At 35.4% G+C, this 49,628-nt stretch carries 46 protein-coding genes; 42 read left to right on the forward strand and 4 right to left on the reverse strand.

Annotation, left to right across the window (positions count from 1 at the left end):
- The 26 genes from B2R82_RS15065 to prfB form a co-directional block, all read left to right on the forward strand.
- A partial coding sequence (locus B2R82_RS15065; RefSeq protein ID WP_286925705.1) for an alkaline phosphatase family protein occupies positions 1-952 on the forward strand: 952 nt, incomplete at its 5' end.
- Between the two features lie 13 nt (positions 953-965).
- Positions 966-1,679, forward strand: coding sequence for an IspD/TarI family cytidylyltransferase (locus tag B2R82_RS15070; RefSeq protein WP_286925706.1), 714 nt, complete (start codon positions 966-968; stop codon positions 1,677-1,679).
- A gap of 1 nt (position 1,680) precedes the next feature.
- Positions 1,681-2,733, forward strand: a complete 1,053-nt coding sequence (locus B2R82_RS15075; RefSeq protein ID WP_286925707.1) for an alcohol dehydrogenase catalytic domain-containing protein — start codon at positions 1,681-1,683, stop codon at positions 2,731-2,733.
- Positions 2,721-3,815, forward strand: a complete 1,095-nt coding sequence (locus tag B2R82_RS15080; protein WP_286925708.1) for a glycosyltransferase — start codon at positions 2,721-2,723, stop codon at positions 3,813-3,815. Before B2R82_RS15075 ends, B2R82_RS15080 begins: the two co-directional genes overlap by 13 nt.
- Before the next feature lie 128 nt (positions 3,816-3,943).
- Positions 3,944-5,398, forward strand: a complete 1,455-nt coding sequence (locus tag B2R82_RS15085) for a glycoside hydrolase family 99-like domain-containing protein (protein ID WP_286925709.1) — start codon at positions 3,944-3,946, stop codon at positions 5,396-5,398.
- 136 nt (positions 5,399-5,534) lie between these two features.
- Positions 5,535-6,632, forward strand: a complete 1,098-nt coding sequence (locus B2R82_RS15090) for a hypothetical protein (protein WP_286925710.1) — start codon at positions 5,535-5,537, stop codon at positions 6,630-6,632.
- A 51-nt stretch (positions 6,633-6,683) separates the two neighbouring features.
- Positions 6,684-7,340 carry a cytidylyltransferase domain-containing protein gene (locus B2R82_RS15095; protein ID WP_286925711.1) on the forward strand — a complete coding sequence of 219 codons (657 nt, stop codon included), beginning with the start codon at positions 6,684-6,686 and terminating at the stop codon, positions 7,338-7,340.
- Positions 7,337-7,984, forward strand: coding sequence for an RraA family protein (locus B2R82_RS15100; protein WP_286925712.1), 648 nt, complete (start codon positions 7,337-7,339; stop codon positions 7,982-7,984). Before B2R82_RS15095 ends, B2R82_RS15100 begins: the two co-directional genes overlap by 4 nt.
- Before the next feature lie 13 nt (positions 7,985-7,997).
- Positions 7,998-8,663, forward strand: coding sequence for a TylF/MycF/NovP-related O-methyltransferase (locus B2R82_RS15105; protein ID WP_286925713.1), 666 nt, complete (start codon positions 7,998-8,000; stop codon positions 8,661-8,663).
- Between the two features lie 361 nt (positions 8,664-9,024).
- Complete coding sequence (gene kdsA / locus B2R82_RS15110; RefSeq protein WP_286925714.1) at positions 9,025-9,849, forward strand: 3-deoxy-8-phosphooctulonate synthase; 825 nt, start codon at positions 9,025-9,027, stop codon at positions 9,847-9,849.
- Positions 9,846-10,832, forward strand: coding sequence for a KpsF/GutQ family sugar-phosphate isomerase (locus B2R82_RS15115; protein WP_286925715.1), 987 nt, complete (start codon positions 9,846-9,848; stop codon positions 10,830-10,832). The genes kdsA and B2R82_RS15115 overlap by 4 nt, the downstream gene beginning before the upstream one ends.
- Positions 10,833-10,843: 11 nt before the next feature.
- Positions 10,844-11,380, forward strand: a complete 537-nt coding sequence (locus B2R82_RS15120; protein WP_286925716.1) for a KdsC family phosphatase — start codon at positions 10,844-10,846, stop codon at positions 11,378-11,380.
- A gap of 355 nt (positions 11,381-11,735) precedes the next feature.
- Positions 11,736-13,211: an HAD-IIIC family phosphatase gene (locus B2R82_RS15125; protein WP_286925717.1), complete on the forward strand. Its 1,476-nt coding sequence runs from the start codon at positions 11,736-11,738 to the stop codon at positions 13,209-13,211.
- Positions 13,195-13,422, forward strand: a complete 228-nt coding sequence (locus B2R82_RS15130; protein WP_286925718.1) for an acyl carrier protein — start codon at positions 13,195-13,197, stop codon at positions 13,420-13,422. The genes B2R82_RS15125 and B2R82_RS15130 overlap by 17 nt, the downstream gene beginning before the upstream one ends.
- Complete coding sequence (locus tag B2R82_RS15135) at positions 13,415-13,819, forward strand: VOC family protein (RefSeq protein WP_286925719.1); 405 nt, start codon at positions 13,415-13,417, stop codon at positions 13,817-13,819. The genes B2R82_RS15130 and B2R82_RS15135 overlap by 8 nt, the downstream gene beginning before the upstream one ends.
- A 15-nt stretch (positions 13,820-13,834) precedes the next feature.
- Positions 13,835-14,935 (forward strand): GNAT family N-acetyltransferase, encoded by a 1,101-nt coding sequence (locus tag B2R82_RS15140; protein WP_286925720.1) that lies wholly within the window; start codon positions 13,835-13,837, stop codon positions 14,933-14,935.
- Positions 14,936-14,953: 18 nt separating this feature from the next.
- A complete protein-coding gene (locus B2R82_RS15145) occupies positions 14,954-15,841 on the forward strand; it encodes a polysaccharide deacetylase family protein (RefSeq protein ID WP_286925721.1) in 888 nt (295 codons plus the stop codon).
- Between the two features lie 306 nt (positions 15,842-16,147).
- Complete coding sequence (locus tag B2R82_RS15150) at positions 16,148-16,534, forward strand: flagellar protein FlaG (protein ID WP_283870842.1); 387 nt, start codon at positions 16,148-16,150, stop codon at positions 16,532-16,534.
- Positions 16,535-16,556: 22 nt separating this feature from the next.
- A complete protein-coding gene (fliD, locus tag B2R82_RS15155; protein WP_286925722.1) occupies positions 16,557-18,914 on the forward strand; it encodes a flagellar filament capping protein FliD in 2,358 nt (785 codons plus the stop codon).
- Positions 18,915-18,932: 18 nt separating this feature from the next.
- A complete protein-coding gene (locus tag B2R82_RS15160; RefSeq protein ID WP_286925723.1) occupies positions 18,933-19,292 on the forward strand; it encodes a flagellar protein FliT in 360 nt (119 codons plus the stop codon).
- A gap of 76 nt (positions 19,293-19,368) precedes the next feature.
- Positions 19,369-19,779, forward strand: a complete 411-nt coding sequence (gene fliS / locus B2R82_RS15165) for a flagellar export chaperone FliS (protein WP_283870845.1) — start codon at positions 19,369-19,371, stop codon at positions 19,777-19,779.
- 203 nt (positions 19,780-19,982) lie between these two features.
- A complete protein-coding gene (locus tag B2R82_RS15170) occupies positions 19,983-20,363 on the forward strand; it encodes a PilZ domain-containing protein (protein WP_283870847.1) in 381 nt (126 codons plus the stop codon).
- Between the two features lie 90 nt (positions 20,364-20,453).
- Positions 20,454-21,005: a ribosome hibernation-promoting factor, HPF/YfiA family gene (gene hpf / locus B2R82_RS15175; protein WP_286925724.1), complete on the forward strand. Its 552-nt coding sequence runs from the start codon at positions 20,454-20,456 to the stop codon at positions 21,003-21,005.
- Between the two features lie 164 nt (positions 21,006-21,169).
- The gene (secA, locus tag B2R82_RS15180; RefSeq protein ID WP_286925725.1) at positions 21,170-23,680 is read left to right on the forward strand and encodes a preprotein translocase subunit SecA; all 2,511 of its coding nucleotides are present in this window, start codon (positions 21,170-21,172) and stop codon (positions 23,678-23,680) included.
- Positions 23,681-24,136: 456 nt separating this feature from the next.
- Positions 24,137-24,685 (forward strand): competence protein ComK, encoded by a 549-nt coding sequence (locus B2R82_RS15185; protein ID WP_286925726.1) that lies wholly within the window; start codon positions 24,137-24,139, stop codon positions 24,683-24,685.
- A 135-nt stretch (positions 24,686-24,820) separates the two neighbouring features.
- Positions 24,821-25,925, forward strand: a protein-coding gene (gene prfB / locus B2R82_RS15190) for a peptide chain release factor 2 (RefSeq protein WP_376781181.1) whose coding sequence is annotated in 2 segments (ribosomal slippage) — positions 24,821-24,895 and positions 24,897-25,925 — 1,104 coding nt in all. Because the reading frame shifts where the segments join, the coding sequence is not laid out codon by codon here.
- A 181-nt stretch (positions 25,926-26,106) separates the two neighbouring features.
- Here the strand turns inward: prfB and B2R82_RS15195 are convergent.
- Positions 26,107-26,616, reverse strand: coding sequence for a competence protein ComK (locus B2R82_RS15195; RefSeq protein WP_283870851.1), 510 nt, complete (start codon positions 26,614-26,616; stop codon positions 26,107-26,109).
- A 225-nt stretch (positions 26,617-26,841) separates the two neighbouring features.
- Here B2R82_RS15195 and B2R82_RS15200 point away from each other — a divergent pair, with 225 nt between their 5' ends.
- The 12 genes from B2R82_RS15200 to B2R82_RS15255 all read left to right on the forward strand — a co-directional run bounded on the left by B2R82_RS15200 (position 26,842) and on the right by B2R82_RS15255 (position 41,628).
- Positions 26,842-27,084: an IDEAL domain-containing protein gene (locus B2R82_RS15200; protein ID WP_054770144.1), complete on the forward strand. Its 243-nt coding sequence runs from the start codon at positions 26,842-26,844 to the stop codon at positions 27,082-27,084.
- A gap of 303 nt (positions 27,085-27,387) precedes the next feature.
- Positions 27,388-29,367: an excinuclease ABC subunit UvrB gene (uvrB, locus tag B2R82_RS15205; protein ID WP_286925727.1), complete on the forward strand. Its 1,980-nt coding sequence runs from the start codon at positions 27,388-27,390 to the stop codon at positions 29,365-29,367.
- Positions 29,368-29,374: 7 nt separating this feature from the next.
- On the forward strand, positions 29,375-32,239 hold the full coding sequence (uvrA, locus tag B2R82_RS15210) for an excinuclease ABC subunit UvrA (protein WP_286925728.1): 2,865 nt from the start codon (positions 29,375-29,377) through the stop codon (positions 32,237-32,239).
- Positions 32,240-32,416: 177 nt separating this feature from the next.
- Positions 32,417-33,604 carry a DUF4097 family beta strand repeat-containing protein gene (locus tag B2R82_RS15215; protein ID WP_286925729.1) on the forward strand — a complete coding sequence of 396 codons (1,188 nt, stop codon included), beginning with the start codon at positions 32,417-32,419 and terminating at the stop codon, positions 33,602-33,604.
- A gap of 259 nt (positions 33,605-33,863) precedes the next feature.
- Complete coding sequence (gene ftsE, locus B2R82_RS15220) at positions 33,864-34,550, forward strand: cell division ATP-binding protein FtsE (protein ID WP_054770143.1); 687 nt, start codon at positions 33,864-33,866, stop codon at positions 34,548-34,550.
- Positions 34,540-35,424 (forward strand): permease-like cell division protein FtsX, encoded by an 885-nt coding sequence (gene ftsX / locus B2R82_RS15225; RefSeq protein ID WP_283870856.1) that lies wholly within the window; start codon positions 34,540-34,542, stop codon positions 35,422-35,424. The genes ftsE and ftsX overlap by 11 nt, the downstream gene beginning before the upstream one ends.
- A 69-nt stretch (positions 35,425-35,493) precedes the next feature.
- Positions 35,494-36,795, forward strand: coding sequence for a murein hydrolase activator EnvC family protein (locus tag B2R82_RS15230; RefSeq protein ID WP_286925730.1), 1,302 nt, complete (start codon positions 35,494-35,496; stop codon positions 36,793-36,795).
- A gap of 252 nt (positions 36,796-37,047) precedes the next feature.
- Entirely contained in the window at positions 37,048-37,686 is a 639-nt protein-coding gene (locus tag B2R82_RS15235) for a hypothetical protein (RefSeq protein WP_286925731.1), read from the forward strand.
- Positions 37,687-37,713: 27 nt separating this feature from the next.
- Entirely contained in the window at positions 37,714-38,304 is a 591-nt protein-coding gene (locus B2R82_RS15240; protein ID WP_286925732.1) for a redoxin domain-containing protein, read from the forward strand.
- A 309-nt stretch (positions 38,305-38,613) separates the two neighbouring features.
- Positions 38,614-40,065, forward strand: coding sequence for a S41 family peptidase (locus tag B2R82_RS15245; protein WP_286925733.1), 1,452 nt, complete (start codon positions 38,614-38,616; stop codon positions 40,063-40,065).
- Positions 40,066-40,207: 142 nt separating this feature from the next.
- Positions 40,208-41,389 (forward strand): PDZ domain-containing protein, encoded by a 1,182-nt coding sequence (locus B2R82_RS15250; protein ID WP_286925734.1) that lies wholly within the window; start codon positions 40,208-40,210, stop codon positions 41,387-41,389.
- A complete protein-coding gene (locus B2R82_RS15255; protein ID WP_286925735.1) occupies positions 41,389-41,628 on the forward strand; it encodes a DUF2198 family protein in 240 nt (79 codons plus the stop codon). Before B2R82_RS15250 ends, B2R82_RS15255 begins: the two co-directional genes overlap by 1 nt.
- Before the next feature lie 48 nt (positions 41,629-41,676).
- Here the strand turns inward: B2R82_RS15255 and B2R82_RS15260 are convergent, their stop codons facing one another.
- Positions 41,677-42,003 carry an AzlD domain-containing protein gene (locus B2R82_RS15260; protein WP_283870862.1) on the reverse strand — a complete coding sequence of 109 codons (327 nt, stop codon included), beginning with the start codon at positions 42,001-42,003 and terminating at the stop codon, positions 41,677-41,679.
- Entirely contained in the window at positions 42,000-42,731 is a 732-nt protein-coding gene (locus tag B2R82_RS15265; RefSeq protein WP_286925736.1) for an AzlC family ABC transporter permease, read from the reverse strand. The genes B2R82_RS15260 and B2R82_RS15265 overlap by 4 nt, the downstream gene beginning before the upstream one ends.
- A gap of 124 nt (positions 42,732-42,855) precedes the next feature.
- Between B2R82_RS15265 and B2R82_RS15270 the strand changes: the two genes are divergently transcribed.
- Entirely contained in the window at positions 42,856-43,407 is a 552-nt protein-coding gene (locus tag B2R82_RS15270) for an XRE family transcriptional regulator (protein ID WP_313372988.1), read from the forward strand.
- Positions 43,408-43,418: 11 nt separating this feature from the next.
- Positions 43,419-44,042, forward strand: coding sequence for a TVP38/TMEM64 family protein (locus tag B2R82_RS15275; protein WP_286925737.1), 624 nt, complete (start codon positions 43,419-43,421; stop codon positions 44,040-44,042).
- A gap of 253 nt (positions 44,043-44,295) precedes the next feature.
- Here the strand turns inward: B2R82_RS15275 and B2R82_RS15280 are convergent, their stop codons facing one another.
- Positions 44,296-44,796 (reverse strand): hypothetical protein, encoded by a 501-nt coding sequence (locus B2R82_RS15280; protein WP_286925738.1) that lies wholly within the window; start codon positions 44,794-44,796, stop codon positions 44,296-44,298.
- 54 nt (positions 44,797-44,850) lie between these two features.
- Here B2R82_RS15280 and addB point away from each other — a divergent pair, with 54 nt between their 5' ends.
- Together addB and B2R82_RS15290 are read left to right on the forward strand one after the other, a co-directional pair.
- Positions 44,851-48,360 carry a helicase-exonuclease AddAB subunit AddB gene (gene addB, locus B2R82_RS15285; protein WP_286925739.1) on the forward strand — a complete coding sequence of 1,170 codons (3,510 nt, stop codon included), beginning with the start codon at positions 44,851-44,853 and terminating at the stop codon, positions 48,358-48,360.
- A gap of 1 nt (position 48,361) precedes the next feature.
- Positions 48,362-49,628 (forward strand): UvrD-helicase domain-containing protein (locus B2R82_RS15290; RefSeq protein WP_286925740.1); only part of this gene is annotated, 1,267 nt, incomplete at its 3' end.

Below are 49,628 nucleotides of genomic sequence, written 5' to 3' on the forward strand. Positions count from 1 at the left end.
GAAAGATCCAAAATCCCCCACTGAATTTGGCTATACATGGGATGAACTGTTTGAAAATCCAAATCTTGTAGAGGGTTTTTTGGATGAAAAGTATTTTGAGGAAGGCTATCAATATCTAAAAGATATGCTAGATTATTCGCTAGAAAATATCCGTCGTGTGAATGAAAAGCAAAAAGTAGATATGTTTTGGTTCTATTTTGGACTGCTTGATTATTTAGGGCATTTTACAATGCATGACAATAATAAAACATTAGTGAAAAAAGCTATTAAGGATATAGACTACTTTATTCAGGAAATGATTAATATTTTCCAACCTGAAAACATTCTTGTTATTTCAGATCATGGACAATTACCTTACAAAGATTATTTTCCTAATACTAGTGAAAAAATTATTCGAGAAGCGTTTGGTTTATCAGATGATTGCATTTTTCCTAAAAACAAAATTATTTTAAAAGCTCGAAATAAAGGGTTTATGACTTCTTTCCATTCGTTAAAAGGGACGATTCTCTACAATGGAAAGGAGATTAAAAAATCTACTATTCAAGGTACACGCGTTATAGATATTTATCCAACGATTTTAGAGTTATTTAATATCAAGGTCCCTGAAGGAAGAAAAGGTTATATTCCGGATATCTTTAATAAACATGAACTAGTAAATAAAGATAGAAAACTAGGCGATTATTTACCTACATTTAATGAAAAAGTATTAATTGTTCAAACATGTGAAGTAAATGTTATGAATTCATATTTCAGTAAGTATTTTTATCAAAATCGTTTTAAAGATATTTATGTACTTGGACAAGAAAAGTACCGAGATATTTTTTTAGCTGGAGATCATATTAAAGGCTTTATATCCGTAAATGAAAAATATGATAAATCTAAGTTTGTGGATATTGTTGTTCCATATAAAAATAACCGTTCAGATGAATTTGAATTTATTAGCATAAAATAAAGGAGAGCATGTTATGAAATTTGCACTAATTTTAGCTGGCGGAACAGGGCAACGTATGGGTAATGTAGAAATGCCAAAACAATTTTTGCTTTTGAATAATAAGGCGATAATTTTACATACACTCGAGAAGTTTTATCTTTTTAAAGATGAATTAACAAAAATAATTGTTGTAACACATCCTAATTGGCTCGCTTATACACAAGATTTGATTAGGAAAAATTTCGAAAAAGATAGTTCCATATTTGAAGTCATTAAAGGTGGGGAAACTCGTAATGATACGGTTTTATGTGGGATAAACTATATTAGTCAAAATTTCGAAATAACAAAAGATTGTATCGTCTTGACACATGATGCAGTCCGTCCATTTATTAGTTACCAAATTATTCGAGAAAATATAGATAAAGCAATTCAGTATGGTGCAGTTGATACGGTAATTGATAGTATCGATACAATTGTTTATTCAGAGGATGGAAACGAAATTACTTCAATCCCAGAAAGAGCAAAATATTATCAAGGACAAACACCTCAGTCTTTTAAAGTTAAGGAATTAATAGTAGCTTTTAGCCAACTGGCGAAAGTACAAATGGACACTGCAACGGATGTAGCAAAGTTGTATGGTTTGTTGGATAAGTCTGTTTATTTAGTCAAGGGTGAGCAACTAAATTTTAAAATAACGACTCCATTTGATTTAACAGTAGCAAAGGCATTATTAGAAAGGAAAGGATAAGATGATTAATCAAGTAATTCAACTGACTAAACCAAAAACATTTGAAATTGTAACACAGCATGTTGAATTGCTAGAAACAAATGTTATTGTACGTCCCACATATCTTTCTATTTGTCATGCAGATCAAAGGTATTATAAGGGTATGCGATCCGAAAAAGTATTAAATAAAAAGCTTCCAATGGCTTTAATTCATGAGGCTATTGGAGAAGTTCAATATGACCCCCTTAATCAGTTAAAATATGGGGAAAGGGTTGTTCTCATTCCAAATATTTCTGGAAGCTTTTTTGGCTTCCCCCCGTCCCTAAGTGAAAAAAATGAGAAAATTGGCGAAAATTATTGTTTGAATGGGAAATTCAGGTCAAGTGGTTTCGATGGCTTCATGCAAGAAATTGTATCCCAACCAAGAGAGTTAATAATTAGAACACCAGAGTTTATACCGGCGGAAATTCTAGCCATTACAGAATTAGTTTCGGTGTGTGTTCATTCTTTAAAGCGTTTTTCATATTATTCTCATGGAGTGAACGACACTTTTGGTGTTTGGGGTGACGGAAATATTTCCTATATTTTGTCGTTGTTAATTAAGAGAGAATATCCGAAATCAAAAGTAATTGTTTTTGGGAAACATGTAGACAAGCTAGAAATGTTCTCATTTGTTGATGAGACATACCTATTAAATGATAAAACAGATGGTTTAATAATCCATCATTTTTTCGAATGTGTTGGTGGAGAAGCCCAGACTGATGTGTTAAATAGAATGATTGATCTAGTCTATCCAGGTGGAACTATTTCAACTTTAGGTGTTTCTGAAACAGCAGTACCTCTAAATGTTCGATTACTGATGGAGAAAGGAATTGTATTAGTCAATAATAGCCGTAGTGGTGTGAAGGATTTTCAAAAGGCTATTGATTTTATGCAAGAGGTGAATATAGTTTCCTATCTAAGTAGCTTGATTAATAATGTAATTAAGGTGGAAAGTATTAAAAACATTCATCAAGCCTTTGAGATGGATAGTTTAAAGCATTATGGAAAGACGGTGATGGAGTGGAGAGTGTAGAAAAAAAAAATAATGTAAGTGTTATTATTTTGACAAAAGATAAAGTTGAATATTTAAAACAGTGTATTAATACCCTAGAAAAATACCACAACATGGATAATGATGAGATTATCATTATAAGTAATAACAGTGTGGAAGAACACACATTTGTATATTTTAATGAATTAAAAAAGAAACCCAACTATCGAATTATTGAATATAATCTCCCCTTTAATTATGCTCTTTTAAATAATTTTGGAGTTAAGCATGCTACGGGGAAATACTTGTTATTTTTAAATAATGATATGGAGTTTATTTTACCCAACACAATAAATAATCTAATTGATATTTTAAATCAAGAGAATGTTGGTGTTGTGGGAGCAACCCTTTTGTATCCAAACAATACAATCCAACATGCGGGTGTCAATTTACATAGTAAAGGTGCATGGCAACCTTATCGTTATGCTTTATTAGAGGAATTACCACATTTGAGAATAAATCATCAAGTTTCTGCAGTTATTGGTGCATGTCTATTAATTCGACGAAATGATTTTGAGAGATTACAGGGGTTCAATGAGAATCTAAAAGTTGTATTAAATGATATAGATTTATGTTTAAGGATGAATAAAAAAGGATTTAAAACCATTTGTGCAAAAGATACAATTATCCACCATGAAGGCATTTCTAGAGGAAAGGAATCTCCTCCAAGTGATGTAAGTACATTCATTTCCATTTGGGAAGGTTTACTTTATAAAGGAGATCCATATGATATTTCATTAGAGATAAGTCAGAAGCATTTAAAGAGAAATTTTGAGGAGTTTCTTATTGAAAAAGAACGACCAATTTATGTTTTTGGAACAGGTGAAAAAGGAAAAACTGCTCTAAGTTTATTAGAAAAATGGAACATTCAAGGTTATATAGATAATGATAGAAACAAATGGAAGACAAAATTGGATGATTATCACGTATATTCTCCTAGAATTTTAGAAGAGTTATCAGTAAAGCCCTATGTGGTAATTGCATCTTATTATTACAATGAAATCCGTGAGCAAATAGAAGCATTAGGTTATAAAAATCAAAAAGATTTTTATAGATTATTTTAAAATGGTGTAAAGTGAAGTGTCTCATTTTAACAGTGAAAGCGCTAGATTATAAGAGAGCCAAATATATGTTTAAAAATTTTTAAAAAAATTTCCTTAAACAGAAAACTTTTTATGTGAGGTTTAAAATTATGAAATTAATAGCATTTTATTTACCGCAGTTTCATCCTATAAAAGAAAATGACGAATGGTGGGGAAAAGGTTTTACGGAATGGTCAAACGTAACGAAATCAAAACCATTATTCAATGGACATTACCAACCTCATTTACCGTCTGAACTTGGTTTCTACGATTTAAGGTTACCTATAATCATGGAAGAGCAATCTAAATTAGCTAAAACTTATGGAATAGATGCTTTTTGTTACTATCATTATTGGTTTAATGAGAGGCTTCTTTTAGAAAAACCCATAGAGATGATGTTAAAAAATCCAAATGTAGATATGCCATTCTGTTTATGTTGGGCAAATGAGAATTGGACAAGAAGATGGGATGGGAAAGAAAAAGAAATACTTATTGCACAAAATTATAATACATATTCTGCTGAGAAGCATATGGAATGGCTAATGCCTTATTTTAAAGATTCTAGATATATGAAAATAGAGGGAAAACCTATATTTTTAGTTTATCGTGCAATGGATATTAAAAATATGAAATCTATTATAAGAAAATGGAATAATTACTGTATTGAAGAAGGATTGAATGGAATTTATACAGTTGCAGCTAACACTGTTTTTAATGAACTTTCATACGATGAATTAATTGATTTGGGCTTCGATGCTATCTATAATTTTGAACCAAATAGTTTTAAGGGAAGTGAACAAGAAAATGTTGGATTAACAAAAACAGCAGTTTATAACTATAAATCATTTGTGGATATGTCAATAAAAAAAGAGTTTCCTGATGATATTACGATTTTCCCTACAGTTTTTCCGAATTGGGATAATTCTGCTAGAAGAGGTGAAAATGCTAGTATAATTCAAATTGATGATCCAAATGATTATAGTTATTGGCTATACAAATCGATGGAGAAAGTAAAAAATTATACTATAGATAAACAAATTATATTTATAAATGCTTGGAATGAGTGGGCAGAAGGAGCACACTTAGAGCCAGATGTAAGAAATGGAAGGTTATTTTTAGATATAACTTTAGAAACTATTAATAATTTTAAAAGTGGAGAATTTAAAGTTAAGGACTATCAAATTATAAAAAACAAACAAAAGAGTAACAATTATATACTTTTAGATGAATCAACACCAATATTTATTTGGGGTATTGGAAAACGAGGGAAAACTACTTTTGAAAAATTACCGATAAAAACTAACTTTATTGGATTTATTGATTCTAATATAGAGAAACGTAATAGTGAAATAGAAGGTTATAGTGTATTAAATTGGGAAGTCGACAATAATAAAATTATGGGTTATAATCCGATAATTTTGGTTGCTTCTTCATTTGATGATGAAATAATGGAAACTTTACAACATGCAAACTTAGAGAAAGATAGGGATTATACTAATAAGCTTAACGTAAGGTGGTTAACGTTTGAAGGTATAAAGTATTTAAATATTTATGATTTGGAATGAATTTAACTATATTAGTTAAATAGACTGCAAGTTAAAAAGAGTAATTGAGTACATGTGTATCTAAGGGAATAAATCCACATTTAAAAGTTTTATTTCCGCTAATATTTTAAATAATGGCTAGATGGGGTGATTTGTAGTGACGCAGGAGTATATAATTTTTGGAACAGGAAGTGTGGGACGAAAACTTTTAGAATACTTTAATAGATATTTTCCTCATATTAAAATTGCTTATTTTTTAGATAATAATATTAATAAGAATGTTAATGGTTATACTGTAAAGCACCCAAGTAATTTGGTGCTAAATAGAAACCAAAAAATTCTAATTGCTAGTTCATATGCTGAAGAAATTATTGTACAGCTAGAAAAAATGAATTACCAGCAAAATCTACACTTTTATGATGCGAGAAGTTTACCTGGATTATTAGCGAGATATGAAAAATTTTTACTTAATAAAAATAAACTTGATGAAAATAAAATTAAATATAATTTTATTGACATTAATAGACTAAAAACGAAAAAAACAAGTGATCGATTATTTATTCTTGGTACAGGGGGAACTATAAATGACATTACCGATGAACAATGGGGACATATAAAAAAATATGACTCTTGGGGAATGAACTATTGGAGTTTACATAGTTTTGTACCTACTTATTATACCTTTGAATTTTTCTATAAAACAGAAAATCTAGATAATTTAATTAAACTAAATAGATTACTAAATATTGAATATGACTTTATTAAAGAATTAGGGAATATGGAAGATAATAGTATCAGTATTTTAAAATCAGAGAATAAAATAATTCCATTTTTACAGAATCATTACTTAGATTTTTATTCAAAAAAAGATTTCGAACAAAGGTTTGATTTATTGAAAGAACTGAATTTAATAGAGGACGATAATTGTTTTTATTCATTTGTTAGTACAGCTGTCACTATATTCTCTATTGCTATTAGGTTAGGGTATAAAGAGATTATTTTTTGTGGTGTTGAATTAAAAAATAATGGTTATTTTTATGATGATTACGATGATGTTAATGAATATTTTATTCCAAGATCTGATAAAAAACAATTGACTCATGAGACTTTTTGTGATCAATCAGAGAATTTAGGAGCAGATCAAATGATTTTTTTATTATATGAGAAATTTAATGAATCAAAAGAATTGAAACTATATACTGCAACAACTAAATCAGCCTTATATCCAAAATTACCTCTCTATAATTGGGAGTAGAATGAAGCAAAATGAAAAAACAACAAATTAGGTAAGCAAAGGAGGAGCTTTATGAAAGTGCATGCTTTTGTACCTGCAAAAAGTGTAAGTAATAGAGTTCAAAATAAAAATCAATTAAAAATTTTTGGAGAAGCTTTATATGTTAACGCTTTAAAAACTTTATCTAGAAGCACTGAAATTACAAACTTTTATATAGATACAGAATCAGAAAATTTTATCAACCATGCGGTTTCAAAAGTGTCTAAATGTTCCGCAATGAAGAGAGATTTACAATACGCTACGAATGAAACAGATGGAAATCAGTTGTTATTAAATGAAGCTAATTTTTCAAAAGCTGACATTTATGTTCAACTGTTATGTACCAGTCCGTTTATAAGTATTGAAACAATTGATAAAGGAATTAGAATTCTTAAAGAAAATCAGGAATACGACTCTGTAGTTGCTGTTAGACGTGAAAAGCTATATTTATGGGATGAGAGTGGTCCACAATACGATATTAATAATATTCCAAATAGTAATACACTTTCAGATACAATTATTGAAACAATGGGATTATATATAATACGACATGAAACTTTAATAAGTACTAAAAAAAGAATAGGGAATAAACCATATTTATTAGAAGTATCACAATTAGAAGGAATTGATATTAATTACCCAGAGGATTATGAGTTTGCTCAAATTATTGAAAGGGGTTTAAGAGGATGAAACACAATTTTAATCTTTTAAAGCGAATTTTATCTACTGCAATTATTTCAGATGTATTCGATGAATTAGGTATTACTGGGATGCTTTCAGACAAATTTAAATCAAATTTTGAACATGCAAAGTTATGCGGTAGAGCAAAAACTATTCATGTTGTGAAAAGAGAAGATAATGAACCTATAAACAGTATATATAATGGGTTAAAGATCTATTCTACTGTTAAGGAAGATGATGTGATTGTAATAAAAAATGAACTTGGACATTTAGCATATTGGGGAGAACTAAATACAATGTTAGCTTTAAGAGAAAAAGCATCAGGCACAATTGTAGACGGAGTAACTAGAGATAATGCCCAAACAAGAGCTTTAGATTATCCTGTTTTTGCAAAGGGGAGGTATTCAAAAGATATAAAAAATCATGGTGCCATCCATGATTTGAATTGCCCTGTGACCATAGATGATATCTCCATTATTCCAGGTAACTTAATCTTTGGAGATATTGATGGAATAGCTGTTATTCCTAGTGATAGAGAAGATGAAGTGATTAAACGTGCATTAGAAATTGCATTTAATGAAAAATCTCTAATTGGAGATATAGTTAAAGGATTAGAGCCGCATAGTTTAGTTGAAAAGTATGGTTTTTTTTAGGAGGAAGTAAAGGATGATAATGCCAGATTTGTCTAAAAAATATGAACATGAAAATAATTTTTATTTATCTTGTGATAATGCAAGAATAGGGAAGTTAATTGCACATTATGAACTATATAAAATGGTATTAGATATTCCAGGACAAATTGTTGAAGCAGGTGTTTTTAAAGGAGCTTCATTTGCAAGATTTGCCGCTTTTCGCACCTTATTAGAAACAAATTTTTCTAAGAAAATAATTGGATTTGATATGTTTGGAGAATTTCCAGAAACCGATTATGAGTTAGATAAAAATTATAGAGAAAATTTCATTAATACTGCTGGTAGTAAAAGTATTAGTGAGGACCAGTTATTAGAGATATTAGATTATAAGAAATGTAATGATAATATAGAACTTATAGCTGGAAACATTTTAACGACAGTTCCTAAGTATATTGAAGAAAATCCTAATTTAAAAATATCATTATTACATATAGATGTAGATATATATGAGCCAACTGTGGTTTTATTAGAAAATTTATATCCTTTATTATCCAAAGGAGGGGTTTTGATATTGGACGATTATGGATTTTTCCCAGGAGAAACGAAAGCCGTAGATGAATATTTTAAGGGGAAAGATGTTGAAATTAGAAAATTTCCATTTAGCCATACCCCAGCATATATTATAAAAAACAATTTTTAAATTTTAAGTATCATTAAAATTATAAAAACTTAGTCTTGTATTTTTTCAGATAATTGAATTAATGGTTTTCGATATGGGGAAATTTATTTATGTACTGAATGTTATATTTTATTTTTGTTATTAGAGAGTATCGAGATAATTTAAATTTTTTATACAAAAAGTATCTTATAAAACTTATTTTACTTTTTATTGAATTAACAATTTAACATCAAAGTAGCTATGTAAGGTATTAAATGGATATATATGAATTGTCTAAGTATTGTTCAATTTTTTAATACTTATAAGTGTTTAATTTTTGATTGTAGTATTTAAATTGATGAAATTTCAATTGTGTAAAGGTTTATAGATGGAGGTTTTTAGAATGTTATTTAATTTTGAGGGAGAAACGAATAACAAGGAGCCATTTGTGTTATTAGCGGGTCCATGTGTTATTGAAAGTGAAGAACAAGTTTTATATATTGCAAAATTCATGAAAGAACTATCCGAAGAACTAAAAATAAATTATGTATTTAAAGCATCTTTTGATAAGGCAAACCGTTCATCGATAAATTCATTTAGAGGACCAGGTATTCAAAAAGGGCTAGAAATTTTAAAGAAAGTTAAGGAAAATTTTAATATACCGATTGTAACTGATATACATGATGTATATCAAATAGAAGAAGTAGCTAAAGTAGCTGATATAATACAAATTCCAGCTTTTTTATGTAGACAAACAGACTTGTTAGTTGCAGCAGGAAAAACGAATAAAATTATAAATGTAAAAAAGGGACAATTCTTGGCTCCATGGGATTGTAACAACATAGTTGATAAAATTAAAACTACTGGAAATCATAAAATAGTGTTAACAGAAAGAGGCACTTCTTTTGGGTATAATAATTTAGTAGTGGATATGCGTTCGTTACAGATTATGCGATCACAAGGTATTCCGGTGATATTTGATGCTACACATAGTGTCCAAATCCCAGGTGGAAATGGAACTTCGTCATCAGGAAACAGAGAATATGTAGCGAATTTAGCTCGAGCTGCAATAGCATCTGGAGTAGATGGTATATTTATGGAAGTACATCCAGATCCAGAAAATGCTTTGTGTGATGGTCCGAATATGCTTTCTTTAACTGATGTAAAAGAATTACTAATTATATTAAAAAAAATTGACAAAATTGTTAAAGGAAGTAATTTGAAATGAGTCAAGTTTATTCTTCTATTAAAATATCAGAAATTGTTGAAAAGGTATTTGTGAATGAAATTGAGGCCTTGGAAAAAGTAAAAGAACAATTATGTTCTGATAGTTCATTTTCTCAAGTAATTGATTTAATTCAAATGTGTACTGGTAGGATTATTTTTACGGGTATAGGGAAATCTGGGCTAGTCGCACGTAAAATTGTAGCAACTTTTCGTAGTTTAGGTTCTCCGGCAATTTTTCTACACCCGACAGAAGCGTATCATGGTGATTTAGGAATAGTGTGTGAAGATGATTTGATTTTTATTGTATCTTATGGTGGTGAAAGCGATGAACTTAAAAATTTATTGCCATATTTAAATAATAAAAATCGAAATATGGTTAGTATTTCAGGTAATCCTAATTCAACTATAGCTCAATATTGTAAATTTAATTTAAATATAAATGTAGATAAAGAAGCGGACCCTTTAAACTTGGCTCCAACTTCAAGTACAACTGCAACAATGGTTTTAGGAGATGCTCTTGCAATAACTGTAGCTCAATTAAAAGGAGTAAGGAAAGAAGAGTTTGCTGCAAATCACCCTGCAGGTATTTTGGGGAAACGTCTCTTATTAAAAGTTAATGATGTGATGGAATCAGATTTAAACTTGATTAATGTTACTCCAAATACCAAATTAAAAGATGCTTTATTTATAATAACAGCTTCTTATATGGGGGCTATTAATGTAGTAGATGAAAGTGGAAAATTATTAGGGATATTAACAGACGGAGATATTAGAAGGTATCTAATAAAGAAATCATTTTCTTTGGATATTTTCGTGAATGAAATTATGAAAGAAAATTGTAGCACTTTACTTACAAACACATTAGCATATGATGCTCTTAAACTTTTAAAAGACAATAGAGTGAGTGTAATGCCAATTGTCACTTTAGAAAATGAAGTAATAGGGATGATTAGCCTTCAAGCATTACTAAATGCAGGAATATAGGGGTGAATATAATGAATGAAGTTGTTAAAATTTCAGATCAACTGCTATCAATTAAAGCAATTGTCCTTGATGTAGACGGTACACTTACAGATGGGTCTATTACTATTGGTTCAAATGGTGAAGAATATAAAAGCTTTAATGTTAAAGATGGTTTAGCTATTACTTTACTCCATAAGATGAATATTACTCCTATTATCATAACTGGAAGATCTTCTAATATAGTTTCAAAGAGATGTGAGGAATTAAATATTAAACATGTTTATCAAGGGATTAAAGATAAAAGAGAATGTTTAGATAATCTATTACATAATATTGGCTTGGATTATTCCAATATTGCTTATATAGGAGATGATATTAATGATATTCAGGCTGCCTCTACCTGTAGTTTAGTATTTGCTGTGGCTGATGCATGTAAGGAATATAAAGAGATAGCTCACTATATCTCAAGTTATAAAGGGGGAAAAGGGGCTGTAAGAGAATGTGTAGATTGGTTACTAAATATGCGCAAGATAAACTGTATTGATTTGTATTTTTCAAATGCTCACTAAAAATGCAACAAAATTAAAAATGAAGTGTAAAAAATAGTTATATTATATATCATAATTTGAATTTTTTTATAGCTTAGGAGTTCAAAGACTTTTTAGAATTACATTATAATTTCTTTTATAAATATGCAAGCAAATTGAGAGAGGTGATTAAATGTTTTTAGACGGAAAATTTTTAAATCAAGATATTAAGATTAAAGATTTAAAAGGCGATTTTAGTTTTCCTCTGAATGATATATTAAAAATTAGTATAGTTCGTACCTTGCCCTTTGAATATATAGAAAAATTTATGGCCCCTTTCTTTTCTTTATTGGAGAAGGATGGGATTTTCATATATACCGATTATGATACCTCTCTTATGAAAATTCCAGTTCAGGAAAAAACTGATTTTTTCATATTCTGGATAGATTGGCGATTATACATGGATAAGATGGATCCAAAGTCCCTTTTAGAATGGCTAAAAACAAGACTAATTGATATGAATAAACCAATCCTTATTAATAACTGGCCAACATTTTGGGAAATGGATGAGCAGCAGTATGCTGCACATGTTTCAAAACGTTGCTGGATTTATGAATTTAATTATTTGCTTGAAACATTAAAAAGTGAGTTTAATAGTCTTGAAATTATAGATGTAAACTTATTTGCTAGCAAAATAGGAATGAACTCGTATGATAGACGAAATGAAGAAGTTAGCAATTATCCACTTTCAAATCAATTAACTTTACAATTATCACGACATATTGCACTGAATCTTATTCCTGCCATGCTTGAACCAAAATTAAAAGCAATCGTTTTAGATCTTGATAATACACTTTATAGAGGTGTTTTAGGGGAAGATGGGATTGAAAACATCATACTCACTGAAGAGCATAAACAGCTTCAGCAAGTATTAAAAAAAATGAAAGAAAATGGTATATTACTAGCAATAAGCTCTAAAAATAATGAACAGGATGTTATTCATATGTTTGAAACACGAAAAGACTTTCTGTTACAAAAAGATGATTTTACATTTATAGAAGCAAATTGGCATAATAAGGCTGAAAATATACAGATGATGGTAAATAAATTTAATTTTGATTCATCTGCTATGTTGTTCATAGACGATAATCCTGCAGAAATTGCGCATGTTAAAGAACAAGTGCCGTCTATCCACACCCTAATGGCAGATGTTACTGGTAAAGAGACCGTACATCGATTATTAAATTATCCTTATCTTTATTCTCGAAAAAAAGATGATTTTGCAACTCTACGTCAAAAGGATATTTTAGCGAATCAAACACGCGTAGAGCTTGCCAATAAAGCTAAGGATAGCAATAGTTACCTTGCGTCCCTGCACATGAAGGTTTTAGTATTTGAAAATAACAAAGAACATACACAGCGCGTCTATGAAATGGGCCAAAAAACGAATCAATTTAATTTAGCTTTGCAACGTTTTACAGAAGGAGATACTTATCAAAAGGAAAGTGCTAAGAACTACTATATTTTTACAGTTACATTGTCCGATATGCTAAATGACAGTGGGGTCATAGGGAGTTATATAGCTCAATTGAACGATAAAAAGGCAGTTTTTGAAGAGGTCCTGTTTAGTTGTCGAGCATTGGGGAGAAAAGTAGAAGATGCTTCTTTACTGTTAATATTAGAAAGCCTTCAACAGCAGGGCATTACAGAAATTGAATTTGCAACGGTAGAAGGACCACGAAATAAACCAGCGCTTGATTGGTACAATAGTATTTACAGATCATCGAATATTACCGATATAATAAAAGGACTAAAAGAAAAATTATCGGATTATCCTGCGGAGGTTAGTTGGAATAATGAAAGAAACAATTAATGAAATTATCATAGAAATTTTAGAACTTGATGCTGTCAATGAAGAACAGATGGATCGTGAAAAAAATGCAGGATGGGACTCTATTAAGCATTTAGAAATTATTATGGCTATTGAAGAAGAATTTGATATTCGGTTTACGGCATCAGAGGTAACACAAGTAAAAAATGTTACAGATTTATATACAATGATTGAGGCGAAAGTAAATGCTTGATAATAAAATGTTTGCTTTTCATCATGTAGGGTTAGCTTGCAAAAATTTAGAAAAAGAGATGTTAGCACATGAAATGTTGAACTATGTGAAAGAAAGTGGAATATTTGAAGATACTAATCAGCAAATTCGTGGTGTTTTTATGATAAATGGAGCATTTCGAGTAGAATTACTTGAAGCACTTTCTGAAGATTCTCCTATTAACAATTATCTAAAAAAAGGAATTCGCATGTATCATCAATGTTTTACAACACCAAATTTACAAAATGCGATTGATTATTTAGTTCAACAAGGTGCAATGCTCATTGTACAGCCTATTGAAGCTGTAGCATTTGAACATAGGAAAATTGCTTTTTTATATTTAAGATCACAGATGCTAATAGAGCTTATTGAACAATAGAACGGAGTGAATCATTTGGAAATCCGTTTTTTTAAAAAAACAGAAAAAAGTCTTTTAATGCAATCAATACATAGCATTTGGGCTAATAACCATATTTTATCTAGAGATGAAAACCTCTTAAATCATATGTTTTACGAAACACCTGGTCATAAATTAATTACGGATAGAGAACACTTTAGCTTTTTGGGTGCATGGGATGACAATAAAGTAATAGGTTTGCTTGGGGTAATGCCTTTTCCATTTAATTTTAATGGAAGAAAGAGTTTAGGCTGTTGCTTGACTAACTGGATTGTCTCACCGGAAGCACGTGCGACAGGTGCTGGTCTAGCACTAATCGATAAGGTACATTCTTTTAAACCAGATATGATACTTTCGTTAGGAGTTAGTAATGAAGGTTCAAAAGTTTATAAACTCATGAGATGGGATGTACAGCCAGATGTGCCACGATGGATAGGATTAATAAATAAAAACCGTACTGTAAGTGCATTATTAGGTGGCGAATCTCAACCTCTTCGTTACTATGATGTTATTAAACCTCTAAAGTACGAAGGTACATATACTGTCGAACATAATGATAAGCTAAATGAAACTGATTGGGATGCTTTTTATAGTTCTAATTACTCCAAGAAAAGTGTGGGAATTAATCGGAATGCAGAATTTTTTAAATGGCGTTATGAAAATCACCCGTCATTTGATTATAAATTTGTAATTTGTAAATGCGAGAGTAATATTAAAGGGTTAATGGTATATAGAATTGAGAAACTTAAATCAGGAGATAAAATAGGACGTATTGTTGAATGTATAACAAGTGACCAAGATAGCGCGATATCTTTGGCTAATGCATTGACTGATAATCAAGATTTATTGTTTTATGATTTTTATTGTTTTTCAAATTCTACCACATGGGGATTAGAAGCAATCGGATTTAAGAAAGTATATAAATCTGAACAAGATCTATATACTATCCCATCTCGTTTCCAGCCAGTGGATTTAGAAAATACGGATATGTTAGCTGCTGTATTTTTTAGTGACAAGATAAAAAATAAGTGGAATTCTGTAGTTTTAGATAGTCTATATATTACGAAAGCAGACTCAGATCAAGATCGCCCAAATTAGTGAGAGGGATATAAGTTTATGCAAGATATTGTAATTATGTATCATTATGTGCGTGAGAAAGAGAGCTGGACAGGTAGTGTACCAATCAGTCCAGAAGATTTCCGAAAACAAATTGAGTGGGCTAAGGAAAATTATGAAATTATCTCACCTGATGATATGAATAAAATAACGAAAAAACCGAAGTGTATTATTTCTTTTGACGATGCAACAAAAGATCAATATACAGTAGCTTATAAGATTTTAAAAGAATTAGATGTACCAGGTTATTTTACAGTTATGTCTGCACCCTTAGAATGTGGTGTTATACCAATTTTTCATTTAGTGCATACGGTTCTATCACATTTTAATGACGAAGAAGTATGGAATGAACTAAATGCAAAATTTGAAATTCCTGATTTAACAGAGAAAAGTGCTTATTATAGTTATGAGCCAAATATATATCGTCGCTATAATAAATATGTTTTTAATTTTTTACTTGATGAACAGTCTTGTCGGCGTTATCTAGAAGAAAAAGTGGAAAAATTATATGGTTCAATTCAATCTTTTATTACAGCATTTTATATTTCTATAGAAGAATTAGTCGAAATGAAAGAAAACGGCATGACACTGGGTGTACATTGTGTTAAGCATTTGCCCTATAAAGGAGATGCGCAGGAATTTTATAATACAGAGATTGCTCCATGTAAAGTATTTATGCAACAAGAATTAGGAATTACCCCAAAATGGTTTACCCCAGCATTTGGTGGTGGTGAAAATGCAATACAAATGCGTGCTGACTTAGAACCAATTTTAAGAGCAAATGGATTTAATGGTGCCTTTACAACTATTGAGGATTATACAATATTAAGTAATAATAATTTTTGGTTTAATAGATTTGACTGTAATCGTTTAAAGTCTATTCAATAATTGTCAATTCTACTTTTTAAGTTGAAGTAGGTTACATGAAGTTCAATAAATTTTCAATAACAAAATTATGCTGTAAAAGCATATATGAAAAATAATAAATATTTGAAAAAAATCCCTCGATTTAGATATTAGTATCTGAACTCGAGGTTTTTATCTTTTATTATCATTATTATTACTTGGTCTAAAGCAGGACTAATCTTAAAGATAAGAAGATATCAAGTATTTGTTTACCAAAAAACCTGAAACAATAGAAATTCCTTCCGATAATAATGTTAAGCAAATGAAAAGTTTAGGAGGTTGAGCTACATGCGTATTGCATCGCAGGGGCAGGCAATGGAAACGATTACTGCACCAACAAATACGAAGGCAATGAATGTGCAGGAGAATATGACGCCTAATGTTTCAACAATCACGAACTCTCAACCGATAGTAGAAAAAGCTACTGCTGTTGGAGAAGATCAAGAAGTTACAAAGGAGAAACTACAAAAGGCTGTTGATGTTGTAAATGAATTTTTGGAAATAAATCACAGCTCCTCGAAGTTTGTTTATCATGATGGCTTGGAACGCTATTATGTAACAATAGTCAATCGTGATACAGACGAGGTTGTTAAGGAAATTCCACCAAAAAGATTATTGGATGCATTCTATGAAATGCAAAAAATGGTGGGAATGATAGTAGACGAGAAAATATAAACATAATTAGGAGGATTTTAATATGGTTTCAAGAATTGGCGGCTTAGCCTCAGGCATGGATATCGATAGTATTGTAGAAAAGCTAATGAAGGCAGAAAGAATGCCCTTGAATAAAGCTTTTCAAAGAAAGCAAACATTCGAATGGCAACGTGATGCATATCGCAATGTAAACACAACATTGAGAAAACTTGAGGATTTTTTAAAAACAAATATGTTTTTACAAAGCCAAATGATGAAAAAAACAGCTACTTCTTCAAATGAGAAGCTGGTATCTGTGAACGCAACTAATAGTGCCACTGGTTCCCTAAATATTGAAAGTGTCACACAGTTAGCAACTGCAACTCAGTTAATAGGGAAGCAAACACAATATACTGGTAATACAAAATTATCCGAACTTGGTATCTCAGGTACGTCTTTAGATTTAAGTTCTATAGATAAAAATGGAGATTTAGCAGCAAAACCTACTACGATTAGCTTTGATCCAAATAAAGATACGGTGAATGATTTAGTAAAAAAGATTAACGAAAGTAAAGCAGGCGTGACAGCCTTGTTTGAAAATGGGAAACTTTCTTTAACTGCCAACAATACAGGCAGTGTAAAAAGTGGAACAGGTGAAATCGTTTTTGGAAATGGCAAGGGCGTTTTTGATGCTCTAGGCTTTGCGAATGATGCAGAGGTTACTAAAAGAGATGGAAAGAATGCTATTTTACAAGTGAATGGTATTTCTATGGAACGTTCATCTAATAAAGTAACTATATCTGGTTATGAAATTACATTAAAAGAAACGTTTAACGCTTATTCAGGTGCACTAGAGCGCCAAATTGTAGCAAAGGAAGAAAGAGATAATGCAGAATCAGCATTGAATGGAGCAGGTGGATTAAAGGATAGAAGAAATGTTGCTGACTCAACATATAATAATTACTATAATGATACTTTCAAAGATGCCTATGAAGCTCTTTTTGGTACTAATGGATTGACTGTAGATCAACAAACGAAATTTAAAGGACTATCAAATGTAGGTCAAGTGGCGCGTTTAGATGCTTCAGATTTACAAGCGCTTAGAAGTTTAGGTATAACGGATTTCTCAAATGAAGCTAATGTAAAAGCAATTATTAGTAATGACACAAACGGTCTAACAGATGATCAAAGAGCGAAACTACTTGCTAATAGCAAAGATTTAGAGGCATTAAACAGTTCAGATGGGGATGCATTACTAGAAAGAGCAAAACAAGTTGATTTTGAGAATCTCTATAAATCACTTGATAAAAAGTTTTTATCTGAATTATCCACAGATGATATTAATTTTTTAGCTTCTATCAAAGGTAAAAATAATGCAGAAATCGATGCAGCTTTCGCAGGTACGACAGAAGATATTAGAAAGAAATTTGGAGGTATAGATCGAGTTGATTTAGGTCAATTAGCAGATTTAGCTGATGATGGTAACTTAGAAAAATTCAAATCGTTTTATACAATCGACAAACAAAACCAAGATAATCTATCCGCACTTACAGCTGCTAAAAATGCTGTTACAGCTGGTGAAAAACGTTTAGCTGAAGCAGAAAAATCTTTAAAAAATGCGAATGATGCTGTTACGAATACTCCAAACGATACATCGTCATCCGTAGTTGCTGTGAGTTTAAATTCAACTGTGGAAACAAGTGCTATTAAAGATCGCATTAAAGAATTTGTCACAAACTATAATGAGATGCTTGATACACTAAATGGGTTATTGAAAGAGAAAAAGTATCGAGATTTCCCACCGCTAACAAAAGAGCAACGCGAAGATATGTCAGAGAATGAACAAAAGCTCTGGGATGAAAAGGCGAAAAGCGGGCTTTTACGCAGTGATTCACTTATTCGAGAAGGCTTATCCAAAATGCGTACACAATTTATGAGTTCAGTAAATGGTCTTGGTGATAAAACAATCGATGCATTAGCAGAAATCGGGATTACTACCTCAAATAAACTATCAGAAAGCGGCAAGCTTGTTATTGTTGATGAAAAATTAGACGCAGCTTTAGAGAAGGATCCACAGCAAGTTGTTGAATTATTTACAAAATCCGGAACAGTTACAACAACCTATGATGCAGATAAAAAGCGTAATGTGACGGAGGATTCACGAGGGATTACCAAGCGTTTGCGTGATGAAATTGCAAATCTGACTAAGAGTATTGAGAAAAAAGCAGGAAGAGATGGCGATACAGAGCAATCCTATAATATTGGTAAAAACATTGTTGATATGGACAATCGCATTACAAAATTACAAGCAAAATTAAAAGATATTGAAGCTCGATACTGGAAACAATTCACAGCCATGGAGCAGGCCATTAATAAGGCAAACCAGCAATCTGGCATGTTCATGCAAGGTGGAGGCTTCTAATTAAGGTAGGAGAATTTTATGCAGCATACAAACCAACTTTTACAAGTATCAGCAAATTTATTCAAGCATTTAGGTGACATTCCAAAAGGTGAAGAGCGAGACGAATACATTGAGACAATTAACAACCTATTGGACAAACGTGGCACGATTATTCAAGATTTAATTCAGGAAGGCTTTCATTTTGATGAACAAAACCGCGTTCATCGGACGTTGCTTGAATTAGATAATGGGATTATAGAGCGTTTGGCTGCTGTGATGGACGCTGTGAAACAAGATATGGCAAACCTACAAAAAACGAAAAAAAGTGAACAGCAATACTTCAATCCATATTCGAGTGTTCGTGTGATGGATGGGATGTATTATGACAAAAAGAATTAACATTTACCTATTAGCTTTTCTTCGAAAAATGGTTTAAACTAGTAATTAAGTAACCTTTAAAAGGAGTTGTCCTTTATTGGCAGCAAATTTAACAGCGCAAAATGCATACAAACAAAATAGTGTGACCACTGCTTCCCCTGGTGAGCTGACATTAATGCTTTACAATGGATGCTTGAAATTTTTAGGTAAGGCTAAGCTTGCAATTGAAGAAAAGAATATTCAAGAAAAAAATAACAATCTTCAAAGAGCACAGGCCATTATTGCGGAGCTAATGTCTACATTAAATATGGACATTGACATTTCTAAGCAAATGCTTCCTCTTTATGAGTATATGAATCATCGCTTAGTCGAAGCAAATATTCAAAACGATGTGGCGATTATTGAAGAGGTTGAAGGTTTGGTGACGGAATTCCGTGATACGTGGAAGGAAGTTATCCGCATTAATCGACAGCAGCAATTTGGTCAGGGAAACAACGGACAAATTTAGACAAACTTAGAGGCCATCGTATGATGATGGTCTCTTTTCTTTGTGAGGAGACGGGACACGAGGGTTTTAGGTAAAACCGTATCAATAGTCATAAATTAGGGCTTTTAGCGGTAAAATATGTTACTAATTCCCTCTAGATGTAAAACATGCATCGTGTCATAATCAAGCTAACTATATGTTTTGAATAATATTGGGGTGGGAATATGATATTTAAGCGTCAAGAAGGTTTTCGCTTTAAATTCGAAGAACCGGTTACAATGACTTTCGCTATATACGAGGATGGTAGGGTCAATCAAGAGCAAACAGCTATGGCTGAGTTGCTTGATATTAGTCCGCGCGGTTTAAAGATGTTTACTGAGGTGGATTTGGGCGTTAATCCTCCTCCTTTAGATCTCCGCTTTGTGCTTGATACAAGAGAGGTGCGGGCATATGGAGAAATCATTTGGAGTCGACCTTTTGGGACAGGTAAGCAATATGGTGTGTTTTTCAATAATCAGGGGGCAGTTGAGGATTTGATTGTCGAAGAATTAAAATTGCGTCGAAAAAAAGAAGCGGCTGAGGCAAAAATTAAAAATAATTCGTAAATTTTTTGTGAAAAAAAGAATTAATTTAGAGGTATTCCACACACTTGTGTAGAATTAATATAGTATAGCAGTTATAAAGGAGGAGTTTACATGTTAAACTTTAACATTCGTGGTGAAAATATTGAGGTAACTCCAGCTATTCGAGAGTATGTAGAGAACAAAATCGACAAAGTTGAACGTTATTTTAACGAAGATGTTAACGCCAACGCTAACGTAAATTTAAAGGTTTATAATGACAAACAAACTAAAGTGGAAGTTACTATTCCAATGAAAAATTTAACTCTTCGTGCAGAAGAGCGTCATAATGATATGTATGCTGCGGTTGATTTAATCGTTGATAAATTAGAACGACAAATTCGTAAGCATAAAACAAAGGTAAACCGTAAATTCCGTGAGCGCGAGGGTGCAGGCCTTTATTTTGCTACTACACAAGCAGCTGTAGATGCAGTACCAGAGGAAGAAGAATACTCAATTGTTCGTACAAAGCAATTTGATTTAAAACCAATGGATCAAGAAGAAGCTGTACTACAAATGAATATGCTAGGTCATGATTTCTACGTCTTTACAGATGCAGAATCAAATGGCACGAATATTGTCTATAAACGCAAGGACGGTAAATACGGCTTAATCGAAACAACTTAACCTCACAAGATAGAAGCTCTCGCTATAGCGGGAGCTTTTTATTTTAGTCTACAATCCCTATTCGAATATGGATAACAACTTTACTAACTAGGGAGACTGTTTGCATGAAACTGTTACACAATGGTAAAATGAAATTTGAGACTATATAGGAAGTGAAAAAATTCATGGCAAACCTATTAAATAAATTATTTGATTTCAATAAACGTGATTTAAAAAAATTAGAAAAAATCGCTGACCAGGTAGAGAGCTTTGCTTCTCAAATGGAACAGCTTTCAGATGATCAATTACAGGCAAAAACGGAAGAATTTAAAAAACGCTTTGCCGATGGAGAGAAGTTAGAGTCGATTCGTGCGGAGGCTTTTGCGGTTTGTCGCGAAGCGTCGAAGCGTGTATTAGAGATGTACCCATTCCGCGTTCAAATTATGGGTGCTGCTGCACTTGATGAAGGGAATATTGCGGAAATGAAAACTGGTGAAGGGAAAACATTAACAGCTACAATGGCTGTTTATTTGAATGCCCTTACCAGTAAAGGTGTACACGTTGTCACTGTCAATGAATATTTAGCAAGTCGTGATGCTGCCGAAATGGGGGAGCTCTATAACTTCTTAGGCTTAACGGTTGGTTTAAACTTAAACAGCCTATCAAAAGAAGAGAAACGTGCGGCCTATGAAGCGGATATAACATATAGCACTAACAATGAGCTGGGCTTTGATTATTTACGTGATAATATGGTGCTTTATAAAGAGGAACGTGTACAACGTCCCCTTCATTATGCGGTTATCGATGAGGTAGACTCGATTTTAATCGATGAAGCGCGTACACCATTGATTATTTCGGGGCAGGCTGGGAAATCAGCACAGCTTTATAAACAATCTAATGCATTTGTTCGTATGTTAAATGGAGAAACGGATTACACATATGAGGAATCGACAAAAGGTGTAACGTTAACAGATGCTGGTGTTGAAAAAGCAGAGAAGGCATTTGGCATTGACAATTTATTTGATTTAACACATGTTCGTTTAAACCATGCCATTAATCAATCGTTAAAGGCACATGTAAGTATGCATAATGATGTGGATTATGTTGTCCAGGATGGCGAAATTATCATTGTTGATGGCTTTACAGGCCGTTTAATGAAAGGACGTCGCTATTCTGATGGACTACACCAGGCGATTGAGGCGAAGGAAGGCGTAGAGATTCAAAATGAGTCTATGACAATGGCGACAATCACCTTCCAAAACTACTTCCGTATGTACCAAAAGCTTTCAGGGATGACAGGTACAGCGAAAACAGAGGAAGAGGAATTCCGTAATATTTACAATATGAATGTTATAGCTATTCCAACGAATAAACCGATTGCTCGTGATGACCGTCCAGACTTAATTTTTGCTTCCATGGAAGGGAAATATAAAGCGGTGGCGGCAGATATTGCAGAACGCCATCAAGCTGGACAACCTGTTTTAGTTGGTACAGTTGCGATTGAAACATCTGAAATTATTTCGAAATTATTGGATAAACATAAAATTCCTCATAATGTTTTAAATGCGAAAAACCATGAACGTGAAGCAGAAATCATTGCGAATGCTGGTACGAAGGGTGCAGTGACAATTGCCACGAATATGGCTGGTCGTGGTACGGATATTAAACCAGGAGAAGGCGTGTTGGAGCTTGGTGGCTTAGCCGTTATTGGTACAGAGCGTCATGAATCTCGTCGTATTGATAATCAGCTTCGTGGTCGTTCTGGGCGTCAGGGGAATCCAGGGGTTACACAATTTTATCTGTCTTTAGAAGATGAACTGATGCGTCGTTTCGGCTCCGATAATATGAAATCCATGATGATGCGACTTGGGATGGATGATTCACAGCCGTTGCAATCCAAGGTTGTGTCGAAGGCAGTCGAATCTGCTCAAAAACGTGTAGAAGGCAATAACTTTGATGCCCGTAAACGTTTATTACAGTATGATGATGTTTTACGTCAACAGCGTGAGATTATTTATAAAGAGCGTTATGATGTACTCGAAACAGAAAATATGCGTGAGCTTGTTGAGTCTATGATTCAAGAGACAATTGACAATGTAGTTGGTATGTATACCCAAGGTGAGCAAAAGGATTGGAACTTAAAAGCCATTGAGGATTTTGTTGCTGCAAACCTGCTTGATGAAGGTGTTCTAAAGTCAGAAGATTTCCAAGGTAAAACTGCAGAGGATATTAATCAAATGATTTCAGATGCAGTACATGTACGTTATGATGAAAAAGAGGCTGAGCTTACACCAGAGCGTATGCGTGAATTTGAAAAGGTTATTTTATTACGTTCAATTGATACGAAATGGATTGATCATATTGATGCAATGGATCAGTTACGTCAAGGTATCCATCTGCGTGCATATGGTCAAAATGATCCGCTTCGTGAGTATCAGCAAGAGGGCTTTGCTATGTTTGAGGATATGGTAGCTTCAATCCGAGAAGATGTAGCAAAATATGCGATGAAGGCAGAAATCCACAATAATTTAGAGCGTGAAGAAGTTGCTAAAGGTCAAGCTGTTAATCCGAAAGAGGAAGGCGGTTCAGCTCCTAAAAAGCAACCAGTTCGTAAGGCAGAAAATATTGGACGTAATGATTTATGTCCATGCGGAAGCGGTAAGAAATTTAAAAACTGCCATGGTGCAGCTCAATAATCACTTAAAAAAAGATCATTTTAGCCACGTGTTAAAATGATCTTTTTCTATATTTAAAAATAGATAATGAAGGAAAATAAGTAGAAAAAAGTCAGAATTCATAGACAATTGAAATATATGGGTATACAATAGCTGTAAATCAATAGGGATTTAGTTCAACAAAAAAATACTTTTTATCTACTTGTTCTATTTTTTATAAGTAAAATTAACTGTTCGGATTATTAAATGAGTGTATTAAGTTCTAGTGGTATTAACAGAGGAAATTTCCCTTGTCACGATTTGTTTGAACAAGCTTTCTTTGAAGTAAAGGGGGTGGTGTTGTGTGGATACAAAAATCCTCGAGTAAACAGTCTGGAGGACCTCCTCGAGGATGTACATTGGGGTATACCAATATATATTTAGTATATTCCTTTTTACTGCTGAATATAAACATAAATTTCATAAGGGGGAATATCGATGCATAAAGAGAACATTATGAGAAGTGAAACGATGCTGTATATGCCTGTGTATGATGCCTTTGGAAACTTGTGTACACGTGTAATAGAAAGGGATAATCAATTTATATCGAAATTACCACCAACAAAATTGATGGACTTTAATTTACGTTATTTTGGCTCTAGTTTAAGAGGAGCTTTTGATGGCTCCAAGATGATTCTTGGCAAGCTCAATAAGAATCCAATCATTGTTCATGAGCAAAGTAATAATGTCTGGTTTCCAAGTAGGTCATATCGGCGACCAGAATGTATGTGGTTTGCTGTTCATCATATTGAGGATTATCAAGCATTAGATAAAAAGAACACAAAAGTATTTTTTATGGATGGTAATGTTTTTGATGTAGACATTAGTGTGAATGTATTTGAATACCGAATTCAAAGAGCTTTTTTATTAAAATATAAACTGGAGAATCGTACTAAGCACTTACATGTTCCATATGATCCAGTAAAAGCCTTTCAACGCATGACAACCTTCAGTACTTTGTGTGAGAATGAAGTTCAATTTGAATAGGCATCATAGCGTATTCTAAAAAAGTATGTTTTCCGACGTAAAAACGTTATAATAATAAGATACGGGGCTAGAGCAATGGCACTTTTGATTACATTTTCAAAGTAGCCTCATTAATTATGTTCGGAGGATTTAACAATGATTGAATTAGCAGATGTACGTAACGCGTTAGACATTTCAGCCAAAAAACTGGCGGATTTCAGGGGGTCTCTTTGACTTAGAAAACAAAGAGGCACGTATTCAGGAATTAGATGAAATGATGCTTGAGCCAGGATTTTGGGATGACCAACAAGCTGCGCAAGTTGTCATTAATGAAGGAAATGGCTTAAAAGCAATTGTCAATGAATATAAAGATTTAGTAGAAACACATGAAAATTTAGATATGACGCTAGAGCTTTTACGTGAAGAGCCAGATGAAGATTTGCAAGAGGAGCTAGGCAAAGAGCTAGTAGAATTCCAGCAAAAAATAGGTGATTTTGAGCTACAGCTGTTGTTGAGTGGCCCTTATGATCAAAATAATGCGATTTTGGAGCTTCATCCAGGGGCAGGAGGAACAGAGTCTCAGGACTGGGGATCTATGCTTCTTCGCATGTACACACGTTGGGCAGAAAAACGTGGCTTTAAAGTTGAAACAGTGGATTATTTACCAGGTGATGAGGCAGGTATTAAATCAGTAACATTGTCCATTAAAGGGCATAATGCATATGGATATTTACAGGCTGAAAAAGGAGTCCATCGTCTGGTGCGAATCTCTCCATTCGATTCTTCAGGTCGTCGCCATACATCTTTTGTGTCTTGTGATGTTATGCCTGAATTCGATGACAATATTGAAATCGATATTCGTACAGAGGATTTAAAGATTGATACGTATCGTGCAACAGGTGCAGGTGGTCAGCATATTAATACAACAGACTCAGCTGTCCGTATTACTCACATCCCGACTGGTACAATTGTACAATGTCAGGCTGAGCGCTCACAAATTAAAAACCGTGAAAAAGCGATGACAATGTTAAAAGGAAAATTATATCAATTAGAGCTAGATAAACAACAGGCACAGCTAAATGAAATTCGTGGTGAGCAGAAAGAAATCGGCTGGGGCTCACAAATTCGTTCATATGTATTCCATCCATATTCAATGGTGAAGGATCATCGTACAAATGAAGAAACAGGCAATGTAGGAGCAGTGATGGATGGCGACTTAGATCCATTCATTAATGCATACTTACGTTCGAAAATTGGCTAATCAATTCCCTTCAAGGGCACAGAAACTTTGTGCACCTGAAGGGAATTTTTTTATCTTCATTCATCAAATATTTTTGTATTGAAAGCATAGCGGTAGCGGAGGATACAGAAGACTCCTACCTCTATGTGAATGCAGTTTTGGTTTCTTTTCAAGCGGTGTCCAAAGACCTGCTGTAATTAAATCAGAAAGGCGGATGATATGGGGCATCATGACTAATGCTCTTTCGTTCATTCATGTAATGCTTATAGAGCATGGATGCATTGACAAATTGTTTACTGATAGAAGCATATTGAATAGGTAATTCTATTTGTTTATCGTTTTTAAGTGTGATAATACAGCCTAATTTACTCGGTATAATATTCGAAATGGCGTGAAGTCCAATCCAAATATTATGGATGGAGTTCGGAGAATAAGTTGGTAAAAAGATACATGGGAAACCATAATCAAAGGCTACTACGATTGGTAGTTTATGTTGATTGCCAAAAAAGCGTTTAGCGGAATATTTTGCAGCCTCATAGGTTGTCCCAAGCGAGATACAGGATTTTCGTAGAATGTGCATAGGTTTACGAGTAACGATAAGCTCATTATGTTTATCAATAACCCTTGTGAAGATTTTTGCCCCATGCTGGATAGGTTCCAGTAAATAGGTGTTGAAAGAGATTAAATATCCATTGACATAATTTGTTTGCATAAATGGTGTTCCTCCTTTTCTCTTAATAGCTGTAGTGTAGAGGATAAACTCAAATATTGATAATATAGATAAAATGTAAAACCTATTGATAAATGAAGAAAACATGTAGAGAATTTGCTTCAAATGAACAGAGATTAATGACTAATCCAAGTTATTTTCAATTCTTATGCATTGCATTTTAAATTCAATTTTCATATAATTTAGAAAAGGATCGAGGTGAGATCGTTGGATAAATATTATTCGTATACAGATTTTCTAAAAGCCGTGGGTCAGTCAAAGAAAGTTGATGAGGCAGAAAAATTATTGAACGAGATTTATTTGGATTTATTTTTAAATCATATCCAGCGTATGCATCGTGAAGAGCAGCTCATGGTTCTGATAGATAGAGCACTCGATGAAAAAGATGAAAAGGCATTTCATCTATACGCACATGAACTAACAGTTTTACGCCAAGCAGCAAGTGAATAATATGACGAGCCCGCCCTCCTAAAAATTGGAGGGCGGGATTTTTTTGCGTATAGGTTAGTAAAAGAATTAACTCGTTATTGTATGAGGGGAATCTGTTTAGCTGAAAGGGCTTGAAAACTTGATGAAGCGGCTATTATAAGAGTAGAAAGGTATTCCATAATTTACTTGAAGGATTCATAACAATATCGTTATTTTATCGAAAGAGAAAAGAATTTACAAACATTCGTTCGTTAAATGTTCGAAATTTTAGTGCTGCTATGCTAAAATAAATGTACAAATTGGAAGGAAAGGACGGGGGCGTGTGTGCAAGTATTTGATTTACAAGCGCCATATCAGCCTAATGGGGATCAACCACAGGCAATCGCGGAATTAGTGGAGGGTGTACGTGCGGGGAAACGTCATCAAACATTACTTGGTGCAACAGGAACAGGAAAAACGTTTACTATCTCTAACGTTATTCAGCAGATTAAAAAACCGACACTGATTATGGCACACAATAAAACACTGGCAGGTCAATTGTATAGTGAATTTAAAGAATTCTTCCCGAATAATGCTGTAGAATACTTTGTCAGCTATTATGATTATTATCAGCCAGAGGCCTATGTTCCACAAACTGATACTTATATTGAAAAAGATTCAAGTATCAATGATGAAATCGATAAATTACGTCACTCTGCCACATCTGCATTATTTGAGCGTGATGATGTTATTATTATTGCTTCTGTATCCTGTATTTATGGCTTAGGTTCTCCAGAGGAATATCGTGAAATGGTGGTATCGATTCGGACAGGCATGGAAATTGAACGCAATCAGCTACTACGCAAGCTAGTAGATGTTCAATATGAACGCAATGATGTTAGCTTTACTCGCGGAACGTTCCGAGTACGTGGAGATGTGGTGGAAATATTCCCAGCATCCCGAGATGAGCATTGTATTCGCGTGGAGTTTTTCGGTGATGAAATCGACCGTATTCGTGAAGTGGATGCGTTAACAGGGGAGATTTTATCAGATCGAGATCATGTCGCTATTTTCCCAGCATCCCACTTCGTTACACGAGAAGAAAAAATGCGGAAAGCCATTGAAAATATTGAAAAAGAGTTAGAAGAAAGGTTAGCGCTTTTACGTGCCGAGGATAAATTATTAGAGGCTCAGCGTTTAGAGCAACGCACTCGCTATGATTTAGAAATGATGCGTGAAATGGGCTTTTGCTCAGGAATCGAAAATTATTCACGTCACCTAACATTACGTGAGGCAGGAGCGACTCCTTATACCCTGCTCGATTATTTTCCAGATGATTTTTTACTGGTTGTTGACGAAAGTCACGTTACACTGCCACAAGTTCGGGGAATGTACAATGGTGACCAAGCACGTAAAGGTGTGTTAGTCGAGCATGGCTTCCGTTTGCCGTCAGCGCTTGATAATCGCCCATTACGTTTTGAGGAATATGAAAAACGAGTTCATCAAGCTATTTATGTATCGGCAACACCTGGTCCCTATGAGCTTGAACATTCTCCAGAAATGGTGGAACAAATTATACGTCCAACTGGGCTGCTGGATCCGCTAATTGATGTGCGACCAATTGAAGGACAAATTGACGATTTGATTGATGAAATTCAAGACCGCATTTCGCATGATGAACGAGTACTTGTAACAACCTTAACGAAAAAAATGTCAGAGGATTTAACAGCCTATTTGAAGGAAATGGGTTTAAAGGTGGAATATCTGCATTCAGAAATTAAGACGCTCGAGCGTATTGAAATTATTCGTGAGCTTCGTAAAGGGACTTATGATGTGTTAATTGGTATTAACCTTTTAAGAGAGGGGCTAGATATTCCAGAGGTGTCACTAGTAGCAATTTTAGATGCTGACAAGGAAGGATTTTTACGCTCAGAACGCTCATTAATTCAAACGATTGGACGTGCTGCACGAAATGCCAATGGTCATGTTATTATGTACGCTGACAATATAACAGACTCTATGAAAAAGGCGATTGAGGAAACGAAGCGTCGTAGAACATTACAGATGGCGTATAACGAAGAACATGGTATTACACCGAAAACGATTGTAAAGAAAATACCTGATGTGATACGTGCGACACAAGTTGCCGAAGAAGAGGAATCCTATGTAACAAAGGCAACAAAAGGCAAAAAGCTGACAAAGGTGGAGAAGGAGCAATTATTAGCTTCACTAGAAGCAGAAATGAAGGAAGCAGCAAAAGCCCTGGATTTCGAGCGTGCTGCAGAGCTTCGCGATACAATATTTGAATTGAAGGCAGAAGGGTGAATGACTTGTGAAAAATACTGAAATCGTCGTGCAAGGCGCACGAGCACATAATTTAAAAAATATTAATGTCACAATTCCACGAGATCAATTAGTTGTATTAACAGGTTTATCAGGCTCAGGGAAATCATCATTAGCATTTGATACGATTTATGCTGAAGGGCAACGTCGTTATGTAGAGTCACTTTCTGCCTATGCCCGTCAATTTCTTGGTCAAATGGACAAACCTGATGTTGATGCGATAGAGGGATTATCTCCTGCTATTTCAATTGATCAAAAAACAACGAGCCGTAACCCCCGTTCAACAGTTGGAACGGTAACGGAAATTTATGATTATTTGCGTTTACTTTATGCTCGTATTGGCAAGCCGATTTGTCCAAATCATGGCATTGAAATTACTTCCCAAACGATTGAGCAAATGGTCGATCGCTTAATAACGTATCCAGAACGAACAAAGATGCAGCTTCTTGCGCCAATGGTATCTGGACGTAAAGGGACGCATGTAAAGCTATTGGAAGATTTAAAAAAGCAAGGCTTTGTTCGTGTCCGTATTGATGGCGAACTACGGGATTTAGATGATGCCATCGAACTTGATAAAAACAAGAAGCACTCTATTGAAGTTGTAGTTGATCGTGTTGTGATGAAGGAAGGTATTGCTGCACGTCTTAGTGATTCCTTAGAAACAGCGTTACGTTTAGCAGATGGACGGGTTCTTGTGGATGTTATGGAGCATGAGGAGCTATTATTTAGTGAGCATCATGCCTGCCCATTATGTGGATTTTCTATTGGGGAGCTAGAGCCACGCATGTTTTCATTTAATAGTCCTTTTGGTGCCTGTCCAAGCTGTGATGGGCTAGGTTCAACACAAGAGGTCGATTTAGATTTAGTAGTACCAGATTGGGGTCGTACATTATTAGAACATGCTATTGCACCATGGGAACCTACAAGCTCACAGTATTATCCGCAACTGCTAAAGGCAGTATGTGATCACTATGATATTCCGATGGATGTCCCTGTAAAGGATATTCCAAAAGAAAAAATGGATAAAATTTTATATGGTTCTGGTAAAGATAAGATTCATTTTCATTATGAGAATGAGTTTGGTAATGTCCGAGATCAAATGATTGAATTCGAGGGCGTTGTACGGAATGTTGAACGCCGTTTTAAGGAGACAACCTCTGATTATGTCCGTGAGCAAATGGAGAAATATATGGCTCAGCAGGCTTGTCCTTCTTGTAAAGGCTATCGCTTAAAGCCAGAAACATTAGCTGTGAAAATTGCGGATCAGCATATTGGAGAAGTGACACAGTATTCCATTCAGGAGGCAGATACATTTTTCAAAGAGCTGGATTTATCAGAAAAGGATATGAAAATTGCTCGCCTTGTTTTACGTGAAATTGAAGAACGTCTCGGCTTCCTTGTAAACGTAGGATTAGATTATTTAACATTAAGTCGAGCAGCAGGGACACTTTCAGGGGGAGAAGCGCAACGCATTCGTCTTGCAACACAAATCGGCTCTCGATTAACAGGTGTACTCTATATTTTAGATGAACCATCCATCGGCTTGCATCAAAGAGATAATGATCGTCTTATCAGTACATTACAAAATATGCGTGATATTGGTAATACACTGATAGTTGTTGAGCATGATGAAGACACAATGCTAGCAGCGGATTATCTTATTGATGTTGGACCTGGTGCGGGAGTTCATGGAGGTCAAATTGTGGCAGCAGGTACGCCACAGGAGGTCATGGATAATGAGAAATCTTTGACCGGGCAATACTTAAGCGGTAAAAAGTTCATTCCATTACCAATTGAGCGACGTAAGCCAAATGGTCGTAAACTATCCATTAAAGGTGCCAAGGAAAATAATCTACGCAATGTAAAAGTTGATGTACCTCTTGGCCTGTTCGTATCAGTGACAGGGGTTTCTGGCTCTGGGAAATCGACGCTGATAAACGAAATTTTATATAAATCATTGGCCCAAAAGCTAAATCGATCAAAGGTTAAGCCAGGTGAGCATAAAGAAGTGACAGGGATGGAGGAGCTTGAAAAGGTTATTGATATTGACCAATCTCCAATTGGTCGTACACCTCGTTCCAACCCTGCTACTTATACAGGTGTCTTTGATGATATTCGTGATGTTTTTGCTACAACCAATGAGGCAAAGGTACGTGGCTATAAAAAAGGGCGTTTTAGCTTTAATGTTAAAGGTGGCCGCTGTGAGGCATGTCGCGGTGACGGAATTATAAAAATAGAAATGCATTTCCTGCCAGATGTTTACGTACCTTGTGAAGTTTGTCATGGTAAACGTTACAATCGTGAAACATTAGAAGTGAAGTATAAAGATAAGAGCATTGCAGATATTTTAGATATGACGATTGAAAATGCAGTGGTGTTCTTTGAAAATATTCCAAAAATCCAACGTAAGCTACAAACGATTGTCGATGTTGGATTAGGTTATATGAAATTAGGACAGCCTGCTACAACCCTATCTGGTGGTGAGGCACAGCGTGTGAAATTAGCCTCTGAATTACATCGACGTTCTACAGGGAAATCATTCTACATTTTAGATGAACCCACAACAGGCTTACATGCCGATGATATTGCACGCTTGCTTGTTGTTTTGCAGCGCCTAGTAGAAAATGGTGACTCGGTATTAGTGATCGAACATAATTTAGATGTAATTAAAACAGCTGATTACATTATCGATTTAGGACCAGAGGGTGGTGACAAAGGTGGCACACTTGTGGCAACAGGAACACCAGAAGAGGTCGCAGAGGTAAGCGGGTCTTATACTGGCAAATACTTAAAACCAATATTAGAGCGCGATCGTATGCGTATGGAAGCTGCTTTAGCAAAGGCTTCCCAATAAAGTAAAATACAAAAATCGTAACGTTCCTTTCTAAGTGATTGTTGCGATTTTTTTTACAAAGGATGCTCCAAAAAGTTCTTAGAAGCTTTAGCCCCAATTTTTTCATTTCTATGGTGAAACTTTTCACAAAATGAATCGTATAAATAATATAACGAACTGAGGGAGGCTATTTTATTTATGCAAAATGAACGTCAACGAATTTTAGAACTTGTGGAAAAAGGAACAATTTCAGCGCAAGAGGCGATTACATTATTAGAAGCATTGGAGCAACCTAGCAAGTCTACTCAAAATGTTATGAATGATGTGTCAAAAGAGGGGCAGCAATCCTCAACAGAAAAAGAGACACTCTTCAATGAACAAACTAAAGAACAGCAAAAAAAAGATACTGATTTTATGAAACATTTCCAGGATGAGATGCAGGATTTCCGTAAAGATTTAACACAGATTGGCTCAATCTTTATGGATATGATGAATACAGCCGTGAAAAAAGTAAAGGAATTTGATGTATCTTCTCCGTTTGGTGATAAAGTAGAATTTACCCATACGGAAGAAGTGACAGCTGAACATGTGGACAGTGTAATTGCTGAATTACCAAATGGCAATTTTTCTTTAGAATCTACTGAAGGTGATAGCTTCCAAGTCATTTGTAAGGTGAAGGCACCACTTATTAATGATAGTGAAGAAGAAACACGTAACCATTTCCTAGAACAATTTGTAGTAAAAGAAGATGAAGGTTCTTTAAGAATTTTAAGTCAATTAAAGCTTGTTCAAGTAAATGTTAAAGTTCTTGTACCGAAGGAGCAGTTGGAAAAATTATCAGTCCGTTTAATGAACGGTAGTGTATCTTTACAAGATATAGGTTTCGACCATTTAAAAGTGAAAACATTGAATGGTGCTATCAAGGGCTCTAAGTTTAATTTTGAAAAAGCTAAAGTAGACTCTTCAAATGGATCGATTGAATTGACGAATGTTCGTGGTAAAGATTTAGAGGCTGAAACATTAAACGGTCGTGTCTATTTAGATGGGGCATTGGATGAAATAGAAGCAAAATCGGTTAATGGACATGTCGTTGTGACAACTTGCTCTACAAACTCATCAAAAATTAAAGCACAAACAGTTGCTGGTGCAGTTGAATTGTATGTACCACGTACCATTTCTTTAAGCGGAAAAATTGTCACTAATTTTGGAAAAGTAGATGTAGGTATTCAAGATGTATCAAAGATTGAATCACAAGATCAATTCTTATCCAAAGTAGTACGTTTTGATAAAGAAGTAGAAAATGCGAATCGTCTGTTTATTGAAGGCGAATCAAAAACAGGTGCGGTTTTAGTTCGCTATACAACAACTGATGAGCAGCATATTTAAGCTTAAAAAAGCATTCAAGCTATGCACAAACATAGTCTTGAATGCTTTTTTTGTCTCATTTTCTGGTAATCAAAGTCGATTTTCTGTTTTCTTTGATGTCGAGTTTTATAATAATTATGGGATGACAATGGTAATGAAAGAACGAAATAGTAGGAACTGGCACGGAATGAAATGAAACTGTAATAAAAAAACAGAAATAGAGTGCTATAATAGTAAGAGAATACTTCTTACATAGGTAAGAGATTTAGGTGGTTTAAATATGATAGAAATGAAGAATGTGACAAAGAAATATCCAAATGGCGTTGTTGCGACAAATGGGATTTCCGTTAACATAAAGCAAGGAGAATTTGTGTATGTTGTTGGCCCAAGTGGTGCGGGTAAATCAACATTTATTAAATTAATGTATCGTGAAGAAAAAGCAACTTCAGGTGAAATAACGGTGAATGGGATAGATTTAGCAAATTTGAAAAATAAGAAGGTACCCTTTTTACGTCGACAGCTTGGTGTAGTTTTCCAGGACTTCAAACTTTTACCTCGATTAAATGTCTATGAGAACGTTGCGTTTGCTTTAGAGGTAATTGAAGAGGAGCCAGTGGAAATTCGACGTCGAGTGATGGAAGTGTTAGAGCTTGTTGGGCTAAAACATAAGGCGAGAATGTTTCCAAATGAACTATCAGGGGGCGAGCAGCAACGTGTTTCGATTGCACGTTCAATCGTCAATGTTCCAAAGGTTGTGATTGCCGATGAGCCAACTGGGAATCTTGACCCTGAAACATCATGGGAGATTATGAATTTATTTGAGGAAATTAATGCACGTGGCACAACGATTGTAATGGCAACCCATAACCGTGAAATCGTGAATACGATTCGACGTCGTGTGATAGCGATTGAGGGCGGCATGATTGTCCGTGACGAGCACGGAGGTGAATACGGCTATGAAATTTAATACAGTAAAACGTCACTTCCGAGAAAGTTTCAAATCCCTTGGCCGTAATAGCTGGATGACCATTGCCTCAGTAAGTGCCGTAACAGTTACATTAATTTTAGTAGGCGTTTTTGCGCTTATTATGATGAATTTAAATAAGGTTGCTTCTGATTTAGAGAATGATGTTGAAATTAAAGTATTGATTGATGAAACAGCAGATGAGGCTTCAGAAAAAGCGCTAATTGAAAAAATTAAAAAATTGCCGGATATTGCCGAAATGACCTATTCCACGAAGGAAGAAGAGCTAACCAAATTAGTAAAGGATTTTGGGGACGATTTTAAACTATTTGAACAAAGTAATCCATTACGAAATGTTATTTACGTAAAAGCTTCAAATCCTCAGCAAACAGCTACTGTTGCAAAGAAAATTGATAAATTTGAGTATACATATGATGTTATGTATGGAGAGGGTAAGGTAGAAAAGCTTTTCAACTTCTTAAATATTAGCCGTAATGTTGGACTAGTGTTGATTTTAGGATTATTATTTACAGCTATTTTCTTAATTTCAAATACGATTCGTATTACGATTATAGCCCGTCGAGATGAAATAGAAATTATGAAGCTTGTTGGTGCAACGAATTCTTTCGTTCGTATCCCATTTTTATTGGAAGGAATGTGGCTCGGGGTATTAGGCTCTATTATTCCGATTGCGGTTGTCGCAACCCTTTATCACAATGTATATAAAATTATAGCGCCTCGATTAAAAGGTGAGCTAGTGCAAGTACTTGATTTTTCACCTCTTGTGTACCAAGTAAGCGGTCTGCTACTACTAATTGGTGTACTAATCGGTATTTGGGGAAGTTTCATGTCAGTGCGTAAGTTTTTAAAAATTTAGCTAGAGGATTGACAGCACTAACAACATCAATCTACATTACAAAAAAATAGTCGAAGGGGAGTTCAGTCGGTGAAAAGTAAGGCGAAAAACTCAATGAAAACACTTGCAGTAGTATCTGCACTATTTCTTTTTATCCAAACTCCATCAGCGTATGCAACTAGTTTATCGGATTTAAAAGATGAAAAAAAACAAGTGGAAACAAAGAAAAATCAATTAAATTCATCCATTAAAAATAAAACAAATGCAATCACTGCAAATGAAGACAAGCAACAAAAGCTGTTAGATCAAATTCAAACGTTGAACGCTGAAATCGACAAAACCAATAGTAATATCAAAAATGTACTTGCAGAAGTGCGCTCTACTAATGAAGAAATAAAAGCATTAGAGAATTCAATAGCAGAGCTTCTACGTAAAATTGAAGAGCGGGATTTATTGTTGCAGGATCGTGCTCGTGCAATCCAAGCGGGCGGCTCTGTTAGCTATTTAGACGTATTATTAGGATCTAATAGCTTCGTAGATTTTATCGATCGATTCTCTGCTGTGAATGCTTTACTAGATGCGGATCGTCAAATTATCCGTGATCAAAAAGAGGACAAGCAAACTTTGGAAGAACAAAAGAAGGCTTTAGAAAATAAACGTCAAAAGCTTGAAGAAAAACAAGCTGAACTTGAACGTTTAAAGGCATCCTTAGATGGACAGAAAGCAGAGAAAAATAAATTAGTAGATCAATTAGAAAAAGAGCAGGAAAAGCTCAAATCTGAAAAAGTATTACTAGAAAAAGAATATTCCGAAGCCCTTGAAATTAGTGAGGAATTACAACAAAAAATTATTGATGAACAAAATCGATTAGCGGAAATTGCTCGTCAGCAGGAAGCAAAACGCAAGGCAGCAGCTGCAGCAGCAGCAAATGCAGGCAATCATGGGAGTGGTGGTTCATCAACTGTCAATGCACCACAATCAGATGGTACATGGATTACACCTACAAATGGTCGTTTAACCTCACCGTATGGCTGGCGTAATATTGGCGCGGGTCCAGAATTCCACTATGGTGTGGATCTTGCCAATAAGACAGGAACACCGATATGGGCAGCAGCTGATGGTGTTGTATCCTACGCGGCACCACTTAGCACATATGGCAATGTAGTCATTATTACACACTCTATCGATGGCCAAATCTATACGACAGTATATGCACACTTAAATTCCTTCAATGTAAGTGTAGGTGCAGAGGTCTCTCAAGGTCAGCAAATTGCAACAATGGGTAGTACTGGTCGCGTAACAGGACCACATTTACACTTTGAGGTGCATATTGGCGCTTGGCGTGGACAAGCAGTTGGTAGTGTCAATCCATTGAAGTATATTCCGCTGTAAAATAGTGAAGCTATACATTAGCGTAGTCTAATGTATGGCTTTTTTGATATTTAAACAAAGTAGATGAAATGCTTGTATTATACAAATCGGTTCTTTAATGTTACAATTTATAATACCTATAGGGGTATGTAGGAATGATGAAGTATACATTTTTAAATTACTTTCTGAAGAATTTCTTAAAACAGTGTGAAATGGCGTTTCACACAAAGAATATATGCTATGCTGAAAATATCTTTTTGTGGAGGATTTTGGGTGATTAATACGGAATGGTACTCTATTCGGACATTAACATTGCCGGCAACTGCTGTTGCTCTTCTAATGGCATTTGTCATTGTATGGCTAGTTTTACGAATGCAATTCCCTAAAAAATGGTCTGGGGTATATGCCGATGCCATTTTGACCTTTATACTTGTTTGGAAATTTAGTGTCATTGTAACTGATGCTAAAACTATTTTGGCTCAACCTTTTGCATTGCTTTATTTCAATGGTGGTACAGTAGGTGTCTTTTTAGCCGCTATAGCAGTATCACTGCAGCTTCTTTGGAAGAAACAAAAATTACAGTTTGATGCAATAGGAGCAAGTGCCTACAGCTGGGCAATTATTTTAACTCAATCGATTTATCAATGGCTAGTTGTATTACTGAATGATAATCCGACTAATAGCGAAATTATAACTTTAGCTGTACTAAGTGTACTAACAATCCTCATATTATGGAAAATATCTGCTATCGATCATGCATTACTTGTCTATACAAGTGGATTAATTATTGTAGCTAGTTTTCAGCCGCTTGGGTTATGGCAACCAGCTGTAGGGATCAGCGTTATATTACTTATAATGGGTTTACAGTTGCAGCTTTTTGTAAAAAAATTTGAAATGAAAGACGGCTGTTAAACGAGCAAAGATCATTGGAGGGAAATAATGAAGAAGAAAAATATAGGGCTACTAATTGTCATATTGTTAGTAGTTGCGATGGTTGGTACATATGTTAGACAGCAAATTGATAAGGAGCGAGAAATTGAAACGGCTTCATTAGGAAAGGAGATGGAGGAGCGAACTATTGGCTTGAAAAATGGAGACACACCACCAGACTTTACACTTACCAGCCTAGATGGAGAAAAGGTAACATTGAGTAGTCTTCGTGGAAAAAAGGTTGTTTTAAATTTTTGGGCGACTTGGTGTCCGCCATGTAAAGCAGAAATGCCGCATATGCAAAGTTATTACGAACAATATGCCAAAGACGATAATGTAGAAATTGTAGCTGTCAATTTAACCTCGGGTGAACGAGATCTGACGGCAGATGGTAAAATTGATACAGTAATGACCTTTAGAGATAGCTTCGAATTAACCTTTCCTATTGTTCTCGACCCGGAGAATTCAGTTGGGGCTGAGTACAAAATATTGACAATACCTACAACATACTTTATTGATTCTAATGGCTATATTCAACGAGCTATAAGAGGCCCGATGGATGCTGATATGTTAAAAACTTATGTGGATGCATTAGACTAAACACACGAATAAATCTGCTCGTTTCTATATAGAGGCGTAGCAGTTTTTTTTGATTCAGCAGAACTTTAGTGAGCGAAAGGGCAGCGACAGCAACAAATGTTTTTAAGTACAGAAAACTGCCATCTACGGAAAGTCCACAGTAAATATCACAGGTTTTGCAGAGGAGATTCAAAAACTATTAGGCTAGGGCGTAATTGATGAAAACTATTGAATTAGACGCATCTGGCATTTAATAAATTATTTTGAAGCGCAATCTTGTATGTTTGAAAAAAAAAAGTCATACAGTAAAAGAGACGGAGGAGGGAAGAGTTGCGCAAAATAATGGCTGGTGTCGGAGTACTAGCTAGTAGCTTATTGCTAGGTAGTGGAATTTATTTTGACTGGTTTAATTTAGGTGGGGGGAATAAAAAGGAGCCAGTCGTCACAGAGGTTGAATCAATCAATGAAGCTATGAACTTGATTGAGGAGAAATCTGTATATAATACGAAAAAGGAATCATTGGTGGAGGGGGCACTGCGAGGTATGGCAGATGCGATTAAGGACCCTTATAGTACCTACTATTCAAAGGAGGAGGCAGAGCAGCATCGACAAATGTTAGCTGAAGAAAGAGTGGGCATTGGTATTGAGCTAGCTGAAAATAACGGCAAATTTATTGTTGTATCTCCTGTTCGTTCATCCCCAGCGGAGAAGGCAGGCATGCGCTCTCTCGACGAAATTGTACAAGTAGATGGAGTTCGAGTAGATGGGAAAAAGATGAGTGAGTTAATGCAATTAATTCAAGGGAAAAAGGGCACGAAAGTTACCATTGTCGTTTATCGTCCCAGTGAGGATAAGCATATAAAAATGACAATGGAGCGAGCTGCAATATCGAATAAAACGGTATCAAGTGAAGTAATCAAGGTAGAAGATACGTCAATCGGCTATGTGGAAATCTCTATCTTCGGTGAAAAAACGGCAAATGAATGGGTCACTGAAACGAGTAAATTACTAAGAAAAGATATTGAGGGGCTTGTTATTGATGTACGAGATAATCCAGGAGGGTATTTACATAGCGTCGCAGCGCTACTGAGCACGGTATTAGAAAATGGCAAAGTATTTGCGTATATGCAAAATGCTGAAGGTGCTATGGAACCATTAAAAACAGAAGCAAAAAGCTTTGACGAGAAATATTTACAAGCGATGTATAAAATTCCGATTGTAATTTTACAAAATGAAGGCAGTGCATCGGCTAGCGAGGTACTTGGTGGTGCCTTAAAAGGATGGGGGCGTGCATCCATCGTTGGTGTTAAGAGCTTCGGTAAAGGAACTGTACAGGAATCTTGGGCTTTATCAAATGGTGGAGAACTAAAACTATCCACAAATAAATGGCTGACACCTAAACGTGAATGGATTCATGGGCAAGGAATAGAAGCAAATTTAGTGATTGAACAAAACGAATTATTCGCCTTCCAAATGCATCCATTGTCAGGCAAGTTTAAAGTCGGGGATATGAGTGAGGAAATCTCATATACACAGAATGCTTTAAAAAAGCTAGGTTATAAAATTGATCGCCTAGATGGTTATCTGGATGAAAAGACAGAGGAAGCAGTTATGCAGTACCGAGATGAGAAAAAATTAAAGCAGGCAGAAGATAATATTTATCTAGATTCAACATTCTTTAATAGCTTAAATGATACTTTAAAGCAGTATAAAATGGATCGCCAAAATGATTTACAGTTCCAAATGGCGACAAGCTTTTTATTGCACAATATAGAACAGTAGATAATAGAAATTTGATTTGTAAAAAAGACATCCGCTGAATATCATTATGTAATGACAATATCTTTAGTTTGTACTACGCAAGTGAGTAGTCGTTTGATACAATAAATTCATAGTATTAAAGACAGAAATGGCGGGTGTTCGTATGGTTAGTGATATTTTAATTGAAGTTGTAACAGCGATTGGCCGCTTTTTACTCAATCCATTACTTTATATTGCAATTATTTTTGCAATTTTTTTAGGGTATCGTCGCGTAAAGCAGGAACGTAAATTTTTTAATAGACGCATTGTTTGGGGATGGACAGAATTAGTTGGGCAATGGAAGCATGGTTGGCTATACGCCCTTATTATTTCACTATTAAGTGTTGGTGCTGGTTTAACAGTACCTAAAGCTTTTTTATTATGGCTGATAGCTATTTCGATTTTGGCACTAATCCTATTTTTTATAAACGCACTTTCTCCTATTTATACGATGGGACTTGCTGCTTTCGCCATATGGGGAATGTTTCATTACCATTGGACTTTTTCATGGTGGAAAATATCAGTGGAAGGTGTAAATTTATTAGAAGGTTCTATCGTAACCATTACCATTTTAGCAGGCCTATGTGTGATTGCTGAGGGCATATTAATTCGTCGAACAGCCATTAAGGTAACTACGCCTTGTGTGGAAAAAACGAAGCGTGGGATGCAGGCTATTGTATATCGTTCAAGAAATGTTTGGATATTACCAATATTCTTTGTAATGCCTGGAGAAGTTATTCCATCAGCATTGCCCTATTGGCCACAATTCACATTAGGTGATAATCAATTTGCACTTGTCCTATTTCCGATAGTCATAGGATTTTCAAAGCTTGCGAGAAAAGAGTTACCGGCCTTGAAGTTGCCTAAAATAGGGAGATCAGTGCTTATACTAGGACAGCTTATTGTAATCGGTGGGTTAGCAGCATACTTGGAGCCATTTATCGGTTTTATAACCTTAGCAGTAGGTATAGTAATCCGTGTCATTATTTCCATCTATTATGCAATGCAAGATAAAACTGATATTTATGCAGTTTCACAAAGTACAAAAGGGGCCATTATCGCAGCAGTATTACCAGATTCGCCTGCTGAAAAAATGGGTCTACTTGTAGGAGAGTGTATTCGTAAAGTAAATGGACGCCCTATTTTTACTGAAGCTGAATTATATGAAGCTTTACAATTAAACGCAGCACATTGTCGTCTAGAGGTTTTAGATCGTAATAATGAAATACGCCTAACACAGCATGTAATCTATAGCAATGATCATTACCGAATCGGATTATTGCTAGCTGAGCAGAGGGATATCTAATGGATGTTTTCGGGAAAATGGTGTTAGCATTATTTGTACCTGCATTACTAGTATTATTGTTTACTAGGATTACGTTTAATCGTTATGTTGCTTTGATTCTAGCGATTGCCCTTATTGCGGCATCTGTCTATGCAGGGTATACTTCTCCACCTAGTATCTTTGTGATTGATGCATTTTCGTTAACTGTAGGTTTTTGGTTAGCCAGTAAAATGAAGCATAAAAAAGATTTCAATCCTTAGTCCAATAAAGGTCAGTCCAAAGTGATATACCGCTTCGGACTGACCTTTTTACATGAAATATCGTACGGCTGCCATAATAATGACGCCTGCTACAACAGTAATAGATAAGCTTTTTGTAAGAAGTGCAATGATTAAAGTTGGGACAAATGTAAGAAATACTGGCCAATTCAATGTAACAACTTTCCCACTGTCAGTATCCAATAAGTTTTCAATAACAAGAGCACTCAAAATACAAACAGGAATAAAGCTTAGCCATTTTAGGACAATTTCTGGAAGTTTAACATTGCGAACAAAAATAAAAGGAATAACACGCGGTAACCAAGTTACTAGTGCACAGCCAATGATTAGCCATACCATATAAGCAGTTGTTGTCATTTATCTGTCACCACCCCAATTGTCGCTACAATAACTGTTGCAAGAAGAACAGCTACGTGTGAAGGTACAAGATAAGATAGACCGTACATGATAACAATCATATAGCCAATTAGCATAAGGTAATGCATAATTTTATTTTTCCCAATACTGCTAAGCTGAAGGACAAGCAATGCAACAAACATCGCTATTAAGGCAAAATCTAAGCCCCATTTCTCTGGATTTGCCACCCATTGGCCTAAAAATGCGCCAGCAACACAGGAGAGAATCCAGAACAAATAGGCGGTGACATTTAACCCATCCATCCATTTTCCATACAATTTGCCTGTCTGCATTTGCTTTGTTACGGCTACACCAAAAGTTTCATCTGTTAGCAATGTACCAAATCCAACATTTCTGAGCATGGAATAGCGTGTAAAATGTGGAGCTATTGTTAAACTCATTAATAAATGGCGTAAATTTACGACAAAAATGGTTACAATGATAGCAGAAGCAGGGCTATTTGTTAAAAGGAGTGCGCAAAAGATGAATTGGGCCGACCCTGCATAAATCAATATAGTTAAAAGTGCAATTTCGAGTACTGATAAGCCAGATGCGGAACCTACAACACCGAAAGCAAGTCCTATACTAATATAACCGAGTAATGTCGGGATACAATCTTTTATGCCTTGTATAAAGCTGTCATTTGGTGAGTGAGTTGCTTCATTTCGAAGCTCTGTTGTACTTGTCATAAATAGGTCATCCCTTCTGAAAAATTTCCATGTATACTAATGATGGAATAGTTTGATAGTTCTTGATGTTTATTAAAGTATACATATGTCTGATAAAATAAACAATAGAAAATGGTGAATACTAGTGGAACAAATGAGCCGAAATTTAGCATTTCAATTAAAGAAGATTCGACAACAGCGTCATTTAAGCTTAGACGATGTTTCCAAAGCCACAGGTGTAAGTAAGGCACAACTTGCACAGATTGAAAAGGGAGAAGCCAATCCAACTGTATCAACCATTTGGAAAATTGCTGCGGGGATGCGCATTTCCTTTTCCTCTTTATTACAGCCACCAACAGCTCATTTCATGAAATATAGCAGTGATGATGCACCTCATGTAGATGAAGATGAGGGACGCTATCGGGTTTATTCGATTATTCCTTATAATCCGGAGCGTGGCTGGGAGTTTTACAAGATCGAAATGGAGCCAGGTGCATTAAGTAGGAGTGAAGCACATACAGAAGGGGTAGAAGAAACTGTAATTGTTATACAAGGACAAGCTATTATTTCTGCTGGCGATATGCATGAATTAATTAAGGAAGGGGATACATTGGTATTCTCAGGTCATCAGCCCCATGAATATAAAAATACTTCAGAAACGTTAACGATTCTACATTTAATTTTGCAGTATAAATAGAGGTGTCGATTTTGAATGAATGGTTTACTGTAGAAAATATTGAACATGTAGCAGCACAGTATCGGACGCTGGGCCCAGTCATTGGATTGCTATTACCTTTTATAGAAGCATTTTTACCGTTTTTACCTTTAGTTGTCTTCGTTGTGGCCAATGCTAGCGCGTTTGGTTTATGGTTTGGTTTCTTATTATCATGGTTAGGCTCTGTAGCTGGGTCATATGCAGTATTTTTACTTGTACGACATTTTGGCAAGCACCCGAAGCTACAATTTGTAACAGGGAGTAGTAAGGTCAAGAAGCTAATTAAATGGGTTGATATGAATGGAATTAGCCCACTGTTTGTGTTACTTTGTTTTCCTTTTACACCGTCTGTAATTGTCAACATAGTAGCTGGACTCTCCCATATTCATAAAAAATATTATTTAGTGGTGCTATTGGCAGGTAAGTTCGTTATGATCTTAGGAATGAGCGTCCTTGGTTATGATTTAAAATCGTTACTAACAAGCCCTGTAAGACTAATTATTGCAGCAATTGCCATTGTCTTACTTTGGTGGATCGGCAAGCTTATAGAGAAGCGATTAAATGCACGTGTGGAGAGAGATCTAAAGCAGGTGCGAAAAATGACGAAACATCATTAAGTAAGGAAGTTGAATATACACATCTAACCCCTTGTATCATGTAAAATGAGAGAAGGGGTTTTTATTTTATCCCTAGGAAAGGCAGCTAGTGTTCAGAGAAAAAGTGCTCCGCTTCCAGGAGAAGAGTGCTCAGGTTGATAAGGAAACTGCTCTGCTTCAAGTGGGGGCGCTCGGGTTAAAGTGGAAACAGCTCGGGTTGAATAGAAAAGTGCTCCGCTTCAAGTGGGAAGTGCTCGGGTTGAAGTGGAAGCTGCTACGCCCCAATTGGAAACAGCTCGGGTTGTGTAGAAAAGTGCTCCGATCCCAGTGAAAAGCGCTCGGGTTGAAGAGAAAACCGCTCCACTCCAAGTGAGAAGTGCTCAGGTTGAAGAGAAAACCGCTCTGCTTCCAGTGAAAAGCGCTCGGGTTGAAGAGGAAAGTGCTCCGCTTCAAGTGGGAAGTGCTCGGGTTGAAGTGGAAAGTGCTCCGCTTCAAGTGGAAAGTGCTCCGCTTCAAGTGGGAATCGCTCGGGTTGAAGAAGAAGCTGCTCCGCCCCAAGAGAAAACCGCTCTGCTCCCAGAGAAAATCGCTCGGGTTGAAGAGAAAACCGCTCTGCTCCAAGTGAAAAGCGCTCTGCTCCAAGTGAAAAGCGCTCGGTTTGAAGAGAAAACTGCTCTGCTCCCAGAGAAAATCGCTCGGGTTGAAGAGAAAACTGCTCTGCTTCAAGTTGGAAGCGCTCAGGTAGAATAGAAAAGTGACTAGGTTTAATTGACATAAAACATTCAAAATACAGGTTTATCAATAAATAGATATAGGAGGGGAACCTTATATGACATTGCGCATTGTTTCAGGACGATCAGGAACTGGTAAATCAACATTTATTCATCAAGAGATTGTTGAGCAATTAAAATCAGAGCCATTGGGGCATCCGATTTTTGTGATTGTTCCTGACCAAATGTCTTATTCGACGGAGTATGAGCTAACGAATAAGCATGGCTTACAGGGGTTAATCCGTGCACAGGTCATGACATTTAAACGATTAGCATGGCTTGTATTACAGGAAACTGGCGGTATTGCACGAAAAGAAGTTAATGGATATGGCTATCGAATGCTTATTCGTAAACTGTTAGAGGAACAAAAAGATGAGTTTTCATTATTTCGCCAAGCTGCTGGAAAAAGAGGTTTTACAGAGGAAATAGAGACATTATTACGTGAGTTTAGTCGTTATAGTGTCGATAGCTCGGTGCTAGCAGAAGTAACTGCATCCTTAAAAGCCGTGGATGCTCCGCATACATTACAAGCTAAAACTAATGACTTACAGGTAGTTTTACAAGCTTTAGAGGATCGGCTTGGTACGACTTATGTCGATAGTGAGGGCTATTATCCAATCTTAACCGAGCATTTGAAAGATTCTGAGACGATGAAGCAAGCTACTATTTATATAGATGGATTTACAGCTTTTACTGTGCGAGAGTTGGAGCTAGTCAAGGAGCTATTAAAGGTGACGAAACAAGTTACAGTTGTTCTGCCCTTTGATCATATCGATGAAGCTTATGATGAGCAGTCTTTATTTCATGAAGCTGCATTAACCAATAAACGATTACACGATATTGCAAATGAAGAGGGTATTGAAGTTGATGCACCATTACATTTTTACTATACGTATCGTTTTCAATCTAAAGATTTACAGCATGTCGAAGAAGAATTTTCGAAATTGGTACCCCAATCAATAGAAACTTCTGGTGATGTTAAGGTGCTTGAAGCATCCAATCGACGTGCTGAGATACATGCCATTGCCCGGGAAATAACAAAGCTGACAAAGGAGGATGGCTATCGTTATCAAGATATTGTGCTTCTTTATAGACAAGCAGAAGTTTATGATCCACTTATTTCAACAATTTTTCAGCAATATGAAATTCCTATTTTTACAAATTCTAAAAAAACCATGCTTCATCATCCATTAATAGAGCTTAGTCGTTCTGTTTTGGAAGTGGTTACTTCTAATTGGAAGTACGAACCGATTTTCCGTAGTGTCAAAACGGATTTATTTTTCCCATTACACGCTGAGCTAAATGTTTGGCGTGAGCGTGCAGATCGTTTAGAGAATTATTGCTTAGCACAGGGTATTTATGGTGAGCGGTGGTTTGAGGAATCTCGATGGTTTTTCAAAAAATATCGTGGTCTTGAATTCCATTCTAAGGTACAAACAGATGAGGAACGTGCTATGCAGGCGGAAATCGAGGCTATTCGAGATGAAATTCGACAACCACTAAAATTGTTACAAGACAAGCTAGAAGTAGCGACAACAGGTAGAGATGTAGCGACTGCATTATTTCAAATAATTGAGGATTTAAAGGTCTATGATAAGCTGCAGACTTTGAAAGATCGTGAACTGGATCGAGGTGATGCCTTAGCAGCTAGCGAACATGACCAAGCATGGAAAGAATGGATTGCTGTGCTTGATCAGTTTGTGTATATGTTTGGGGAACAACAAATGACTGTCGAGGAAGCAGCAAAGATTCTAGATGAGGGCTTTGATACATTAGAATTTTCTCGCATTCCACCTACCTTAGATGAAGTAATGGTAGCGACGGTTGATTTAGCTCGTTTATCGAATATCAAAGTTGCTTTCGTTTTAGGCATTAATGATGGAATCTACCCAACACGTATGGAGTATGAGGGATTATTATCAGATGTTGAACGTGAATGGTTTAACCAAATTGGGTATGAACTTGCACCGACATCTAAAAATCGTTTACTCCAAGAAAATTTCTTAGTATATCGAGCTTTAACGACACCTTCTGATAAATTGTTCTTGTCCTATCCTACAGCGGATGAAGAAGGGAAGGCGTTATTATTTTCACTTTATATAAAAAAAATAATCGGCAATGGAAATACACCAGGTCTTTTAAGTGGGGTAGCTGTTGAGCGGGTTGTTATGGATCCAATTGAATTACTAGAAGATAATCCACTACCATATTTACGTCATCCACGTACAGCTTTAGCCCATCTTATGATGCAACTACGACAAGCTGAGCATAGCCGTGAGCTTGCGCCAGAATGGCTGGCATTACAAAAATTTTATGAGCAGGATCCATATTGGGCACTGATTTTTGAACGGGTTCTCCAACCTATTACGAATAAAAATGAAGCACAACCACTTGAAACATATATTACACAGGAGTTATACGGTCAAAAACTAACATCCAGTGTTTCTCGAATTGAAAAATATTTCAGATGTCCGTTTTCGCATTTTACAACCTATGGGCTTCGGTTAGAGGAACGTGCAGAATATAGATTAGAAACCTTTGCAATGGGTGATTTATTCCATGAAGCACTGAAATGGATTACAGAGGAGACACATCGACAACAGCTGTCGTGGGTACGTTTAACGAAACAGCAAATTAAACAATTGGCACGCCAAGCAGTGGAGCAAATTGTGCCAGTCTTTTCTCATCAAATCCTACTATCCAGTGCGCGTTATCGTTATATTCAACGTAAGCTTATCCGTATTGTTGAACGAACAATGACGGCATTGACACAGCATGCAAATGTTTCCCACTTTAAGCCAATTGCTATTGAGGCATCATTTGGACCAGGTCAACATGAACAGCTTCCTCCTCTTGAAATCGATTTAGTTGGTGGGAAGAAAATGTTTATGCGTGGCCGTATTGATCGAGTGGATAGCGCGTCTATCGATGATCGCTCATATTTACGCATCGTCGATTATAAATCTTCAGCTCGTGATTTAGATTTAAATGAAGTTTACTATGGACTATCTTTACAGGTCCTTACTTATTTAGATGTAGCGATGGAAAACAGCTCTTATTGGCTACCAGGAGAAACAGAGCCAGCAGGGGTACTGTATGTACATGTTCATAACCCAATGTTAAAGCTTGACAAGGATTTAAGTGATAGTGAAATAGAAGAGGATCGTTTAAAGCAATATAAAATGAAGGGACTGCTATCAGAGAATGCAGAGGCCATTTTATCAATGGACGAGCAGTTGGAAGAATCAAGTGGGCATTCGAAAATCATTCCTGTATATATGAAAAAAGATGGGACACCATCCGAATCTCAGTCACGGATAGTTCCTGTTAACGATATGAAAAATTTGCAGCATTTTGTACGTCGAAAGCATCAAGAGGCTGGCAATGGTATTCTATCTGGAGATACTTCTATCAGTCCATATAAATTAAAATCAAAAACAGCCTGTGATTATTGTCAGTTTTCTGCTGTTTGTCAATTTGATCCTTCTGATGGCAAGCAAAGCTATCGACAATTAATGCAAGCGAAGCCGAATGAAATTGTTGAAAAAATAAGAAAGGAGATGAAGTAACTTGGTACAAGCAATACCTGAAAAACCAATGAATGTTACATGGACTGATGACCAATGGAAGGCTATCTATGCAAGTGGACAGGATACACTTGTGTCTGCAGCAGCAGGTTCTGGGAAAACAGCCGTACTGATTAATCGTATGATTGAAAAGGTCATTGCAATAGAGAATCCGATTAACGTAGATGAGCTGTTAGTTGTGACTTTTACCAATGCCTCTGCAGCAGAGATGCGTCATCGAATGGCTGAGGCTCTTGAAAAGGCAATTGCAGAAAACCCTACTTCCAATCATTTAAGACGCCAGCTTAGCCTAGTTAATAAAGCACAGATTTCAACATTACATTCGTTCTGCCTAGCCATTGTAAAACAGTATGCCTATTTATTAGACATTGATCCAGGCTTTCGTATTGCAAATGAGGCAGAGGTTGCCTTGTTGAGAGATGATATTTTAGCAGATGTACTTGAAGCTGCATATGATTCTGAGGATGAGGAGCAAGTTCAAGCAATCTTTCGTTTAGTCGATAGTTTTACATCGGATCGTGATGATCAAGCTATTGAAACGTTAATTAGCAAGCTCTATGATACATCTCGCGTTCATGCAGTACCGAAAAAATGGTTGAACAGTCTTCCTAAAACATATGAGTTAGCGGAGGATGTGACGATTGATGATTTAGAGTTGTCGAAATATGTGAAATTAACCGTAAAGCATAGTCTTGAAGAAGCATTTGTATTAATTTCTGAAATGCGAGCAATAACGTTACAGCCAACAGGACCAGCACCCTATGCTGAAACGGCAGAAATTGATTTTGCAATGATTCAGGAAGGCATTCGTATTAGCCATAAGGGGACATGGCAGGAGCTCTTTGATTATTTTGCCACTGTCAAATGGTCAACGTTAAAGCGAGTGTCAAAGGATGCTTTAGTGGATGGGGAATTACAGGAGCTTGCAAAGAAAAAGCGAGAGGCTGCTAAAAAAATTGTTAACAAAATAAAAGAAACCTATTTTGTTAGAACACCCGCTCGCCTGCTAGAGGAAATTCGTTTAATGGCCCCAACGATTGGCACATTAGTGGGACTGACAAATGTGTTTAGTGAACAGTTTCGTCTAGCAAAATTAGAACGGGGAATTATTGATTTCTCAGATTTAGAGCATTTTGCCCTCCAAATTTTATCAGAGGAAGTAAATGGAGATTTACAGCCATCACCTGTTGCTATGGATTTAAAAAAGCGCTTTAAAGAAGTACTTGTGGATGAGTATCAAGATAGTGCGA

The sequence above is a fragment of the Lysinibacillus sp. UBA6686 genome (assembly GCF_002455205.1).
Classification (GTDB): domain Bacteria; phylum Bacillota; class Bacilli; order Bacillales_A; family Planococcaceae; genus Lysinibacillus; species Lysinibacillus pakistanensis.

Excerpts from the sequence above, each read along its gene's own strand:
- B2R82_RS15070 (WP_286925706.1), top strand. The coding sequence starts at position 966 with ATGAAATTTGCACTAATTTTAGCTGGCGGAACAGGGCAACGTATGGGT.
- B2R82_RS15075 (WP_286925707.1), top strand. The coding sequence starts at position 1,681 with ATGATTAATCAAGTAATTCAACTGACTAAACCAAAAACATTTGAAATT.
- B2R82_RS15085 (WP_286925709.1), top strand. The coding sequence starts at position 3,944 with ATGAAATTAATAGCATTTTATTTACCGCAGTTTCATCCTATAAAAGAA.
- B2R82_RS15095 (WP_286925711.1), top strand. The coding sequence starts at position 6,684 with ATGAAAGTGCATGCTTTTGTACCTGCAAAAAGTGTAAGTAATAGAGTT.
- B2R82_RS15100 (WP_286925712.1), top strand. The coding sequence starts at position 7,337 with ATGAAACACAATTTTAATCTTTTAAAGCGAATTTTATCTACTGCAATT.
- B2R82_RS15105 (WP_286925713.1), top strand. The coding sequence starts at position 7,998 with ATGATAATGCCAGATTTGTCTAAAAAATATGAACATGAAAATAATTTT.
- kdsA (WP_286925714.1), top strand. The coding sequence starts at position 9,025 with ATGTTATTTAATTTTGAGGGAGAAACGAATAACAAGGAGCCATTTGTG.
- B2R82_RS15115 (WP_286925715.1), top strand. The coding sequence starts at position 9,846 with ATGAGTCAAGTTTATTCTTCTATTAAAATATCAGAAATTGTTGAAAAG.
- B2R82_RS15120 (WP_286925716.1), top strand. The coding sequence starts at position 10,844 with ATGAATGAAGTTGTTAAAATTTCAGATCAACTGCTATCAATTAAAGCA.
- B2R82_RS15125 (WP_286925717.1), top strand. The coding sequence starts at position 11,736 with ATGAAAATTCCAGTTCAGGAAAAAACTGATTTTTTCATATTCTGGATA.
- B2R82_RS15130 (WP_286925718.1), top strand. The coding sequence starts at position 13,195 with ATGAAAGAAACAATTAATGAAATTATCATAGAAATTTTAGAACTTGAT.
- B2R82_RS15135 (WP_286925719.1), top strand. The coding sequence starts at position 13,415 with ATGCTTGATAATAAAATGTTTGCTTTTCATCATGTAGGGTTAGCTTGC.
- B2R82_RS15145 (WP_286925721.1), top strand. The coding sequence starts at position 14,954 with ATGCAAGATATTGTAATTATGTATCATTATGTGCGTGAGAAAGAGAGC.
- B2R82_RS15150 (WP_283870842.1), top strand. The coding sequence starts at position 16,148 with ATGCGTATTGCATCGCAGGGGCAGGCAATGGAAACGATTACTGCACCA.
- fliD (WP_286925722.1), top strand. The coding sequence starts at position 16,557 with ATGGTTTCAAGAATTGGCGGCTTAGCCTCAGGCATGGATATCGATAGT.
- B2R82_RS15160 (WP_286925723.1), top strand. The coding sequence starts at position 18,933 with ATGCAGCATACAAACCAACTTTTACAAGTATCAGCAAATTTATTCAAG.
- B2R82_RS15170 (WP_283870847.1), top strand. The coding sequence starts at position 19,983 with ATGATATTTAAGCGTCAAGAAGGTTTTCGCTTTAAATTCGAAGAACCG.
- hpf (WP_286925724.1), top strand. The coding sequence starts at position 20,454 with ATGTTAAACTTTAACATTCGTGGTGAAAATATTGAGGTAACTCCAGCT.
- secA (WP_286925725.1), top strand. The coding sequence starts at position 21,170 with ATGGCAAACCTATTAAATAAATTATTTGATTTCAATAAACGTGATTTA.
- B2R82_RS15185 (WP_286925726.1), top strand. The coding sequence starts at position 24,137 with ATGCATAAAGAGAACATTATGAGAAGTGAAACGATGCTGTATATGCCT.
- B2R82_RS15195 (WP_283870851.1), bottom strand. The coding sequence starts at position 26,616 with ATGCAAACAAATTATGTCAATGGATATTTAATCTCTTTCAACACCTAT.
- B2R82_RS15215 (WP_286925729.1), top strand. The coding sequence starts at position 32,417 with ATGCAAAATGAACGTCAACGAATTTTAGAACTTGTGGAAAAAGGAACA.
- ftsE (WP_054770143.1), top strand. The coding sequence starts at position 33,864 with ATGATAGAAATGAAGAATGTGACAAAGAAATATCCAAATGGCGTTGTT.
- ftsX (WP_283870856.1), top strand. The coding sequence starts at position 34,540 with ATGAAATTTAATACAGTAAAACGTCACTTCCGAGAAAGTTTCAAATCC.
- B2R82_RS15240 (WP_286925732.1), top strand. The coding sequence starts at position 37,714 with ATGAAGAAGAAAAATATAGGGCTACTAATTGTCATATTGTTAGTAGTT.
- B2R82_RS15250 (WP_286925734.1), top strand. The coding sequence starts at position 40,208 with ATGGTTAGTGATATTTTAATTGAAGTTGTAACAGCGATTGGCCGCTTT.
- B2R82_RS15255 (WP_286925735.1), top strand. The coding sequence starts at position 41,389 with ATGGATGTTTTCGGGAAAATGGTGTTAGCATTATTTGTACCTGCATTA.
- B2R82_RS15260 (WP_283870862.1), bottom strand. The coding sequence starts at position 42,003 with ATGACAACAACTGCTTATATGGTATGGCTAATCATTGGCTGTGCACTA.
- B2R82_RS15265 (WP_286925736.1), bottom strand. The coding sequence starts at position 42,731 with ATGACAAGTACAACAGAGCTTCGAAATGAAGCAACTCACTCACCAAAT.
- B2R82_RS15280 (WP_286925738.1), bottom strand. The coding sequence starts at position 44,796 with ATGTCAATTAAACCTAGTCACTTTTCTATTCTACCTGAGCGCTTCCAA.
- addB (WP_286925739.1), top strand. The coding sequence starts at position 44,851 with ATGACATTGCGCATTGTTTCAGGACGATCAGGAACTGGTAAATCAACA.